The sequence below is a fragment of the Pontimicrobium sp. MEBiC06410 genome (assembly GCF_053601615.1).
The window spans coordinates 173015-230685 of sequence record NZ_JBSHNT010000149.1; the positions used below are offsets into that span (position 1 = coordinate 173015).

Here is a 57671-nt window from a genome sequence, read left to right on the forward strand (position 1 = left end):
TTCTTAATTCTTACTATTTTTTTGTAAGTTGCCATTCTATTTTTAGACTATTGCATTTATGTGTACAGTAACTATTTTTCCTAAAGGAGATAACAATTTTGTGCTAACCTCAAATAGAGATGAAGCACCGAATAGAACGGCGTTAAACCCCGATTTTTATACTATAGATAATACTAGAATGTTACTTCCTAAAGATGAGTTGTCTGGAGGGTCTTGGATTGGTGTTAGCGATAAAAACCGATTAATATGTTTATTAAATGGTGGTTTTGTTATTCATGAACGTAAAGACAGTTATAGACAAAGTAGAGGTATAGTTGTTCGTGATTTATTAGCGTCTACTGCTATTGAATTCTCTGTGGAATCTTATAATTTTAAAGGTATAGAGCCCTTTACAATAGTTATAGTAGATTGGAATGAAACACTTAAATTTTATGAGTTGGTTTGGGATGGTGAAAATAAACATTTTGTAGAACTGCCTTTAGAACCAAAAATATGGTCATCTTCTACGCTGTATTCTCAATATAAAAAACAAATGCGTTTAGAATGGTTTGAAGCGTTCAAAACTAAAACGATACTAACCTCAGAAACAGCATTAGAATTTCATAAAACAGCAGGAGAAGATAATGATGACTATGGTGTAATTATGGATCGTGGGCATGTAAAAACTACTAGCATTACTCAAGTAGAGAAAAACGAAGAAGGAGTAAACATGAGGTTTGAAAATTTAAATACATTGGAGGTTGCTACTAAATCATTTAATTTTTTAGAAGTTATAAATGAATAATAGTACCGGTGTTATTTTAACATTAGCCTACCCTGATACTATTGTAATGGTAGCAGAAGAATGGTATTCTCCATTTTTACGCTTTTTAGGAGTAGGTAAAAAAAACTATGTACGTGCAGGGCATGCAGCCTTAGTACTTATTAATAAAGCTACAGGTGTTTTAGAGTATCATGATTTTGGACGCTATATAACACCAGAACCTAATGGTAGAGTTAGAGGAAGAGATACAGATAACGAGTTAGAGTTTCCTATAAAAGCAGTTATAGAGAATGGAGAGATCGTTAACCTTAATACTATTTTAAAATTCTTAGCAACACACCCTAGGTTAACGCATGGTGATGGAGATTTAGTAGCTTCCGTTTGTGATTTAGTGGATTACAAGAGAGCTAGGGAACATATTACTAAAATGCAGAATAAACACTTTATTTATTATGCTGCATTTAAAAAAGGCGCTTGTAATTGTGCGCGATTTGTAACAGATACTTTAATACAATCTGTTACCAATAAACGTTTAAAAAAGAAATTAATACAATCTAAATGGTTTACACCAAGTACAGTTGGTAATGTATTATTGGCTAACACAGGGGTGTATCCTTTTTTAGTTACAGAACGTGGTGAAATATCTGAGTTTACAGGTACGCAAACAAGCGAAAATTTACGTTGCTTTCTAGATAGATTAAAAGAGCATACACCTAATTTTATAGGAACGTTACTGCCAAAGCCTGTAGAAGGATTAAGTCATCATGCTCAGTGGCTCTCGGGTATTGCAGCTGGCGCATGGTACGAATTGTACACCACAGAAAATAATGGAGAGTATAGGTATCGTAGAGTTTCACCTTATGGAAATATAGATGTAGATGCAGTGTATTTAGTACAAGATATTACTTTTAATTATAAGAGCGATTATAAGTTTGTGCATTATTCTAACTGTGGTTTTTTCCATGTTGAACAACATGGAAGAATATATCGCTTTAATAGAAAGACAAATTAATTAGTTAAGAGCAAACTGAGCGCTTAATTTAAATGGTGGAATTGTAACGTTAAACTTTTTAGTGGTAGTAAAGTTTATCATGCTGTAATGACCTCGCATGGCTCCAAAAGGAGAGGTTAATAAACAGCCTGAAGTGTATGTATGAGACTCTCCGGGTTTAATTACTGGCTTTTTACCAATAACACCTTCTCCGCTAACAGTTTCAATATTATTTAAGGCGTCAAGAATAACCCAATGCCTCGCATTGAGTTGTACAGAGTCTTTACTCTGGTTTTCGATAGTAACTTTATAACCAAAAGCGAAGTGTATTTTGTAGTTTTTGTAAAACGTACCTTCGAAATTAGTTTCTACCGAAATCTTTATGCCTCTTGTAACTTGTTGAACCATTAATTGTTAATGCGTTTTTTTAATAATGCAAAAATAATAAATATTACATTAATAATAACATGATTAATAATGTAGTGCTTTAAATTTAATTCTTTTATATTTAATTAGTTATGTTTACCGAGCTAGCTTCGCCAATACCAATTATTCTATCATAACGAGCGCCGAGGTCTCTATAGTATACTAATACCTTATAATTATTTTCGGTTTGATAAAAACTTCCACTAATTGCATTTTCATCTAGAGTACCATTTTTATCCATAACTACATATTTGTAATTATAGAACCCTTGTTTTAGAATTAGTGAAGAGCTGTAAACACCTCTCTCTTCATCGTATGTCATTTTAGTAGTGTCATCTACCGCATAATTATTAAAATTTCCATAAACATGAATTGATTTATTTTTAGGTAATTCATCTAGCTTTAAAGAAAAATGTACTTTGGTGTAGTCTGCTTCAATATATGGCCTGTCTGCATCTAGTGCTGTTATTAAAAAATTACCATTAATATCTGGATTGTATGTGTATGGTAAATCTGCTCTAGAAATGTTTGTAAATAAATAATGATTATAAATGTCGTTTAATTCTACAAACTGGATTGCATTATTCGCAGCCCTTAAATCTTTGTTTTCAAAGTAGAAAAATTCATTCCCGCCAAAAAAACTAGATTCTTTTGTGTAACGATATTGTAATTCGTTACCTAAAATATATTGTGGTTTTAAGTCTGTAATAGCAGTGTTTAAATTATTGTTTTTAATAATAACAGTTTTTATGGTTTGTTTAGGGTTGTTAAACCTTATATTAGTAGCGTTAATAGCAATGTCTACAGATTGTTTTTCTTGTACAAAAGCAACATCTCGAGAACGTTTTATAGCTACACCTACATTAGCTAAATCTTCATAAACCATAAACTTTCTTGTAAATTCAATCTCGTCATCATCATTATATATTGTTATTAAGTAATTTCCAGATTTTGTTACCCCTTTTGTTTGTCCATTTGGAATAGTTAATCTGTAATGAGAATATATTTGGTAGGTGTTAAATGAGTTTTCATAAGTTCTAATGCGTTGCTCGTTAAACCCGTTTAAATATTCAGATTGAACTAAAACTGAAGGTGTCCAATCAAAGTTATAATGTTTAATTTCATAATAATAATCCTCTTCATCTCCATTTAAAGCATCGAATTCTAAAACAAGATATTCCCCTAGCCTTAAAATTGGTAATTGACTTTCTGCCGTATTGCCTTTAAAAGTTATAGTTTTAATATAATCTTGAGGTTGAATTTCTTCAACTTGACTAAAAACAGAAGTCGAAAATAAAAGAAGTATTAAGTAATTGAGTTTAAATCGCATTTTTAAATTTTAATTATTAAGTAAATATAAACAAAATCTATGCCTAATCAGTTTTTGTTATTTAGAATTAGTATAAATAAATAACAAGATATATTTAGACCTCAATAAATGTATTAAAAATTCGTATTTTTGCACCGATTTTTTGTACACAGGAAATCATATCACTAAACTATTAACAAATAGATTTATACGTATGTCAAACGACATTAAGATTAAGAAAGGTCTAGACATAAAGTTAAAAGGTGCAGCAGAACTAGCAACAGAGAATGCTATTGTAAGCAACTTTTATACAGTTAGACCAGAAGACTTTCACAGTGTAATTCCTAAATTATCGGTAAAAGTTGGAGAAAAAGTAAAAGCAGGAGACGCTTTGTTTTTTAATAAGTCCAATGAAAATGTAAAGTTTGCTTCACCAGTATCTGGAGAAGTTATCGAAATTACACGTGGTGAAAAACGTAAAATATTAGCAATAAAACTTCAAGCAGACAAGACACAATCACATCATGATTTTGGCGCTTTAAACGTAGATTCGGCAAAAGCAGAAGACATTAAAGCAAAATTATTAGCATCTGGTTGTTGGGCTTTTGTAAAACAGCGTCCTTACGATGTTATTGCAAACCCAGAAGTTGCTCCGAAAGCAATTTTTGTTTCGGCTTATGCTAGTGCCCCTTTAGCAGCAGATTTAGATTATACATTACAAGGTAAAGAGGCAGAGCTACAAGCAGCAGTTACTGCATTAGGTAAGCTAACAGAAGGACAATTACATGTTAGTGTTGGTAAAAATGGAAACTCTCCATTAGCTGGTTTGTCAGGTGTTACCTTACATAAGGTTTCAGGACCACATCCATCTGGTAATGTAGGAACTCAAATAAATAAAATAGATCCTATTAACAAAGGCGAAGTTGTTTGGACAGTAAATGCTCAAGACTTAGTTATTATAGGTGAGTTATTGTTAACAGGTAAGTTTAATGCACAACGTACCGTAGCATTAGTAGGCTCCTCTGTTAAAAAACCGAGATATTTCAGAACTATTATAGGTAGTGAAATAGCAACAATGGTTTACGACAATGGCGTAGATAAAGATGGTAATGACCGTATTATTTCAGGAAATGTACTATCTGGAAAGCAAGTAAAACCAGATGGGGCTTTAGATTATTACAGTAATGTAATATCTGTTATTCCTGAAGGAGATGATTATGAGTTTTTTGGATGGAATAAACCAGTGTTTAATAAAGTATCAACTTCAAGAGCGTTAACATTCTCATGGTTATCACCTAAGAAAAAGTATGATTTAAATACAAATACTAATGGTGAGCATCGTGCTTTTGTAACTACAGGAACGTATGAAGAAGTCTTTCCTTTAGATATTTTTCCTATGCAAATTCTAAAAGCATGTATGTACAATGACTTAGATGAAATGGAAGCATTAGGAATGTACGAAGTTGCACCAGAGGATTTTGCTTTAACAGAGTTTGTTTGTGTGTCTAAGCAGCCACATCAAGATATTATTAGAAAAGGTTTAGACTTAATGCTTAAAGAAATAGGATAATGGGTTTAAAAAGTAATTTACATAATTTAAAGGAAAAGTATAAAGGAACTAAAATGGCTCCTGCGTTTAACGCAATCCATACATTTTTATACTTACCAAATGAGACCACACATAACGGAACTCATATAAAAGCAGCCGATGATTTAAAAAGAACAATGAACACTGTTATTATGGCATTGATTCCTTGTTTAATCTTTGGTATATTCAATGCAGGTTACCAACACTATGCAGCTATAGATGCTGCAAAGGGGATAACTGCCGAGGTGTCTTTGTTTGGAAACTTTTTAACAATGGATAACTTTATTGTGGGCGCATGGACAGTGTTACCACTAGTAATAGTATCTTATGTTGTAGGTCTTGCAGTAGAATTTGTTTTTGCTGTAATAAAAGGACATGAAGTAGAAGAAGGATACCTAGTAACAGGAATGTTAGTGCCATTAATTGTACCAATCGATACACCATTATGGATGTTAGCAGTAGCGGTTATATTTGGTGTTGTAATAGGTAAAGAAGTGTTTGGAGGAACAGGAATGAATATTCTTAATCCTGCATTAACTATTCGTGCCTTTTTATTCTTTGCTTATCCAACATGGATGTCTGGAGATAAAGTATGGGTTCACGAAGCTGTTGAAAGAACAGGAACGCCAGATGCTATCTCAGGAGAAACAGTATTAGGTAGTTTAGCTCAAAATAATCCGGTAGGTTATGATTGGATGGATATGTTCTATGGGTTTATTCCTGGTTCTGTTGGTGAAACATCTACATTACTTATATTATTAGGAGGATTATTTTTAATCTTCGCTAAAATAGGAAGCTGGAGAATTATGTTATCATCTGTATTAGGAGCTCTAGCAATGGGATTAATTTTTAATGGTGTTGTAGACGCAGGTATTATAACAGAATCTAGTAAGTTTTATAGCTTAATGAATACAGAATTCTGGATGCACTTATTAATTGGAGGATTTGCTTTTGGTACGGTATACATGGCAACAGACCCTGTTACTGCATCGCAAACTAATAAAGGAAAGTGGATTTACGGTTTCTTAATTGGGTTTATTTCAATTATGATTCGTGTGTTTAACCCAGCATATCCAGAAGGAGTAATGTTGGCTATTTTATTAATGAATGTGTTCGCTCCAACAATAGATCATTACGTAGTACAAGGTAATGTCAAGAAAAGAATGAAACGTTTAAAAGCAAAAGCTGCATAACGATGGAAAATAAAACAGATAAAAATTCATACACAATACTATTTGCCATAGGAATGGTATTAATAGTAGGAACATTGTTAGCTGGAATTGCAGGCGCAACAAAAGAAAAGATTACAGAAAATAAACGTCTAGAAAAGCAACAAAACATTTTGTATGCTATGGGCGTAAATGATAATGATGAAAGTAGTGCTACTTTTATTTCTACAGATAAAGCACCAGAAGCATTTTCAAAATACATTACTAAGCAATTAGTAATAGAAGGAGATAAAGTAACCGAAGACGATCAAGCTTATCTTATAGATGTTAAAAAAGAGCAAGCTAAGGCAAAAGAAGGAAAAACAAGACGTTTACCTTTATTTGTTGGAGAAAAAGATGGTAAAACATTTTATGTAGCTCCAATTAGAGGAAAAGGACTTTGGGATGCTATATGGGGTTATGTTGCTTTAGATGAAAATATGATAGTACAAGGAGCCTATTTCGATCATAAAGGAGAAACTCCTGGACTTGGTGCTAACATTAAGCAACGTTTCTTTATGGACGATTTTATTGGCGAGCATTTAATGTCTAACGGAGTATTTAAAGGAATTACTGTAGCAAAAGGAAATAACGATCCTAAGAATACAGATAAAACAGATAACGAAGTAGATGCTATTGCAGGAGCTACTATTACAGGAGATGGTGTAACAGCAATGATTAAAACAGACTTGAAGTTATACTTACCTTACTTTCAAAAATTAAAAAAATAATATATGGGACTTTTATCAAAAAAAGACGCGAGTTTAATATTAGATCCTTTAGCAGATAATAACCCTATTACTATTCAAGTATTAGGAATATGTTCGGCTTTAGCAATTACTGCGGAGTTAAAAGCATCAATTGTAATGGCAATTTCTGTACTTTTCGTTTTAGGAGTAGGAAATGTTGTTATATCATTAATGCGTAACATTATACCTTCAAAAATTAGAATTATTGTACAATTAATAGTCGTTGCTTCTTTAGTAATTATTGTAGATTTAGTGCTAAAAGCTTTTGCTTACGAGTTAAGTAAAACCTTATCTGTATTTGTTGGTTTAATTATTACAAACTGTATCATTATGGGACGTTTTGAAGCATTTGCTTTAGGAAACGGACCTTGGAAATCGTTCCTTGATGGAATAGGAAACTCTTTAGGGTACGGAGTTATATTAATAATTGTTGGTTTCTTCAGAGAATTATTAGGTTCAGGAACTTTATTAGGATTTAAAGTTTTAGGTGATCCAATTGAAAAAACAGGATTATATGCACTAGGTTATGAAAATAACGGATTCATGTTATTATCACCAATGGCATTAATAGTTGTAGGAATCATTATTTGGGTACAACGTAGTAGAAACAAAGCTTTAATTGAAGATTAATTAGCGCTTATAACTAAGCACTAAAAATTGAAAGAAATATGGAATTATTAGAATTATTTTTCAAATCAATATTTATAGATAACATGGTGTTTGCAACATTCTTAGGAATGTGTTCTTACCTTGCAGTATCTAAAAAAGTATCAACAGCAGTTGGTCTTGGAGCAGCAGTAATCTTCGTATTAGCTATAACAGTACCTTTAAACTGGTTGTTAGATCAGTACCTTTTACAACCAGGTGCATTATCTTGGTTAGGAGAAGAATATGCAGATTACGATTTAAGTTTCTTGTCATTTATCATGTTTATTGCAACTATTGCAACAATGGTACAATTAGTAGAAATAGTAGTAGAGAAGTTCTCACCATCATTATACAACTCCTTAGGTATCTTTTTACCATTAATAGCAGTAAACTGTGCTATTTTAGGAGGGTCTTTATTTATGCAATCTCGTGAAATACCTACATTAGGTCAAGCAACTGTTTACGGTATTGGTTCTGGTATCGGTTGGTTTTTAGCAATTTTAGCAATTGCTGCTATCCGTGAAAAAATTAGATACTCTAACGTGCCAGCACCATTAAGAGGTTTAGGAATCACTTTTATCATTACAGGATTAATGGCAATTGGATTTATGAGTTTTGGAGGTATGTTAACTGGAGGAGAAGAAGAAACTAAAAAAGAAGATAAAACAGTAAAAGTTGAAGCTTCTAAAGACGATAAAAAGTTAGCTAATAACACTAAAATAACAAAGTAGTATGATCATTTTAGCAGCAGGAACAACAGGAACTATAGTCGCAACTGTAGTAGCCTTTTTAATAATAACACTTGTATTAGTAAGTTTATTATTATTTGTAAAACAAAAATTATCACCATCTGGTCCAGTAAAGATCTTAATAAATGGTGAAAGAGAAATAGAAGTAGCTTCAGGAGGGACTTTATTATCTACTTTAGGAGGAAACAAAATATTTTTGCCATCTGCATGTGGTGGTGGTGGAACATGTATTCAATGTGAATGTCATGTATTATCTGGAGGTGGAGAAGCGCTTCCAACAGAAACACCTCACTTTTCAAGAAAAGAATTACAGCATGGTGCTCGTTTATCATGTCAAGTAAAAGTAAAACAGGATATGGAGATTACCATACCTGAAGAAGTATTTGGTATTAAAAAATGGGAAGCAACTGTAGTTTCAAACTATAATGTTGCAACCTTTATTAAAGAGTTTGTAGTCGAAATTCCAGAAGATATGGACTATAAAGCTGGAGGGTATATTCAAATTGAAATCCCTAAATGTGAAGTTAAGTATTCAGATATGGATATTTCGGCTCACCCAGAAGATCACCCAGGAGAACCTAACAAGTTTGAAGCAGATTGGGATAAATTTAATTTAAGACCTTTAGTCATGAAAAATGACGAGTTGGTAGAAAGAGCATACTCTATGGCTTCTTACCCTGCAGAAGGTAGAAAAATCATGCTTAATGTACGTGTTGCTACACCTCCTTTCGATAGAGAAAAAGGAGGATGGATGGATGTTAATCCAGGTGTAGCGTCTTCTTATATTTTTAATCAAAAAATTGGTGATAAAGTAACCATTTCTGGACCTTACGGAGAGTTCTTTATTAATGAATCTGAAGCAGAAATGCTTTACGTTGGAGGAGGAGCTGGTATGGCGCCAATGCGATCTCACTTGTACGAATTATTTAGAACACTTAAAACAGACCGTAAAGTGACCTATTGGTATGGTGGACGTTCTAAAGCAGAATTATTCTACATTCACTATTTTAGAGCTTTAGAGAAAGATTTTCCAAACTTTAAGTTTTACATAGCATTATCAGATCCTACAGAGGCAGATAATTGGAAAGTTAAAAAAGATATTAATGATGAAGAAGGTGATGGTTTCGTAGGGTTTATACATCAAGTTGTAATAGACCAATATTTATCTAAACACGAAACTCCAGAAGATATAGAATTATATTTCTGTGGACCACCATTAATGAATAATGCAGTTCAGAAAATGGGAGAAGACTTTGGGTTAGATGACGAAAATATACGTTTTGACGACTTTGGAGGTTAAAACCCAACTAATTTATATATTTAAAACCCTAGCAGTTAAAATGCTAGGGTTTTTTGTTTATAAGCGATTACCCCCGAATGCAGTTAGTGTTTATTAAAATGATGTTTTTTAAAACTAATTGTAAATCAACAGGTTATATGATTTTTTTGTGTATTTCGTCGAAAATAGCTACAAAATGTGTTAAAAATCAGTTAAAATGCTATTTTTGAGGGAATTGAATTTTTTTAGTTCAATTGTGTTAATTACCAGATTACTAACTCTCAAATACGAATCTATTATCATGGGGAAAAATTACCTCTTTTTTAAGGTGAAATTGAAATCTTACTTTAAAGCGTTATTTGCATTTACACTCTTAAGTTTATTAAGTATACAACTAAATGCACAAGAAAAGAAGAAAGAAGAAAATCCAAGAATTACTTCTTCAAACTATTTAAAAGAATTGGTGAAAGAAGGAAATACAGCAAATTATGTTGTTACTTCAGAGCACACTAGCTCTGTAAGTGGTATTCATCATACATATATAAGACAAGCTGTTAATGGTATTGAAGTCGTTGGAACAGAATCTAGTTTGCATATTAAAGACGGTAAGACATTTGCCTCTCACGTAAACTTTGTTCAGAATATAGATAATACAGTAAGAAATTCATCTGCTAGTATTTCAGCTACGCAAGCAATTACAACTACATCACAAAGAATGGGGTATGGAACTCCAACAGGATTAAATGTAGTGGAAGTAGATGATAATATCGAAAGAACTGATTATCAAAAAAGAACGATATATTATAGCAAAGGAGGAGTTTCCAATAGCAACATCCCAGTTAAGCAACTTTACTACTATCAAGAAAGAGAAGGAGCTACATTAGCTTGGGAATTTTCTATTGAAGATAGAAATTCTTCAGATTGGTATAGCTTTATAGTAGATGCCAATACTGGAGAAATACTAAATAAATATAATTTAACAGTATCATGTAATATTGGTGGTGATCATAGTAATCATAATCACGATGATGTAAATTTAGATAGCGATTGTGAAGATGAATATAATGTAACAAACAATAATAAAACGTCAGTAAATACACCAGCATTTGTTGGAGGAGGTACATATAACGTTTATGCTATGCCAGTGGAATCACCAGGGCATGGAGGACGTTCTGTGGTTAGTGATCCAGCTGATGCAACAGGGTCTCCTTATGGATGGCACGATACTAATGGTGTAGCAGGAGCCGAGTCTAACTATACAATAGGAAATAATTGTGATGCTTATGATGATAGTTCTAGTACAGTAACAGGAACAGGTTCAGGAACAAATGCAGAAAGAGCAAATGGAGGAGCAGCTTTAGATTTTAATTTTACAATAGATACAAATGTTAATAATAATGGAGGGAGTATTAATGCAGCGGTAACAAACTTATTCTATTGGACAAATGTTATTCATGATGTATGGTATATATATGGTTTTGATGAAGCTTCAGGAAACTTTCAAGTTAACAACTATGGTAATGGAGGTACAGCAGGCGATAGTGTAAGAGCAGAAGCTCAAGATGGATCAGGAACATGTAATGCAAATTTCGCGACTCCAGCAGATGGAGGAAGAGGAAGAATGCAAATGTATGTATGTAATACAAGAGATGGAGATTTAGATAACGTTGTAATAGTGCATGAATATGGTCATGGGCTTTCAACACGTTTAACAGGAGGAGCTGCAAACTCAGGATGTTTAAATAATAGTGAACAAATGGGCGAAGGCTGGGGAGATTTTATAGGATTAGTAATGACTATGGAGCCTGGAGACCAAGGAACAGATCAAAGAGGAATAGGAACTTGGTTAGTTGGGCAAGGCCCTAACGGAGCAGGAATTCGTCCTCAACCGTATAGTACAACAAATACACAAAGTTATGCAGATTTAGGCTCGGCGGTAGTACCGCATGGAGTAGGATCTATATGGTCTGCAATTTTATGGAAATTAAATTGGGCATTAATTGACGATCATGGTTGGGATCCAGACATTTATTATGGAACAGGAGGAAACAATATTTGTTTACGATTAGTTATAGAAGGAATGAAACTTCAAGGATGTAATCCAGGATTTGTAGATGGGCGTGATGCTATTTTAGCAGCAGATGAGGCCATCTATGGTGGAGCAAATGCTTCTACTATTTGGGAAGTCTTTGCGGGAGCAGGTTTAGGAGCTAGTGCTTCTCAAGGATCGAGTAATAGTAATTCTGATGGAACTACAGCAACAGATTTACCTCCAACAACATTTGCTGTCTCAAGAACTTCAGTATGTATTACAGAAGGAACAATTTCAGATTTAGGAGGAGGTCGCTTATTTGGAGGAACATATAGTGGTCCTAACGTTACAGATAACGGAGACGGTATTACATTTACTTTCGATACAGCTTCAGCAGGAGTAGGAGATCACACAGTTACCTATACAGATAACCAAATGCCAGCAACATCTATAGATCAGATAATAACAGTTACAGATGGTTTACCAGTAATATCATGTCAAAACGCAACAGTAACTTTAGATGCTAATGGAGCAGGAACTATAACTACAGAAGATTTAGTTACTAATTTAGTCCCTAGTGCTTATGTTGAAGAATCTATAACGTTTGCTACAGAAACTATTACTGGAGGTACAGCTGTAACATTAGGCGATGATGCGGGAACAGCAGCTTTAAATATTGGTTTCGATTTTAATTTTTATGGTACAACATATACTCAATTTTATATAGCTTCTAATGGATTTATTTCTTTTGATGGAAGTGGAATGACAGGGGCAGCATCTTATACACCTACTGCTATACCTAATACAGGAAACCCTAATACAATGATAGCTTTTGCATGGGACGATTTAAGCCCAAATGCAGGAGGAACGATACAATATGGATTAGTAGGGACTGCACCAAACAGAAAAATGGTTGTAGAATTCAATGCAGTACCATTGTATAATGCAACAGAAACAGTTACAGCTCAAGTACATTTACATGAAGGAACAAGTAGAATAGAATTTCATTATACTAATGCAGAAAATAATGGAGGAACCAGAACAGCTGGTATTGAAAATGCAGGAGGAACAGAAGCATTGCCAATTTCTGGAGGTAACTTAACAGCATGGTCTACAGCTAACGATGCTTATGCTTTATATCAGCCTGAAGCTAAACTTGCAGATAATTGTGGTAATTCAGTAACTACAAGTTTAAGTCAAAGTGTATTTTCTTGTAGTGATACAGGAGATGTTACAGTTACAATTACGGCAGATGATGGAAATGGAGGTGTATCTACATGTGAAGCTATAGTAACAGTAACTTCTGGACCAGAATGTAGAGTTTCAGTATCTCCTAAAGTCTATTTACAAGGAGCAGCACTAAATCCTAATACAGGAGAAGAAACATTAATGAGAGATGATTTAAGAGTTGATAATTTAATTCCAACGACTAGTCCGTATCCAGATAATTTAACATGTAATGCTGCTGTATTTAACACAACAGGGGCTAATGCAATTGTAGATTGGGTACAAGTAGAGCTTAGAGATCAAACAACAAGTACGCTTATATTAGATTCTAAATCTGCATTATTACAACGTGATGGAGATGTAGTAGATGTAGACGGAACGTCACCAGTTACTTTTAATCAGGCAGGAGATAGATATTATGTAGTTATAAAACATAGAAACCATTTAGGTGTTATGACAGGGGCATCTTTATTATTGTCAAATACTACAACAGCAATAGACTTTACTAATTCAGGTACATTAGTATTTGGAACAGATGCTCAAACCAGTTTCGGAATGCCAAGTGGTGTCTTAGGTATGTGGGCAGGAGACAGTACAGGAAATGGACTTTTAAATTATTTAGGAGGTTCCTCAGATGTCCCATCAATACGTGCACAAGTGTTTAACGATCCCGATAACTCAATATTTGGAGGTCCACCAGTAGCGACTTACGGATCTACAGGTTATTATGGAACAGATGTAAATATGGATGGATTAACCTATTATGCGGGATCAAATAGTGATGTGTTGTTTATTAGAAATAATACATTTAACAATCCATCAAACTCAGTATTTGGAGGCCCACCAGCTGCAACCTATAACTTTACACAACAATTACCAGAAGGAACTAACTAATTTTGGTGATCTAGTAAATAAATTAAAAAACCTAGATGATTTATAAAATCACCTAGGTTTTTGTTTTTTTGAATGAATTAACATAGCCTTATTTTTTTAGTGATTTCAACGGTAATATGACAAAAAAAACGATAAAATGTTGCGAAATAACGATAAAACGTTATATTTGAAGCAGTGTAAAATAATACCCCAACTAGATTATGAATAAAACTACATTACTAACAATTGGTTTAATGTTTTTTGTGCTTTTTGGTTTTTCTCAAAATAGAAGGCAAGCATCAAAAAATATATGGACAAAAACTAGTCAGAGTAGACTAGAGAAAGAAGCAAAAGTACATAGAAGCTCAAAGCCTTCAGATTTTCAACTCTATGAGTTAGATTTAGAGTCCTTAAAAAGGAGTATAGCTAATGCTCCTATGAGAGGTGAAATTATAGCTAAAAACTCTCCAGTTAGAATTGCATTTCCAAATGCATCTGGCGAATTCGAAACATTTGCTATTATTGAAACTCCAGTAATGGAGGAAGAGTTGGCTAGAAAAATGCCAATGATAAAAGCCTATGCAGGTCAGGGAATAGACGATCCTAGTGCTACAATGCGTTTTACAGTTACTCAATTTGGTTTACATACAATGACATTGTCTGGAACTAAACGCTCTTGGTATATAGATCCTTATACAGAGGACAGAAATAATTATATGGTATACTCTAAAGCAGCACTTGGTATAGATAACCAAGGATTTGAGTGTTTAACAGATGAGAAAGTCGAATTACCTTCGCTTAGTGGTAATACTTCAACAAACAAGGCGATTGATGATAGTAAATTAAGAACATACAGATTAGCGCAATCTTGTACTGGAGAATATGGAACCATTTTTAAAGGAACAGGAACTACAGCTCAACAAAAAGCTAATGTGCAAGCACAGATGGCTATAACTATGACGAGAGTTAATGGTATATATGAAAGAGACTTGGCAACAACAATGATTTTTGTTGCAAACAATGATGATGTTATATACTTAACAGCGAATAATGATCCATGGAATAATGAATGGAATACCCAAACGGCTGTAACATTAGATAATGTAATAGGCGTAAATAATTACGATATTGGTCATAATTTTAATACAACAGGAGGCGGTAGTGCAGGATGTTTAGGTTGTGTTTGTACAAGTGTTTCTCAAACAGGAACGCACAAAGGGCGTGGTTATACAGGAAGAGCTGACCCAACAGGAGATCCATTTGATGTAGATTATGTGGCTCATGAAATGGGGCATCAATTTGATGGTTGGCATACTATGAATACTTGTAGTCGTTCTGGTAATGGTGCTACAGAAGTAGAACCGGCCTCAGGTACAACTATTATGGGGTATGCAGGGATTTGTGCATCTAATGTTCAAAATAATAGTGATGCATATTTTAATTATGTAAATATTAGAGATATTTCTGCTAATATTAAAACTGGAGCTAGTAGCTCTTGTGATGTAGAAACTAATATAGGTAACTCAGCTCCAACTGCAGACGCAGGGAGTAATTATACTATTCCTGTTTCAACACCATATATGCTTATAGGAAGTTCTACTGATCCAGACGGTACAGCATCTCATACTTTTACTTGGGAGCAAAACGATACAGAACAAGCACCAAATGGACAAGCACCACCAGTTGCTGGAAGTGCTGTAGGACCAATGGTGCGTTCTTTTGAAGGCACAACAAACCCAATAAGATATATACCTAGGTTATCAGATTTAGTAACTACAGGAGGATCAACAACATGGGAAGTATTACCATCTGTATCTAGAACTATGGAATTTGCTTTAACTGTGAGAGATAATAATGCAGGAGGAGGACAAACTGCGGATGATTTAATGACAGTGACTACTAATGCTAGTGCAGGTCCATTTACAGTGAGTTCACAAAATTCAGCTACAGTATGGCCACAAGGAAGTACACAAACAATTACTTGGAATGTTGCAGGAACTAATGCCGCTCCAATTAATGCAGCTAATGTTGATATCCTTTTATCCAAAGATGGAGGATTAACCTATCCAACAGTTTTAGCAACAGCTACACCAAATGATGGCTCACATGATATCGTTGTTCCTAATGGAGAGTCTAGTACATGTCGTATAATGGTTAAAGGTAGCGGAAACATATTTTTTAATATAAACTCCGCAGTAATAGATATTTCAGGAGCAGTTAACCCTGTAATTTCTTATGCAAGTCCATCAGCTTCAACCACAGAAGGAGCTGCATGTTATACAGATATTATTGTACCATTAACTGTTGCAGTTGGGCCGTCGGCTAATGCAACTGTTACTTTTAATATTGCTGGAGGAACGGCAATAAATGGGGATGATTTTGAAATTCTAACACCTAATGTCGTTTTTGCAGCTGGAGCTACAGCTTCTCAAGATTTATCAGTTAGAGTATACAATGATGGATTTGTAGAGGGTACAGAAACAGTAACGATAGATTTTACTGTTAGTGGGGGTGATGCAACAGCAGGTACGAATTCATTGCTGTTGGCAATTAACGATGATGATAGTGTGCCATCTGCAAGTACAAATATGACGCTCTTTAACGATGATTTTTCAGATGCTGATGCTAGTGATTGGACTATTCGAGATGGTAATAATGAAACTGCAGATGATTGGAATTTAGTTCAAGAATCTAATTGGACAACTCCTTTTGGAATCTATACAGATTATTTTTTAGCATCATATTCATGGAATGGCTCTGATTATAGTCCAGATAATTTTGTAACATCACCAGCAATTACAATTCCAGATGGAGCATCTAATATAAACTTAAGATATTTTGCAGGTTCAGGAAGTGATGGTAATTTTTATAGTGAAAATTATGAAGTTTATATTTCTACATTGGCTGGATCAATAGCAAATATTACAGCAGGAACTCGTTTAGTAGATACAGTAATTCCTGCCGTTGGAGGTGCTTATTATGATGTAGCAATTCCTAATGCTTTTGCTAATTCAAGTCAACCAATATATATATCATTTAGACATCACGATACAACAGGACAATGGGTACTAGGTGTAGATGAAGTCTCTATAACAGCAGATGTTGGAGCAGAAATTCAAACAGCTGTAAATACAGGAGTAACAGACGATGCATTAAATATACCAGGAAATGGAACGGCATATACTGCGGATGATTCAGGAGATTTCATGTTAGATATTGTAAATAAAAATGGATTTAATTATGGTTGCACAGATGTATCTGTTGTAAGAGCAGGAACAAGTACACAATCATATAATGGAAGTGTAGCTCCAAATCTAGTAATGGATAAGTCATTTACGATAACACCAACAAATACAACAACTTCTGGAGATGTAGATATTACTTTTTATTTAGAAGCAAGTGAGTTTACATCAACAAGTTCTTTATATGCCCTAAGGGAGGGTTCAGGAGAAGTCGTACCATTAACTGTGGCATCATTTGGACCTAATACAACATTAACAGGGACTTTTACAGGTCTATCAGGAACCTATTATTTTGGACCAGAGTCGGCCTTTAGAGTAAGAGTATCACCAAAAGTATACTTACAAGGGGCTGCATTAAATCCAAATACAGGCGAAGAGAGTTTAATGAGAGATGATTTACGAGTAGCAGGATACATACCTACAACGAGTCCATACGATGCAACAACATGTAATGCCTCTGTATTTAATGTAACAGGAGCAAATGCAATAGTAGATTGGGTATTAGTAGAATTAAGAGATGCCGTAACTAATACTACAGTTACAGCCTCACAATCGGCTTTACTTCAAAGAGATGGAGATGTTGTTGGAGTAGATGGCACATCAAGTTTACTGTTTAATACATCAGGTAAAGATTACTATGTAGTAGTAAAACATAGAAATCACTTAGGCGTAATGACGAATGGATTGTTAGCATTATCAGCAACAACATCTGTAGTAGATTTTACCAATACAACACCAATTACATTTGGAACCGATGCACAAACCAGTTTTGGAATGCCAAGTGGTATGTTAGGCATGTGGGCAGGAGATAGTACAGGAAATGGGCTTTTAAACTATGTAGGAGGTCAATCTGACGTGCCATTAATACGTGCACAAGTGTTTAACGATCCAAGTAATTCAGTTTTTGGAGGGCCACCAGTAGCAACTTATGGTTCTTTAGGTTATAATGGAACAGATGTAAACATGGATGGGTTAACCTATTATGCAGGATCAAATAGTGATGTGTTAACTATTAGAAATAATATATTTAACAATCCATCAAACTCAGTATTTGGAGGCCCACCAACAGGAACCTATAACTTTACACAACAATTACCCGAAGGAACTAATTAAAACAACAAAAAAAATGATATATTTGTTAACTCTAAGATATAAAACAAAAAAAATGAAAACAAAATTACTATTAGTATTAGCTCTTGCATTTAGTTTTACTATACATGCTCAAACAGATTACAGGTTCACACTTATTCAAAATAGTGGATATAATTACACTGTAGCTGCAGTACCAGATTTTGATTCTGGTGGTGCAACACCTACTTTAGATTCTTACGGATTTACAGTAATGTTGCAAGATGGTGCATCAATTGATGAAGGCGGGGCAATAAAACATGAGGGAGGAGGAAGCCTTTCTTTTGCTGTGTACACTGCATCTCAATTAGATGCAGCAGATCCAGGTAATGATAGAAGTGCTACTGTTTTAACAGTTGCTTCTGATCCGAATGATGATTTTCCAGCTCATACAAATGGTCAATTGATTCCTCTAGTGACTTTTGATGTTTTAGGAGCTCCTACAACTGGGGAAATTAGTGTTCTTGATAATGGATCTTCATTAGCTATGAATGCTTCAGGAAGTATTTTTGATAGTTCTTTAACGGTTGACCCTACTGGTGGATCAACGCCTACTTCAAATTATTTTCAAGGCCAAACAGGGACAACTTCATACAGCTTTGCAACATTAACAGTTGAAGAAAATGAATTAACAGGATATTCAATTTTTCCTAACCCAGCAAATGATGTTGTAACTATTAAAGGATTAGAAAATACATTATCTAAAGTAGAAGTATTTAACATTGCAGGACAAAAAGTATACAACAGCACTTCTAATATGGAAACTATTAATGTTAGCACTTTTAATGCAGGGGTATACTTTGTAAAGCTATCTACAGAAGAAGCTAGTTTAACAACTAAATTAATAAAAGAATAATTAGGTTGCAATAAACTAATTATTATAAAATAGTAAAAGCCAATACTTTCGTATTGGCTTTTTACGTTTATAAGATTATGAAAAAAGTAATATTAGTTATCTGTATTTTAATCTCCATATGCGCATGGGCATTACAATTCAGTCCAATGAAGCAAGTGGTTAAACAAACTGTAAAAGGGATTACCACAACGACATCACTTTTAAATAAAGATAGTTTAACTATTAAATCTAGAGTTAACACACCAAAAGGGTATAAGCGAGTAAAATATAATACAGGATCATTTGGAGATTATTTAAGAAACTATAAACTTAAGCCATTTAATAGCAAAATAATTAATTATGATGGCAGCGAATATTATTGGCAAATTGGGCATATAGGAATATTAGATGTCCCAGTACCAAAAAATGGATTGCAGCAATGTGCAGATGCATTAATAAGAATTAGAAGTGAGTATTTGTGGGATAATAATAGAAAAGGCGAAATTGGTTTTAATTTTACAAGTGGACATTATTGCTCTTGGCTAGAATATGCAGAAGGCTACAGGCCAAGAATAAATGGAAATAAAGTTACTTTTAGTAAAACAGCAAAAAGTAATCATACTAAAAATAATTTTTATAAATATTTGAATTTAATTTATACCTATTCAGGAACCTTGTCTTTGTATAATGAGTTGCCACAAATAACAGCTATTGAAAAACTTAAAGTTGGAGACATGTTAATACGTGGAGGTACACCAGGCCATATTGTTATGATAGCTGATGAAGCTGTTAATGAGAAAGGAGAAAAACTTTTTTTATTGTTTCAAGGTAATACACCAGCACAAAGTGTGCATTTGGTTAAAAATCTTGAAGACACAGAACTATCTCCTTGGTATGATCTAAAATTAAATGTAGAAATAGGTGTTTCTAATTACACATTTAATAACTCCAAATATGTGAGATTTAAATAAATGTAAAACATGTTTTTTGTTTATTTTGAGTAAGCGACGACTATTAAATAATAACAATTGTTGTATTTTTGTTATATGAATAAAGCATTATCAGCCCAAGAACTGCATAACTTGGCAATGAACCATGTTGGCAAAGACCTAGAACAACGAGGATTCGAATTTATAGCAGTTAATAGTAAGCTTAAAAAACACCCGCAATTTGTTTGTATAGATGCTAATAAGCAATATTTTTTTGTTATTGTTAAAGCAGTAATGCTTCCCGAAAATGCTAATAATTACGATATAGTTTGGATGGAATCATTTAAAACGCATGCCAGAGAACATAATGCTAAAGTATTATATGCAGGAGTTGGTTTAGGTAACCCAAAAGGAGAGGATTTACCAGTATACTTAAATGAAGAATACCTTATAGAATATAATGGTATACAAGTTTTAGAAACCAATTTAAACTAATTTGTTAGAAACAAAATACTTTATAATGTTTAAAAATACTGTACTGTTAATTATTACTGCTTTAACATTAGTGTCTTGCAAAAGTGAGTTAAAAAAAATGAAACTATCTGGTCCTATATTTGGGACATTCTATGATATAAATTATTATTCAGAAGAAGGAATTAATTATCAAAAAGAAATAGACAGTTTATTTTATACAATCAATCAATCAATGTCTAATTACCAAGCAGATTCAGACATTTCAAAAGTTAACAAGCATATATTAGATAGTATAGATAATCATTTTATAAAAGTTTTTAAAACCTCCAAAAAGATACATAAAGAAACTAAAGGCGTTTTCGACCCCACTATTGGTAAATTAGTTAATGCATGGAATTTTGGGTCAGAAAAAAACAAAACGCGCTTAGATAGTCTTAAAATAGATAGTTTAATGCAGTATGTAGGCTTAGATAAAATAACCTTAAAAGGATCTAAGCTTGAAAAACAAAAACCTAAACCATACCTAGATTTTAATGCAATAGCTAAAGGATATGCTGTTGATGTTGTAGGAGAGTTTTTAGAACATAAAAAAATTAAAAACTATTTAATTAATATAGGCGGTGAGTTAAGAGGAAATGGTATAAACATTGATAAAAAATCTGGTTGGACTGTAGGTATAGAAAACCCCAATTTTGATGGTACTCAAAGCTATGATAAAGTCTTTGTATTAAAAGATAGGGCGATGGCTACTTCAGGGACGTATAGAAAATTTAAAGTAGATGAAGAAGGTAATAGGTACGCACATATTATAGATACAAAAACAGGTTATCCAACACGAACAAATATTTTAAGTGTTTCTATTATAGCAAGTAATTGTATGGAAGCAGATGGATATGCAACGGCTTTTCAAGCTATGGGAGTAGAAAGAGTAAAACAATTTACAAAAGCGCACCCAGAACTAAAAGCATATTTAATTTTTGAAAATGATAAAAATAAGCTGGAAACACTTATTTTAAATAACTTCCCATTAAACTAAAACCATAGATTTAGCAACTGAAAGAGGTGTTTTAGAAGTTATAAAAGGCTTTTATTAAAACTAAAGTGTACATTTAGAATTTAATATTTTCTAAATTTTGATAAAAAAGCATTTAATACTTATTCTGTATTTATTCATTTCTTTTGTTGTACAAGCTCAAGATCCTTTATCTATACATATTGGTGAAGAAAACGGCTTGCCAGATAAGATTATTTATAGAATGTTAGAGGATAAAGATGGGCTTATATGGCTTGCTGCAAACTCTGGACTCTACAGCTTCAATGGAGAAAAATATGTAAAATATACCCACCCAAAACTGGTGAGGTCTTCGGTCTTTGGTCTAAAATTAGATAAGAAAGGACGAATTTGGTTTAATAACATGGGAGGAGAGTTTTACTATGTTGAAAACGGTAAGACTGTTCTTTTTATGAACTTAAAAGAACATATAGGAGAAAAACTTGTAACGTTCGAAATTATAGATAACAATATCGTATTTGTTGATAAATATCGGTACAAAATAGATATTGATACGAAGGTAATAGATAGAGTGAAACTTTATAATAGTCAAAAAAGCCTTTATTATAATTATAAAGGAAAAGAGTATTATTACCAAGATGATGCATTGCATGAAATTAAAAAAGGATCTCATGTAATGCACTTTAAAACTGCAATTACAGAAAAAGAAGAATTACTTTCAAATATGTTTAGTTACAGAGAGAAACTTTATATGCTCTCTCAAAGAAGAAACATAAATTCCTTTTTCGAAATTAACGAATCAGGAATTAAACCAGTAAACGATTTCAATGCTATTTCTCGTATTGCAATATCACATTTAAAAAAAATAAAAAACAACTATTGGTTTTTTACTGTAAATGGAGCGTACGAATATGGTTATATTGATGGAAAATTAGTTTTAAAAAACCATTATTTAAAAGAAAAGAGAGTAACCGACCTTATTATAGATCGTAATAAAAACTATATATTTTCTACACTAAATAATGGGTTGTATGTAATTCCCGATTTAGACGTAAAAGAATATAAAACAGAAGCATATAAAGAAGATTTAATATCTCACTTTGTAGCTGTCAATGACTATACAATAAATTATATATCTAACAATAATAAATTACACTCAGTTAATTTAAAAACTAAAAAAAGTGTTTCCCGAAATATAGATTATTTTAAGGAACAACGTGTTTATTACGATAAATTAAAAAATCAAGGATTATTTTTTAATGGAGGCTTTATAGAAGTATATAATCCAGCTAATTTAAAAGTAACTAAGCAATTAATTAAATATACACCCAAAGACATAAAACGATTAAACGATAGCTTGTTTATTACCTCTAATTACGATAGGACTAAAATACTAAATAATAATCTAGAGGGAAAAATAGCTTTTAATGGCAGGTCAGGAAGCTTAACAACAACTAAATCTGGACACTATTATGTAAATACTGCAAGGGGACTTAAATGGGGAACTATAAAAGAAAGGAATTTAGAAAACGTCCTACACGATAACACCAAGTTGTACATGCGTAAGCTAGTGACTAAAACAAATACAGATAGCGTATGGATAAGTAGACCTAATTGGGGGCTTTATTTAATGAAAAACGGAAAGATTTTAAAAACGATTTATAAATCTGAAAAAGGGTTACTTGATAAAAATATAAGAGCAATGGCTACCGATGAGGAGAATCTATGGATAGCTACAAATAAAGGTATACAACGCTACAATTACGAAACAGAAAGTTTTATAAATTATAGTATAAGCGACGGTATTATACATCCCAGAATATTAAAACTCCAAGTAACAGACAACTATGTGTGGTATCAAACATCAAATGGGATATATCAATTTCCAAAAACAAAACAAAAGAAAAAAATATGCGTTCCAGAAATTTATTTTTCAGAAATAAAAATTGAAAATAAATTACAAGAAATAAAAGAAAATTATAAAATAGATTATGATGCCAATGCATTGGGAATAAAATTTATGGTCAACGGACTAAATGTTTTAAATGAATATCAATTTGAGTATAAAGTAGAAGGCTTAAACCCTGAATGGATTACTTTAGAACAAGGCAAGCATGAGGTAGATTTTAACAGTTTGCCAAGTCGAAAATATATTATTAAAGCTAGAGCAAAGAATATACTAGAAGGCACTTACACTAATACAATACAATTTAAAGCAGATGTAACGTTACCATTTTGGAAGCGCTGGTGGTTTGGTGCTTTAATAGCAATTATAGGATTGGCTAGTGTAATTGTTTTTTTTAAAATTAAAGCAAAACATAAAGAAGAACAAAAAGAAAACGAATTAGAGCAAGTAAAAATAAAGCACCAATTAGTGGCGTTAAAACTAGAGAATTTACGTTCACAAATGAATCCGCATTTTATATTCAATGCATTAAACTCTATTCAAGAATATATTATGCTTAACCAAAAAAAATTAGCAAGCGATTATCTAGGGAAATTCGCAGATTTAATGAGAGCCTATTTACGTCATAGCTCAAAGGGGAGAGTTCCATTACAAGAAGAGATAGATTGTTTAGAAATGTATTTAGAGTTAGAGAAACTACGTTTTGAAGACAAACTAACATACAGCATAAAAAATGATATATTAGAACCTAATAATATATATATTCCTACGATGTTGATACAGCCTTATGTAGAAAATGCACTAAAACATGGACTATTACATAGAAAAGAAAATAGAATATTAAAAATAGATTTTAGCTTACACGAATCGTTAAAAACTATAAAATGTAGTATAGTAGATAATGGAGTTGGCAGAACAAAAGCTAAAGAATATAAAGAAAGAAGTTACAAACAACATAAATCTTTTGCAACTAAAGCTAACCAAGATAGACTAGATTTATTAAACTACGGAAAAGAAAAACAAATAGGAGTTACGATTACAGACTTGTTAAAAGAAGAAACAGCAATAGGGACACAAGTAGATATAATAATCCCTTACGAAAATATATGATTATGAAGGCGTTAATTATAGATGATGAACCAAAAGCAAGACGACTATTGCAATTGATGATTCAAGAAAATTGTTCAAAAATTAAAACAGTAATCACAGCAGAAGATTTATTAAGTGGTATTGAGGTTTTAAAAAGGGAACAACCACAAATAGTATTTTTAGATATAGAAATGCCAGAACATTCTGGATTAGAAATTTTAGACTTTATAGATAAAACGCATCATAATTTTGAAGTCATTTTTACAACAGCATACAGTGAATATGCCATTAGAGCGTTCGAGTTATCAGCTATAGACTACTTGTTAAAACCAATAAGAGTAGATAAATTACAATCTGCCATAAATAAGGCTTTATTAAGCATTGGTAAATCGCAAATAAATGTAAAAATAGAAGAACTAAGGAATAGCCTAAATAGTTTAAACTTTAAAAAAATAGCACTCCCAGTAGCAGATGGCATTAAGTTTGTAGATTTTGAAGACATAATAATGTTAAAAGCAGATGGAATGTATACTAATATTTCACTTCAATCCAGAGGCGAAATATTAATAAGTAAACCCCTAAGACACTTTGTAGAGCTATTGGAAAACACTTCCACATTCTATAAACCACACAGATCGTATTTAATTAATTTAAAATACATACAAGAATACTCTAAAAAAAATGGAGGATATATTGTAATGGATAATAACGAAACAGTATCGATATCTAAGGATAAAAAAGAAGAGTTTTTAGCAATAGTGCAAAGCATAGGGTAAGTTTTAGAAGTTGATATAGGCTTTTTAGAAAAGTTAATATCGTTTACTTTGTAAGTAGAGTTACTTTTAAAGATTATTTAAAATGATAGCGATTATGAAAAAACTAACACTTATACTCTTTATTTTAAGTTTCTCAATTACAATAGGCTCTAATGCTCAAAAAGGATTTGTTAAAGAAGCAGATTCGTCAATATCTAAGATAAATCACTCTATAAATAAACTAGCAAAAGACCCTATTGCACAAACAAATCTAAAGAAAAGAAAAGTAATTCGTAAGAGGAGTACCATTAGTGAAGAAGATTTACTTTATGTGATATTATTAAGCTACTTAAACAAATACTACTCTTCAATTAGAAAAATAAGCTCCAAAAAGAACTAAAAAGTTAGAATGTTCAATACTTTTATAATACTAATTACTACTATGCCTTGTTATAAGTATTAATTTTTGTTTTAGAAATTGAAAACTGCATTTCAGCAATTGGTAATCATTTTCTTGTTAATTAGTAGGTAGTTTTATGCTTTAAACCACAAACTATAATTATACTATGAAAACAAGATTGCTTTTCTTATTTTTTTTATCTTCACTCTCTTATGCACAAATCCCTACAAATGGCCTTATTGCGAGTTATGAATTAGATAATGGAACTTTCGTCGATGGTACAGCGAATATGAATGACTTTACCAAAACTGGTGTGTCTTCTTCCAATACGTCTAATAGGTTTAACGTAGTAAACAATGCTTTAAGTTGTAATGGGGATTACCTCACAAGAAGTGATATTAATTTTGGAAATACTTCTGGTTCATTTCAAAGCGTAAACCAAGTAATAAATTATAGCTTTTGGATTAAAACCTCTACAAACGATTCAAATAGAAGAACCATTATAGATCAAAGTGAACGCTCAGGAACTGGCTTTAATGGTAATGAAACAGGTTATTTTATTTATTTAAAGAATGGTAAAATTGGAGCCTCTTCTAGAGTACGTTATAATAGTAACCAGCTAAATCAAGCAGTACAAGCTAATATAGGGCATACTTTTGAATCAACAACAACTATAGCAGATAGTAATTGGCATCACGTAAATGTAAGTGTAGAATTAACGTTTGTTAATAATACCTCAAATTTTGCGCGTTATGAGTTGAAAAATACTATAACAATAGATAATAACCCAACCCAACAAAACCCTACGACCTTTGTTGCGGCTTTTGGAGTAACTAAAACCATACACTCACTAGGAAACGTTAATATAGCAAATAACAGAATATCTAATTTATCTGGAGTGGATATATACCAAGATGAATTAGATGATATACATGTATATGACAGGGCTTTAACAACAGCAGAAATTAATACATTATTCTCTAATGGGAATTTTTGTGCAGTGCCAGATGTGTCTATTTTAGGAAATACTGCAGTAACCACTAACAGTGCGACTATAAATATATCGCAAACTGGAACGTTCGATTTAGCCTATTTACCAGAAGGAGAGCCTTTTACAAATGCACAAATAATTTCTAATATAACAAATGGAGTTGTACCCTTATCTGGATTAACATCATTAACAACTTATAATGTTTTTGTTAGGGAAAAGTGTGCTAATACAACAGAATGGTCGGTAGTACCTTATAGTTTTACTACTCCAGGAATTGTTTATGTTAATGAAAATGCAACTGGAGCAAATACAGGGCTTAATTGGGGAGACGCTTTTACCTCTCTAACAGATGCATTAGCTTTTGCACCAAGCAAATCTGAAATTTGGATAGCTACAGGAACTTATAAACCAAATTCAGGAAATAGAGAAAATACATTTGCAATAGTTAACGATGATGTTAAGATTTATGGTGGTTTTACAGGAAGTGAAACAAGCATTAATCAACGTAACTTTTACAACAATATAACAATGCTATCTGGAGATATTAATGGTAACGATACAGGAGTTGATTTTGTTGGAAATGGACGAGGAGAAAATGTTTATCATGTAATTACCATTTCAGGAGAACGAGTTATTGTAGATGGTATCGTAGTTTCTGGAGGGCAATCAGATGCAAGTTCAGGAGATAACCGTTTTGGTGGAGGAATTAGAAAACAAGATAACGTTTTAGAGCTAACAATAAGAAATAGTATTTTCGAAAACAATGTTGCCGTTGGGGCAGGAGGTATTTATGCAAAATTTATGGCAGGAGGTCAGTTACTTGTTGAAAACTCAATATTTAGAAACAATGTAGTAACCTACGCAGGAGGAGTATATACTCTAAACTCAACATCAGGAACTTATACTGTAAACTTAAGTAATAGTTTATTCCATAATAATATAACAAAAGATCGCTCTGGTACTGCATTAGGATTTACAGGAAGCGGTGCTTGGTTAAGAGCAAATACAACTAGTAGCAGTTTAGTATCTACAGTAACTAACTGTACTTTTGTTAATAATACAGATATAGGGACACAGCCCTCTGCGGAAAGGGGGGTGTTAGGCCTATCTAGAGGTGGAAATTGTTCTCATAATTTTACGGGAGTTAATAATATTTTCTATCATAATCAAGATGCTAATGGAGATGCAGTTAGAACCTTAAACCAAGGACATTCTAATTTCGCAACGACATTAAATGTTAGAAATTCTATAGCTCAAGACGGTTTTTCAAAAGTTAATGCCTCTAGTCAAACCAATACAAGTAGTAGTAATCCCTTGTTTTCAGATTATTTAAATAACGATTTTACACTTCAAGGGAGTTCTCCTGCAAGAGATAGTGGTGATAATGCTTATGTAACTCTTACCGAAGATTTAGCTGGTAATCCACGTATTGTTAATACAACTGTAGATATGGGAGTATATGAAAAAGTATTAGTTTGTGGTGAAATTTCGAATATACAATCAACAGAAAATACTTTAGCAGCAGATGAGACTACAATAACTTGGAATCATGCATTTAATAATTCTGGACCATACGATTTATCATATACTTTAGTGGGAGAGCCTATAGCAAGTGGAACAACTATAACTAATATTACAAATGAAATATATACTCTTTCAGGGTTGACTTTAAATACATTTTACGACATCTATATTCGTACATACTGTAATGGTATGCCAACAGCATATGTTAAAAAAACAATAGGATTTAAAACACCAATTTTTGTTAATAGCGCTGCTACTGGAAATAATGATGGAAGCTCTTGGGTAGATGCATATACTTCTCTCCAGACTGCATTATCTGTAGCTCAAGATGATGAGGAAATATGGGTAGCATCTGGCGTTTATAAACCACATACATCGAATAGAGATGTAAGTTTTAATATTACGCAACAAAACCTTAAAATATATGGAGGATTCGCTGGCACAGAATTGCAATTATCTCAACGCTTATATGGAGCTAATGAAACAATACTGTCGGGAGACTTAGCTAATAATGACGTTAACCTAGCTAGTTATGTAGACAATTACTCAAATACAACTAGAAATACAGATAATAGTTACCATATTGTTACAATTTCTGCAACAGGAAATAACTTAATATTAGATGGTTTAACAATAAAGGATGCTCACAATAATAAAAGTGCTACAGAGCGAGGTGGTGCGATTGTAAAAGATAAAACAGTTGCAGATTTAACCTTAAATAACTGTATTGTTAAAGATAATGTAAGTAGAAATGATAATGCGGGTCTTGTTTGCGAATATGAGTTAAATAATACTAGTGGAGCAAGAGGTAATTTAATTATTACAAATAGTCGATTTAGTAATAATATGTCACGTTGGGCAAGTGGTATTTATAGTTTTGTAAGGGGGAATACTAATGTAGATATTGTTGTAGAAAACTGTTTGTTCTCTAAAAATATAGCAGCAAATCTAAATAATACAGGAGCTACAGGGTTAAGCGGAAGTGCGTCATGGTTTAGAATTATAGCTAATGGATCTAATGTTACCCTTAAAATAAATAACAATACTTATGTAGATAATTTAGATACAGGAACTAATCAAAATTTAAGTAATAATACTAGAGCTCCATTAGCCATAAGTAGAAATACTCAAATAACAAGTCCGATGACTGCGGAAGTTTCTAATTGTATTTTTTGGAATAATAAAGGGGCTAGTAATGCTAATGTTAGAGCAATTTCAGATTTGTATTTAGTACCAATTTTAAGTTTAGATGTCTACAACTCTCTAGATGCTTTAAATTTTGTAGAAGGTAGTATTACAAGTTCAGTAAATACAGTAACATCAAACCCTATGTTTAATGATGCTATTAATGGTGATTATACACTATCCCCAACTTCACCAGCCCTAAACGCAGGAGATAATACCTATACAACACAACCAACCGATCTTTTAAATAACTCAAGAGTTTCCGGAGGTGTAATTGATATGGGGGCTTACGAATTACCAGTAAATTGTGGAGACATATCTAATATTACATTAGAAAAAATACCATCAGTTACAAATTCTGCAACACTATCATGGCAGCACCCATTTAATAATTCAGGACCTTTCGATTTAGTGTATGTTGAAAGTGGAGAACCAATAGCTAATGGTACCGTAGTTAATAATATTACAACAAATACTTACACAATAACAAACATACTTCCAGAATCAGCCTACGATTACTATATAAGAACTAACTGTTCGGGTAGCCCAACAACTTATGAGATGGAAACTATAACCTTATCACCTCCAGTTTATGTTAGCTTAAACGCAACAGGATTAAACGATGGTACATCTTGGGTAAATGCTTATACCGATTTACAAACGGCTCTATCATCAGTTCAAGGAGGAGAATCTATATGGATAGCAGCTGGAACATATTATCCTACTAGCACGGGAGACAGAAATGCAAGATTCTTAATTAATAAAAACGATATATCACTTAAAGGAGGATTCGCTGGTAATGAAATAAAGACAACAGATCGTATTTTTGGAGCAAACGAGACTATTTTATCTGGAGATTTAAACAATAACGATGCAAATACTCTCGATTTTATATCCAACTATTCTAATACTACAAGAAATGGAGATAATAGCTATCATGTAGTCTTTATAGGTTTCGATGGAGAAAATGCATTATTAGAGCGTTTAACAATTAGTGGCGCACATAATAACTTAAATGCATCAGAACAAGGAGGAGCAATTGTTAAGTTCAAAACAGTTAATAAATTAGACATAAAAGACTGTATTATAGAGAATAATGTAAGTAGAAATGCGTGCGCGGCAGTATTTGCAGAATTTGATCTTAATAATACAGCAGGAATACGAGGAGGATTAAATATTGAAAACTGCGTGATTAAAAATAATATGTCTCGTTGGGGAACAGGAGTTTACACTTATGCAAGAGACAATACTAATATAGATGTAAATATAGTAAACAACTTATTTCAAAGAAATATAGCTGGCGATTTAAATACATCTACAGCAAGAGGATTAAGTGGAAGTGCTGCTTGGGTTAGAATGTTAGGTAATACAGCAGATTTAAACTTAAAAGTAATAAACAATACCTTTGTTAATAATATAGACGAAGGAACCAACAATTCATTAAATAACGCTACAAGAGCAACATTTGCTATAAGTGCAAATAGTGGATTAACAGGCACGTTAAATACAGATATAGCTAATAGTATTTTTTGGGGTAACACAACTGTAGGCGGGAATATAACGAAATCAATCTCTCCATTATATCTATTAGCAGGAAACTCATTAGAAGTATTTAATTCTATTGACCAGGCTGGTTTTAACGATGCAAGTATAACAAATACAACAAATACAAGTAGTTTAGATCCATTATTTAATAGTGTAATAACTGGAGATTATTCTTTATCATCCAGCTCTCCTGGATTAAATAGTGGAGATAATAGCTTTGTAACGGCAATAACAGATTTGTCTAATAACTCTAGAATTATTAATACAACAGTAGATATGGGGGCTTATGAGTTTTTAGGCTCAATTTCTCTAATGCCAAAAGCATTTTTACAAGGTGCAATGTTAGGATCTGGAGCTTCTATAATGAGAGATGATTTAAGAGCAAATAACTATATACCTACAACATCTCCATATGTAGATGCAGCAACCTGTAACAGTTCTGTTTTTGCAGTAACAGGAAATGATGCTATAGTAGATTGGGTACTTATAGAGTTAAGAGATGCAACAACTAATACAACAATTGTAGCTTCTCAATCAGCATTAATTCAAAGAGATGGAGATGTAGTAGCAGTAGATGGTGTGTCTCCAGTAATCTTTAATGTACCAAATGGAAGTTACTTTGTTGTTGTAAAACATAGAAATCATTTAGGGATAATGACAGCAAATACAGTATCGCTAAACCAAACAACAACTATAGTCGATTTTACTAATGCAAATGCACCTATTACCTTTGGTACAGATGCGCAAGCCACTTTTGGTATGCCCTCTGGTCTAGCAGGAATGTGGGCAGGAGATACAGGAAGAGATGGTAGATTAAATTACTTAGGAGGACAGTCAGATGTGCCAGCAATTAGGGCTCAGGTATTTAATGACCCAGCTAATTCCATATTTGGTGGACCTCCAGTAGCAACCTATGGTTCTTTAGGATATTACGATACAGATGTAAATATGGATGGAGCAACTTACTATTCTGGAGCATCAAGTGATGTGTTGTCTATTAGAAATAATATATTTAATAACCCGTCTAACTCTGTATTTGGCGGACCTCCAGTAGCAACCTATATTTTTACACAACAGTTACCAGAAGGAGCAAATTAATTAATGACATATTTTTTTAAACGGTAGTTTGTGGTTTTAATTATTGTTTATAATCCCGTTAAAGTATAAACTTTTTCGGGATTTTTTTGCTTTAGAAACCCATAATAGTATTTCAGAAACTAAAGAGAAACTCAGTATAAATAAGTCATTTCTTTTGTAGATATCTTAAAACGCTATAGATGAGTAATACACTATCCATAACAAAAACCACTTTTTTATCTACAGATTTATCTATTGCTAAAAAAGACTCCTTTAAACATAAAGCAGCAACACTTATTTTAGAGAAAGCTAAAGAAATCTCATTACAACTAGGTATTGTAGATGAAACCCTATACCGAGATCATACTACCATGACTAATTACTTATATGTTAATGGAGCAATACAAAAAATGGTAAATGTTTTGGTTACATATGATGCACTATATTTTTTAGATGACTTTTTTGGAGAAGATACAGTTAAAGGTGAGGTTGCTAATTTAGAAACTATTTTAGCATTATGGGAAGGAGAAAAAGTAGAAACAATTTGTAAAAATGATAAACTAGAAAAATTATACCAAGCTATAATTTACATTAGTAAAACAATAAGAGAAAATAGCCCTAGTAGTTTTTTTACTAAATACACAAAATCTGTTAAAGAACATTTATACTATGCATTAAAAGCACCAGTATACAAAACAGTTAACGACTATATAAAAATCCGTTTATATACATCGGGTATGATTCCAGTAATAGACCTAATGGAGTATGTAAATGATAATTATGTTCTAGAACATGTAAAAAAAGAAGTCCCGCTTTTAGAGCCATTAGAGCAAACATGTGCACTAATTGGTGGCTTGGCTAACGATTTGTTTTCGTATGCTAAAGAAAAGCACAGTAACTATAATTTAATAAATGCATATTTAACTACAGGAGAAGCCAATACGCTAGAAGAAGCAATATTAAAATCTATAAACCTAGTTAATAAACTATCAGAAGAATTTGAATCGAATATGCTACAGATTAAAAAAGAAATACAATTTCTAAACCCTGCAAATCAATCCATTATAGAAAAACATTTACAAGGATTAGATGTTGTTGTCTCGGCCAGCTACCATTGGCAAATTAATACAAAACGGTATAAACATTCTGAAGCCATTTTTGAAGACTTAAAATTATAACAAACGAGTATAACTAATGAGAACCTCTTTATTTATTAATTGTATTTTGGCATTTACCCTTACAATTTCTAGTATATATAGCCAGAATTTCACAGAAGAAACAAACACACCTTTTATGGGTGTAAATGGATTAAAATCAATCCAATTAGGAGATGTAGATGATGATGGAGATTTAGATTTAATAGGGATTTCTGGAGGAACAACAGCTAGACTGTTTAAAAATAATGGAGTTGGTACTTACATAGAAGAACAAAACGGGTTTATTAATGACCCAGTAGAGAATATAAGATTTGTAGATATTGAAGGAGACAATGATTTAGATGTTTTTGTTATTAGAAATATAAGTACTACAGGAATAGATAGAGTGTATGATATCTATGAAAATAATGGAGTAGGTGGTTTTACAAAACATCAAATAAGTGGCATAACAACTAACTTTAATAATGTAAACTCTGCACTTCAATTTGCTTTTGGAGATGTAGATGGGGATAATGATATGGATATGACCATATCTGGACTAACAACACAATTCTCTGCAAAAATATGGCGGTATGATGGAAACTATACTTATTCTCAATTATTCTCAGGGATATTACAAGCCGTGGATGGAAAAACAGAGTTTGCCGATTTAGATAATGATGGAGACCAAGACTTACTTGTAATTGGGCAAAATCTTAATGGAGCAGTTTATCATAAATATTTTAATTCAGGAACAGGAACCTTTACCCTTGGAAACGTTGATAGTTTAGAAGGTGCTTTCTTTGGAGATTTCGATTTAGGTGATGTAGATGGAGATGGCGATTTAGATGCCGTTCAAGTAGGTTCTAATCGTTCTACAGGAGTAATGGCAACTCACCGCAATAATGGCGCTGGTCATTACTCTTCTTACTTTGGAGTTCCAGCAGCAAACTACACCGTGTTTTCAACAGTTAAATTTGCAGATTTTGATAATGATGGAGATCTTGATATTGTGGGGGCATGCATGAGTGCAACTCCAGATATGAATATCTTTTTAAACTTAGGAACAGGACAGTTGTCCCCAATGAACGGGCAACCTTTTGGAACTGTTAATTTTAGACCAGAAATTCAAGTAGGAGATATAGATGGAGATACAGATATGGATATTGTACTTACGTATCAAATTTCAGGAGTAAATATGTACACTACCAAAATCTTTAAAAATAATATTGCTACATTATCTATAAAGGAAAACGTAATAGAAAACATAGCATTATATCCAAACCCTACAAATTCCATTTTAAACATAAAGACCTCTTTAGTAATTAAAGAAGTAAGTATTTATTCATTATTAGGAGAGCCCCTTTTCAAAACAAAATTAAAAACAATAGATGTTTCAAACTTACAAGACGGTCTGTATATACTTAAAGTTGAAACAGAAAATAAACTTAGTCAAGCCTTTCAATTTATTAAACACTAAATTATAACAACTATGAAATTATTAATGATTACCGTAAGCTTACTTATTGTAAGTTTTACTTCGGAAACAGCAACAACTACCATTGAAACACAACCATATTCTGAAACTATAGGAAGTAGTTTTTCTTTAGTAAACGATACAAAAGAGAAAGTCTCTATACATACAGGAAGCGGCTTTGTAAGTTTAAACAAGGGCTCTAAAACAAGTGTTTCTTGTAATGTAGGGAAAGAAGTGCGTTGGGCTAATAAAGGCAAAAAAGGAGACGTGATTTTTAAAATAGCATCTAAACATTGCGGTAAAACAATTAAACTGTCTAAACTAATAGATTAAAACTTTAAACCTATGAGAATTTTAAAACCCCTAATATTATGCCTTACAATTATTCTTTTTACTAATTGTAATAATGATGATGATTCGCAAAATCAAAATGATGCATCATCTACAGTTGAATTACAAAAAGATAGAGAGGCATTAATAGAGATTTATAATGCAAATACTAGTAATACATTAACATGGGATATAAGCTCTACCAATTTATCGACTTGGGAAGGTATTGTAGTTGAAAATAATAGAGTCGCAGTTTTAAATATTGGAAATAAAAATATAGAAACTTTACCAGAAACTGCTTTACAACAGCTTACAGCCTTACGTAATTTAACGGCTAATGATAATACCCTTACACTTGTAAATATTAGTTATAATATTAATTTAAAGAGTTTGCAGCTATTTAACAATCAGTTAGATGCTATAAGTCTTTCTACTAATACTTTATTAGAGCAAGTACTAGTAGAAAATAACAATATTGAAAGTTTAGATGTTAGTATGTTATCAAATCTAATAGACTTAAAAGCTAAACAAAATAACTTGACAAATACTATAAATATCGCAAACGGAAATAATAGCAATATGTGGCGTATGGAAGTGGGTATTAATCCAAATTTATCTTGCATACAAGTCGATGTTGGTGCTACAAACGGTTATAATGGTTGGTTAAAAGATTCTAATATGATATATAGTACAAGTTGTATGTAGAACTTCAAAAATAGTCGCTTTTAAGAAGGAGAATTCTATATAGGGTTCTCTTTTTTTATTTATAAACTACAGGTATAATCTCTCCTTTAGCTAAGCAATACTTTTCTACATCATTTTCCTTAAGAGTTGAGGTGTAATCAACCTCTTCAACAGTGAAACCAATACCACGTAATTTGTCAAAGTAATCCCTGCCATAAATACGAACATGATCGTATTGTCCAAAAATTGCAGCACGTTCTTTCTTGTCAGTAATAGAATCATCCTCGAAAGTCATTTCACGATTTAAATCTTGTGGAATTTGAAAAATTCCCATACCACCAACTTTAAGTACACGATATAATTCCTGCATCGCTTTAGTGTCATCTGGAATATGTTCTAAAACATGATTACAAAGAATAATGTCATAACTATTATCTTCAAAAGGTAAATTACAGATGTCTGCTTTAACATCTGCTAAAGGCGATAGTAAGTCGGTAGTAGTGTAATCAAGGTGCTTTAATTGTCTAAATCGTTTATAAAAAGCTTGTTCTGGTGCAAAATGAAGTACTTTCTTTTTAGCAGAAAAGAAATCAGTTTCATTTTTTAAATATAGCCATAATAGTCTGTGACGTTCTAATGATAGCGTAGAAGGCGATAATACGTTGTTACGTTGGTTACCATAGCCATATGGTAGAAATGTTTTAAAACTTTTACCATCTATAGGATCTGTAAATTGTTTTCCTCTTAAAAAAAAAGCTAATAAGGGGCGAGCAACATAACTTAACCTAATTAATAAAGGCCTTGGAATAGTGTTTAATATGAATTTGAAAAGTTTTTTTAACACGAATTTTACGAATTTTCACTAATAACTAAAGCCCTATACTTTTATATTTTAAACTATCTTCTCCAAAATTAACTAAAATACCTAGTTGTAGTTTTGAATGCTATTAAATAATTTAAAGTTTGTTTTACATGAGTTGATGGTAAATACAAAACTGTTTTTATTTCTAAAATAATTTTATTGAAGATAGCAAAGCCTGCTTTATAATCTATTGAAAATGTTTTTAACTATAGTACTAAAGCTTTCTGTCTAAATTCATCCTCTTCGTTAGATTCTATACCTAAAGCATCATATATATAAGCGAAAGTAGATAATAATTCTGGTTTACCATCTAAAATAGCAACATCATGTTCAAAATGCGCACTAGGTTTACCATCTAAAGTTGTAATCGTCCAACCATCCTTATGTTGTTTAATACGTTGCGTTCCCATATTTATCATAGGCTCTATAGCAACGACCATACCTTCTATAAATTTTTTACCACGACCACGTTTTCCGTAGTTAGGCATTTCTGGATCTTCGTGCATAACACGACCTAAACCATGACCGACTAATTCTCGTACAACACCATAACCATGATCTTCGCAATATTTTTGTATAGCATAACCAACATCGCCAACACGTTTGCCTACTCTTAACTCTTTAATACCAACATAAAGAGATTCTTTAGTTACTTGTAATAATTTTTCTGTGTCTACATCTATTTCACCAACAGGAAAGGTATAAGCATGATCTCCATAAAAGCCATGTTTAATAGCACCACAATCTATAGAAATAATATCGCCTTCAACCAAAGGCGTGTTATTGGGTATACCATGTACTACTTGAGCATTAGGACTCATGCATAATGTGTTTGGGAAATCGTATAATCCTAAAAAACCAGGTATGGCACCTTGGTCTCTAATACATTCTTCCGCAAGTTTATCTAATTCTAAAGTGGTTATTCCAGGGGTAACAGCTTTAGCAATCTCACCTAAAGTTTTAGAAACTACTAAAGCAGCTTCTCTCATTAACTCTATTTCTTCTCTTGTTTTTGCAATTATCATAAACCTTCTATTTAAAAACGGAAAAATCCTTTTTTCTTCTTTTGTTTTGGTAGCTGAGGGGTTTCTTTAGTTAGCATTTGGTATATTTCTCCCCAACCTAAAATACCACCAATATTTCTATCGTCTATAAATAAATCTGCATGAATTTTACGGCTAACACCTTCTACAGAATGCTCTTCTGGAAAACTTTTGTTTACAGCATAAAACTCAATACCATTAGCTTTACAAAATGCTACAGCTTCATCTAATTTTTTACCATGGCGATAAGTCCATAATATTAAGCGGTGCCCATCTGCCTGTAAACGTTTTAATGTTTCGAAAGCAAATAATCTTGGGTCTCCAATACCTGGGTAACCATCTTCTACAATGGTGCCATCGAAGTCTACAGCTATTATAAGTCCTTTAGAAATATTCATTTAAATAGTAAAATAGAATGCAAAAATACAATTTTTATTACGGTAATTTTAATACAGTAATAGTGTTAGTTATTAAATTAAAGCTTCTTGTGTCATTGCTTTAGGTTTTTCAATACCAATAAGCTTTAAAATAGTAGGTGCTACATCTCCTAAAATACCATCTTTAATGGTGTTTAAATCTTTGTCTATTAATATAACAGGAACAGGGTTTGTAGTGTGTGCAGTGTGTGGAGAACCATCTGGGTTAACCATAGTTTCACAGTTACCATGATCTGCAATTAATAAAGTAGTATAACCATTATCTAGAGCAGTTGTAACGACTTTGTTTACACAATTGTCTACAGCTTCACACGCTTTTATTGCTGCTTCCATAGAGCCAGTATGGCCTACCATATCTCCATTAGCAAAATTTAAACACACAAAATCTACATCTCCTTTTTCTAATTCAGGGACTAAGGCATCCGTAAGCTCGTAAGCACTCATTTCTGGTTTTAAATCGTAAGTAGCTACCTTGGGAGAGTTTTTAAGTATTCTTGATTCCCCTTCAAATGTAGTTTCTCTTCCTCCTGAAAAGAAAAAAGTAACATGAGGATATTTTTCGGTTTCTGCTATTCTAATTTGTGTTTTACTGTGCTGCTCTAATACTTCACCTAAAGTTTCGGTAATATTATCTTTATTAAAAATAACGTTGATGTCTTTAAAAGTCTCATCGTAATTAGTCATAGTTACATAATACAAGTTTAATTTTTTCATATTATATTCTGCAAAATCTCGTTGAGATAAAGCATCCGTTAATTCACGACCACGATCTGTTCTAAAATTAAAAAAGATGACAACATCTCCTTCTTGTAGTGTAGCAGTTGGTTGTCCTTCAGAATTAGACTTTATAATAGGTTTTATAAACTCATCAGTAATATTGTTATTGTAATTTTGTTGAATACTATCTAATATATTAGAAGACGAGTCTCCTATTCCATTAACAATAGCATCATACGCTAACTTTACGCGCTCCCAGCGATTGTCTCTATCCATAGCGTAATAGCGTCCGGTTACCGAAGCAATTTCAGCATTTTCACCTTCAATGTGTTGCTGTAAATCTTTAATAAAAGCTTTACCAGACTTGGGGTCTACATCTCTGCCATCTGTAAAAGCATGAATATATGCTTTTTCTACGCCACTATTATTAGAAGCATCTACTAGTGCTTTTATATGATTAATATGTGAGTGTACACCACCATTACTAACTAAACCTAAAAAATGAACAGGTTTATTGTTGTTTTTTGCATACTTAAATGCGTCTATTAAAACTTGTTCTTTATAAAGCGTGTTACGCTCTACTGCTAAATTAATCTTTGCTAAATCTTGATAAACAATACGGCCAGCACCTAAATTCATGTGGCCAACTTCGCTATTTCCCATTTGCCCTTCTGGTAAGCCTACATGTAAGCCATCTGTTCTAAGTTGTGCATGCGCGTACTTAGTATATAAGCTATCAATAAATGGTGTTTGTGCGTTATCTATTGCAGATACTTTTGGGTCTGGAGATTTACCCCAACCATCCAGTATCATTAAAATGACTTTTTTGTTCATTACTATATATTTAGGACAACAAAGATATAAAACTAAACTCCTGAAATTGTAGTGATTTTGCATATAAAATAACGAAATCGTTTTAGCCTAATTAATTATGAAATATAAAAGTAGAGAGAGATTTTTACTAAAAAAGGAAAAATAATATGATTTTGTGTTATTGTTAACATATTAACTAGTAATAGTTAAAGAAATGTTATTTGCAAAAAAACACGTAACGTTTAAAAACTATCGTCGTCTCTTATATATAATCAAAAAACAAAAATCATTAATTAAAATCTTTCATCATGAAAAAAACAATCATTATCGCAGCAGCTTTTGTATTCTCTTTAACTAGTGTAAATGCAATGACAACAGCAGAAACAACTCCAACAACTTTTAAAACACAACCAGCTTATAATGTTAGTGCATTTTGTGTAGCTGTAGTAAAAGGAGACGTTGCCACTGTAAAAAAGCTTATAGAATTAGGAGAAGACGTAAATAAGATGTCTAAAGGAATGACACCAGCAATGTATGCAGCAAAATACAATAGAGTAGAGGTACTAAAGTTGTTGATAGCAGAAGGCGCAAATTTAAAAAAACGCTCTGCAAAAGGAAAAACGGCTAAACAGTATGCTAAATTGACAAATGCAGAAGCAACATATGCGCTTATAGACAATACTTTAAAAAATAAAAAGTAAGTTTATATTAGGACGGTACAGAAATAGTAAATAAAAAGCCTTGCAATTTGCAAGGCTTTTTTTTAGTTATTACTATACTTCTGTATAGATTCTCTTATATGTTCTATTCTATTATCTGGATCGGGATGCGAACTTTGAAACTCTGGAACTCTATTAGGTCCAGCGGCAGCTTTCAATATTTGCATTACACCAATCATTTCTTCAGGGTTGTAACCTGCTTTAATCATAAACTTAACTCCAAGATCATCACTTTCTAATTCATCGCCACGACCATTTTTAAGTAATGTTCCGTTTCCTATTTGGGACACTAAGCCTCCCATATCTCCACCAACACTTCCTGCGGTACTTAAACCTTGCCATAACTCACTATTAGCAATACGTTCTGCTGAGTGTCTCCCTAAAACATGACCAATTTCGTGTCCTAGAACACCAGCAAGCTGATCTTCGTTTTTTAGTTGAGCAAATAAAGCATAAGTAATACAAATTTGCCCTCCCGGTAGTGCAAATGCATTAATGGTTCTTTGGTCTGCTAGTAAATGAAAATCGTATCGGTAAGGTGTGTCTTTAGCAATACTATTGTTTACTAGCTTATTACCCACATTGTCTACTAAAGTTTGATAGCTTTGATTTGGATGTAAACCGCCATGCTGTTGAGTCATTTGCCCAATACTAGCTAACCCCATTTTAATTTCTTCTTGAGGAGTCATAGAAATAGCTTGCCTTTTATTGGTATATGGATTGGTCTCCATTTTACTATAATGCTTTATTAAAAAAAACGCAGCTACAGCAACACCTATTAATAGTCTGCCTTTAAATCCTCTACTTTTTCTTCTCATAATTCGTTAGTTTAATTCTTTAGAGCTTTCAATTTACAAAAGTTCTGGGTTAATGTCTAAAATATTTTGTGAGATATAATCATTTATAAAACGATCTGTAAAGGCCTTACTACCTTCTAGTTTATCATTTTTAAGAATGGTTTTTATATCTAGAGATTTGTATTGTTTTAGGTAAGATTGTGAAAGTGGTTTGTAAGTATAATGCCATGGTTCGTATTTAAAGCCTTTTCTATTAGCACGGTTAGTATATACTAAATAGAAGCCATATTTTGTAGCATTAACATCCATCCACTCTTTTAGTTTACAAAAAGGGCCTAAGTTATTAAAATGTTTAGGGTTTAAAAGAGTATTAGGTTGTTTTACATTGGCATCTACAATATCTAAATCGGTTCCCCAATGATGTCTTGAAGTTCCTGGTATTGTAGAGTATTCAATTATTTTTTTTATGCTTTGTGGCGCTGTTAATCCTTGATTTATGTAACGATTATATTTACGTTTCCATATTCGTTTTTGATGGTCGAAATTACGATAACTCGAAACTACTTGTATATTTATACCTTCTTTTAAAGCAGCAGCTTTTAATTTTAAAAATGCTAAATGAGCTTCTTTTCTTAGTTTATATCCATTACCATATAGTTTAGGAGATCCTTTTCCCATTAATTCTTGGGTAGACAATTCCTGTTGAGAAAATATTAGTTGAGGTATTAGAATAAAAGCTAATAAACATAAACCTAAGAAGTATTGTAATGTAGACCGTTTCATGGAATTGTATGTAATAGAGATTATAGATTTTTATACATTACAAAATGTGTTCCAACCTGTGGAATTTTAAAAGAATCTCCAATAATTATATAACCATTTTTTTTGTAAAAAGAAGTTGCAACTTCACGAGCATTAAACCAAATAAGGGTTGCATTTTTTCTTTTTAGTAAAGCTTCTCCATAGGTTATTAGCTGTTCTCCTAGTCTTTTGCCTTGATGTATTTTTAGTACAGCCATACCTCTTAATTGATAGGGGTTAGTTGTGTTAAAAAGAGGGTTTTCTTGTTTTAAAAAAGTAGCAACGCCTGCTAATTTATTGTTAAAGTATAATCCTAAATGTATTGTGGATTCTAAATCGTCTCCACTAAATTTGCAGTCTTTAATAGGGCGACCAGATCTTAAAACAGGATGTCTTACAGGATATGTTTCTGTAGATGAAATTTGTTTAATAGTAATTTTTGGAGCTTCAATTTTATACAATTTTGCGGGCATACCATCATAATTATCTTCATGTATAAACTGTAAATCACATTTTTCAAGAACTTTATGAGAAGCCAAATTATCTACATGCGCATGGGCATAAATTGTTTTTAATTTAAGAGAGTTAAAGCCATAATGTATTGCGGCTTTTGCACTTTCTGTTGCATAACCTTTGCCCCAATGTTTTTTGTAAAAACGATAACCTACTTCAACAAAAGTACCATCAATAGTGCTTTCTGGGTGGTATTTTAATCCGCACCAACCTAAAAACTCATGTGTAGCTTTGTTGCAAACTGCCCAGCGCCCCATATTATGTAATTTATATTGGTTGTAATTAGATAGAAATACTCTTGCTTCAGCTTCCGAAGAAAAAGCTTTATCACCAGTATATTTTATAACAGCATCGTCTAAATTCATGTTGTAAAAATGAATGGCGTCATCAAGAGAAAATTCACGAAGATAAAGTCTTTTTGTTTGTGTTATGATTTTCATAAAGGAATAAGCTATCCTTCAAAATTAATTAAATTTGTTAAAAAATATACGGAAATGCCTTTTACGTTTAAAATTATTAATCCATCCGAAATTAATTCGATTATACCATTAATCCAAAAATTAACTAATAACGCTAATAGCGAAGCCATTTTAAAAGAACGTTTTGCCGAAATGGTGACTCAAAATTATGAGTGTGCAGGTGTTTTTGATGATGGTAATTTAATAGGTATATCTGGTATGTGGTTTCAAACACGTCATTATGCTGGCAAATCTATGGAAGTAGACCATGTGTATATAGATGATAATTATCGTGGTAAAGGTTTAGGAAAGCAATTTTTTAAATGGTTATATGATTATGCAAAAAGTAAAGGCTGTAATACTTCAGAATTAAATACTTATGTACAAAATTATCCTTCTCATAAATTTTATTATAACGAAGGTTACGAGATTTATGGATATCACTTTTATAAAACCCTTTAATATTACAGAAATTACTTTTTAGAACATGTCTAGTTGTGTTTAGAACATTGTTGTTCTTGCTGGGAGTTATTCAAGTTACTTTTGCTTTAACTTAATCCTACATGAACATGAAACAACAACTACTTTATTTATTATTTTTTTCTAATTTTTTATATGTGTCAGCACAAGTTTTTCCTGATACCTCTTGGGAGTTTCAAGGAGCACATGCAACAAATGGAACTACATTATTTACAACAGTTGGAGCTACTTCTCCAGGTCCTAATCCTGCTGGGTTAGATACAGCTGTACTACCTACTGTTACTGGAAGGTTATCTGCTCCAGTACTTATTGATTTAGATGGAGACAATGATTTAGATATGGTCTCTGGAAGCCAAGACTCTAGCGGGAGATTATATTATTTTGAAAATACAGGAACACCTACTGCTCCAAATTGGGTGCAAACGGCATTGCCAACATTAGATGCTGTAGGTTTTGCACCAGGTGGAAATAATGAGACTAAATGTCAATTTATAGATATAGATGATGATGGAGATTACGATTTATTTTATGGGTCTAAGGTTGATGTTAATGGGGCTAACTTTAACGATATACATTATTACGAGAACACGGGGACTGCAACGACTCCTAATTTTGTAGCATCAACCATTTCAGGTATTGCAAACCAAAATGTAGCTAACTTTCCTAGTTTTGGTTTTGTGGATTTAGATAATGATATGGATTTTGATATGGTAACGATGGGAAGCGACTCGCTTGCCTATTTTAAAAATACAGGAACTAAATCTGCTCCAGTTTTTGAGCGCAAATTTCATTTAGAAAACCCATGGGATATGGATGCTGGAACTGGTATTCTAGATAGAAATTGGCCGCATGGAGATGTTTTAACAACAGTGCCAAACTTTATTGATGTTGATGCAGATGGAGATTACGATATGTGTTTTGGAAGAGATGGAGGTATGTTTTCTTGGATAGAAAATATTGGGACGGTTAGTACTCCAGATTTTGGAACTTATAATTTGCAAAATTTTACTGGAGATTTAGGTCTTGCAGACGCAGGTCAATTTTCTTCAATAGCTTTTGGAGATGTAGATGGAGATACCGTTATAGATGCAATAGTTGGTAGTTTTAACCCAGGGTACTTTGCTTGGTTTAAGGGGGTTGGTTCTACACTAGGAATAGAACAAGAGACAATTGTAGAAAGTAATATTAAAGTAAGTCCAAACCCAGCAAAAGATAACATTCAGTTAAATTTAGGAAATAACAACTATACTAATGCAACACTAGAACTCTATAGCATAACTGGGCAATTATTAGACCGTAAAATATATAAAGAGTTTTCTAACCATTTGGAGTTAGATGTAAGTAACAAACAATCCGGATTATATATATTAAAAATAAGTATAGATAACAATGTAGCTATTATCAAGAAAATAACCATTAGGTAGTTAATTTGAAATCTCCCATCAAATTATTATATCTTAGAGTTAAGGTTTGGCTAATTAATTAGTCAAACCTTTTTTTATAAATACCCATACATTACTTTTATAACCACTTATTAATAATAGATCAAAAAAACTTAACGTCAATGCTAGATCTTAAAAAAATAGTACTCTTTTACTTTTTAGTATACAGCTGTTTACTGTTCTCTCAAGAAAAAAATACAAAACAAACACATAAAATAGATAGTATAACTCAACTTATAGAAAAGACAAATAATAGAGATACTATTAACTATTATTTAAAACTTAAAAAAGAGATTGCAATTAAAGCTAATGATAAAAAACTATTAGCAGACGTTCTTTATACTCTAGGAAAAGATAGCAATTATGGAGAAAATGAAGCAGTACTTAATTTACAAGAGGCTATAGAGCTATACAAAACATTAAAAGATACAGCTACAGTTAGTAAAGTATATATAGTATTAGCAAGAACATATCAATCACAAAGTAAGTACGATGAAGCTTTTAGTTGCACAAATAAGTCTTTAAATCTAGCGCAAAAAATAAACGATAAAGAACTTATAATAAATGCCTATTCTTTTAGAGCTAATATTTACGGTAATTTTTCACAAACAGATAACGCTATCAAAGATTTAAATAAAGCTCAAAAAATAGCAATGCAATATAAAGATGGCGAAAAATTAATTCCTATAATACAAAGTAAAAGTTTCCTCTATTATTCTAAAGGCTATTACCAAAAAAGTATTGCAGCAGTAAAAGAAATGTTGTCCTTTTTTAAGGAGAAAAATAACCTTAGAAGTCAAGTAGTTTGGCGTAATAATTTAGGAATGATTTATGCGAGCTGTAATTGTATGTCTATAAAAGAGCAAAAGGAGAATATGCATAACTCTATAGCTTTAGCCAATACTATTAATTTTAACTATGGAAAAGCCTATGCTTCGGTACATTTAGCAAGAGCTTTAATGAAAGAAAATAATATGGATAGTGCCTATTATTATTATTTAAACATAGCTAACAAAAAATTACCTAAAAAGATAAACCCAAGTTTTACAGGATATTTAAACCAAACTAAAGGAGATTATTGGGCAAATATAAATAACAAGACAAATGCAATTAAATATTATGAAAAAGCATATCAAGTTTGGGATAAACTAAATAAGTTAAAAGACAAACAATATGTTTCTTTAAATTTAGCTAATTTCTATAAAGACCTAAATAATAATGAAAAAGCATTTAAGTATATGAATACTTACACTGTAACCAAAGATTCATTAGTTAATAAAAGAAAAATTGAAAAAGAAAAAGAACTAGAGTTAACATACGAATTCGATAGAAAACAATATAGAGATAGTATTCAAAAAGCTGAAGATATAAGAGTTTTAGCGCTACAGCATGAAAACAAATTACAGCAAGAAAAACACATGCAACATATTTTGTTATTTCTATTTGGGATAGCATTAATACTAGGAGGATTTGCTTATTACGAATACCAAAAAAAGAAAAAACATACAGTAGTATTAAATGAGAAAAATAAAATTATAGAAAAAGCTCTTCATGAAAAACAACTGCTGTTAAAGGAGGTACACCATAGAGTAAAAAATAACTTTCAAATTGTTTCAAGCCTATTAGAATTACAAACAAAAGAAATTGAAGATGAAAAAGCCTTAACACTTGCAAACGAAGGTAAGAATAGAGTGAAATCTATGGCGTTAATTCACCAGAAATTATACCAAAACGAAACAGGGCTTATAGATTTTGATGAGTATATAAAACTATTGGTGAATGAATTGACAATATTATACAGCTCTGATAAAAAAATAAATACAGAAGTACAAGCTAATAATATTCATTTTGATGTAGATACAGCAATACCTTTAGGCTTAATTGTAAATGAATTAATTACTAATGCTTACAAGTATGCTTTCGATACTGAAAAAGAAAATAAATTGAAAGTTTCAATAGATAAGTTAAATGAAAGAGAATATAAATTAGTCGTATCAGACAACGGAAAGGGATTAGACAGTTCTATAGATGTTACTAAAATGAAAAGCTTGGGATTACGTTTAGTAAAACGATTAACAAAACAACTACACGGTAGTTTAAAACTATTAAACGACGAAGGCGCAAGATTTGAAATAATTTTTAAAGATACAGAAACCAGGGCACTGGTAGATTGATAAGCAAAGCAACATAAAACTAATGAGTGCAATTAAAATTTTAGTAGTAGAAGACGAAATAATAATAGCAGATAACATTTGCGATACTTTAGATACTTTAGGATATCAAACATTAGAGCCAGCTATTAATTATACTGAAGCGTTGCAAGCTATAGAAAAAGAGAAACCAGATATAGCCATTTTAGATATTCAATTATCTGGAAAGCGAACAGGTATAGATTTAGCCGAAAAAATAAGACAGGACTACGATTTTCCCTTTATATTTTTAACCTCTAATGCAGACCCTATAACTGTAGGGGAAGCAAAAAAAGTAATGCCGCCTGCCTATTTAATAAAACCATTTACTAAAGAAGAATTATACACCTCTATAGAGATAGCATTACATAATTATTCTAAAAAAATAGGAGAAGTAGCAGGAAGCGATTTAATAATTAAAGATGCTTTTTTTATCAAAGAAAAAAATCTTTTTGTAAAACTAAAATTCGAAGATATTCTGTATTTAAAAAGTGAGCACGTATATACCGAAATCGAATTAGAAGATGGTAAAAAATATGTTATTCGTGGAAGTTTAAATTATATAATAACAAAATTAAACGAAAAATTTATTAGAGTTCATCGCAGTTATATTATTAATCTAGACCACTTAAAGCAAATAGACTATAATATGATTGTAGTAGGAAAAGAAAACATACCTATTGGCAAAAAATATAAAGAAGAACTTATGACTAAAATTAATTTGGTTTAATGTAATAATTAAAAGAAATGCTTTGGTGTTGAAAATGAGTAGGTTATTTTTTAGATTTTAAAGTAGTTTAAAATACTTCAATTTTTATTGATAAAAAGTTTTGAGAATTAAGATTTATGTGTAAATTTGCATCCGGAAATGCGAGAGTAGCTCAGTTGGTAGAGCGTCAGCCTTCCAAGCTGAATGTCGCCGGTTCGAACCCGGTCTCTCGCTCTAAAAAAGCTTCATTTATTAAATGAAGCTTTTTTTATACATATTATTTTAGCTTTTTTAAAAGGTTAGTGTATCTACTTTAATTCATTCAAATACGTGCCAGACTCTATTTCGTAAGCCTCAGAATTGTATTCAAAAATACGAGCATGTAATACGCCACATAATTGTATAGTGTTACCTTTAACTTCTAACCAACTTCCTTCCCTCAAGCCAATAACAGGTTGTGTATTAAATTTGTGAAACTCTTTAATTCTAGTTTCTCTGGTTTCGCCCATATGCTTGCTATTAATATCAGGATCTAAGTAATGCGGATTTATATTAAAAGGCACAAAACCTAGTGTTTTAAAGCTAGGAGGGTATACAATAGGCATGTCGTTTGTAGTATTCATAGTTAAACCACAAATATTACTTCCTGCACTAGTACCTAAATAAGGAGTGCCATTATCTACAGCCTGTTTTAAAGCATTTAAACAATTGTTTTTGTATAATTGATTAACCAGTACAAAAGTATTACCGCCACCAACATAAATGCCTTTTGCTTGTTTGATTGCTTCAATAGGGTTTTCAAATTCATGGATACCAACAACAGATTTGCCTATATTTTTAAAAGCATTTTGTATTTTACTAGTATAATCATCATGAGAGATACCGCTAGGTCTAGCATATGGAATAAAAAGAATATTGTCGGTTTCCTTAAATAAAGACGCTAAAGTCTCCATAATATAGTCTAAAGGTTTGCCGTTGTATACCGTAGAAGTACTTGCAATAATTAAATGTCTCATGCATTAAGTGTTTCAAAAGAGTGTAATATAAAAAATAAGTATAAGTAATACTTAATTGTAATTGTTGTAAATTTATAGAAACGGATGTTTTAACAAAAGTTTAAATCTGTTTTTAATTTTAATTAAGATTATTAAACCGAACTTTATAGTGTGATATTTTTTATAAATAAATTTCACAAAAGTATATTTTAAAAAGAGACTAACTTCATGAAAAAATATGTAATAATAACTATTTTACTGTTGTCGTTAACAACACTATTTTCTCAAAATATAGAAAGAGTAGAAGTTAATGGTACAGTAGTCGTAAAATCAGAAGATTTAGAAGGCGTAACCATATACAATACATCATCCAATAAAGGAACTATAACAGATATAGCTGGGAAATTTAAAATTAAAGTAACTTTAAATGATGAAATTGAAATCTCAGCATTGCAATTTAGTCCAACTAAAATAACAATAACAAAAGAAATATTAGAAGCAAAAGAATTAAAGGTTTTCCTTGCCGAACGTATTAATAATTTAGATGAAGTAGTTGTATTGCAAAATGATTTAACAGGTATTCTAGAATCAGATGTAGAAAATGTAAAACTTGTAGAATATGTAGATTTTGGATTTGGAAGCTTTAACGATTACGATATGTCTGCAGATTATAAAAGTGGAGTCGTTAATACAGCAATACGCCAACCCAACCTATATCAAATGAATTTTTTAGGAATAGTAAAATTGATAGTACCATCACTTTTTGAAGTAAAAAGTAGAGAGACAAAACGTGAGGTTACACAAGAGAGACTATCTAAATTATATGGAACAAAACTAGCAGAAGCATTTACACACTCTTATTACACAACAAATTATAATATCCCTGAAGACAAAGTAAATAGCTTTATAGCTTTTGTAGAAAAAGCAGGCTTTAACGCCGAACTTTTACAAGAAAAAAACGAGTTACGCTTAATAGAATATTTACAAGAAAAAAGTAAACAATATTTAAACCCTAAAAATTGAAACCCCTTAATATAATTGTTTGTTTTTTGCTGTTTTTAGGAGTAAGTTATGCCCAGACTACAGAAATAGCAGGTACAGTAACTGGAGGAGAAGGCGTAGATGGCATACATATTGTAAATAAATCTAGAAAAGAATATGCAACAACCAATAGTTCTGGAGAATTTAAAATTAATGCAGTTGTAAAAGATACACTAGTCATCTCTTCAATACAATATAAACTAGAAACCTTAATTATAACAGAACAAAACATAAACACTAAAACACTTACTATTACTTTAGAAACATTAATAAATGAACTAGATGAGGTAACAGTAGGTAAAGTGTTAACAGGTAACTTATTGGATGATATGGATAACCTAGGCGTAAAAAGAGATATTAATTTTTACGATGTAGGCATTCCAGGCTATAAAGGGGTGCGCAAAACTAAAAGCGAACGATTACTTCATGAAGCAGGAGAGTTTAAGCCCAAAATGCTTTGGGGAGTATTAATGGGAGGTTTACCATTAAATCCTATTATAAATGGCATTTCGGGAAGAACCAAAGAACTTAAGCAAAGAGTAAAACTCGAAGCTCAAGAAGAATTAATGTACACAATAAAAAGTAAACTATCTAAAGACTTTTTTAATAATAATCCATTAGAAGACAATCTAAAAATGGAATTTTTCTACTTCTGTTCAGAAGATGAGAAATTTACAGAAAGATGCTCTAAAAGTGATATAGAAACGTTAGCATACCTTGAAGAAAAGTATAAACAATACCAAGCCAATAGAAAAGTAAAAGAATAATCCTGTTTTTTTGGAATACTTTTTGAATCATTTCATTAGTTTTGAAACCCTAATATTACAATTGTCATTATGCATATAAAAAAACTTTTAATTCTTTTAATATTACCATTATTTGCCTTTACAACTGCACATAAATATTATGTAAGTGTAACACAGATAGATTATGTAAAAGAAAAACAAGCAATACAAGTTACCTCTAGGATATTTATAGACGATTTTGAACGATTATTACAAGAACGTTACGACGATAAAATAATATTAAATACAGGAAAAGACGAAAAACAAATAGACCTTTACATTGAAAAATACATAAAATCAAAGTTTAAAATTAAAGTTAATGGAGCAGTAGCAAACTATAAATTTTTAGGAAAAGAATACGAAGACGATATTATATATTGCTATATAGAAATAGAGAATGTAAACGAAGTAAAATCTTTTGAAGTAGAGAATAGAATACTCTTTGATCTCTTTAACGATCAAAAAAATATTGTTAGAACGTATATAAACTCAAAACACAAAACATTCGTATTAATTCCAGAAAACGATAAAGGTTTGTTAAACTTCTAATAAATATGATATTTAAATCTTAAAAATTGTTAATTTGAGCAACTATTTTATTTCAAAAAACAACAATTTTTAAAGATGACTAAATTTAAGTATTATTTTCTTTCACTTATGTTTGTTTCTTTTGGAGCATTCGCCCAACAAGAAAAGGAAGAAAATGCCGAAAAACAGCAAGGGCACACAAACAACAACAAGTTTAAACAGTTGTATGATGAGTTCTCAACGCCAAATATGTATCGTTCTGCATCAGGAGCACCAGGAGCAGCATATTACCAACAACAAGCAGATTACAAAATGGATCTTGAGCTTGATGATGTAAATGCAAAACTTTCTGGAAACGAGACAATTACTTATACCAATAACTCACCAGACGCATTAAAATATCTTTGGGTACAATTAGACCAAAATATGAGAGCAAAGGATTCTAAAACACCTTTAATTCAAGGTAGTGGAATTCCGCCAGCTCAACAAGCTTCTACTTTTGCAGGAACTTACATGACCGAAAAGTTTGATGGAGGATTTAACATTCAAGAAGTAAAAGACGCCAATGGGAAACCACTACCGCACATGATTAATAGAACAATGATGCGTGTAGAGTTACCAAAAGCCTTAAAAACAGGAGAGAAATTCTCTTTCTCAATTAAATGGTGGTACAATATTAACGATCACGTTAATGGAAGAGGCCGTTCAGGATATGAGTATTTCCCAGATTCAGATAACAGAAACTACGTTATAGCACAGTTTTACCCTAGAATGGCAGTGTATAATGATGTAGAAGGTTGGCAAAATTCTCAATTCTGGGGACGTGATGAGTTCGCTTTACCATTTGGAAATTTTGAAGTAAATATTACCGTACCTGCAGACCATATATTAGATGGAACAGGGAAGTTAATGAATAGAAAAGAAGTCTTCTCTAAAGAGATGATGAAACGTTATAACAAAGCAAAAAAATCATTTAATGAGCCCGTTGTAATTGTAAGTCAAAAAGAAGCAGAAAAGAAAGAAAAAACAAAATCTACAAAAAAGAAAACATGGAAGCTTTATGCAGAAAATGTGCGTGATTTTGGTTTTGCAACATCTAGAAAGTACATCTGGGATATGATGGCTGTTAAAATAGGAGGAAAAGATGTAATGGCAGTTTCTTTATACCCAAAAGAAGGAAACCCATTATGGGAAAAATGGTCTACTAAAGCAGTAGCAAGTACATTAAAATCATACTCACGTATGACGTTCGATTACCCTTACCATAAAGCAATTTCTGTTCACGCTAAGCAACAAGGAATGGAATATCCAATGATATGTTGGAATTATGGTCGTCCAGATAAAGAAGGAAACTACAGCGATAGAACAAAATTTGGAATGATGAGTGTAATTATACACGAAGTTGGACATAACTTCTTCCCAATGATTGTAAATAGCGATGAACGTCAATGGACATGGATGGACGAAGGATTAAACACTTTTGTACAGTATGTTGCAGAACAAGATTTTGGAAAGTGGTACCCAGATGCTTTATCTCCAGGGCAAACAGCATATCCATCACGTCGTGGCCCAGCAGCAAAAATTGTTAACTACATGGGAGGAGATCAAGATTTTATTGCTCCAATTATGACTAAAGGTTTAAATACTTACCAATTTGGTAACAATGCCTACGGTAAACCAGGAACAGCATTAAATATATTACGTGAAACTGTAATGGGGCCAGAATTATTTGATTATGCATTTAGAGAATATGCACAACGCTGGATGTTTAAGCACCCAACACCAGAAGATTTTTTCCGTACAATGGAAGACGCTTCAGCATTCGATTTAGATTGGTTCTGGAGAGGATGGTTCTACACTACAGATTACGTAGACATAGGAATAAAAGAAGTGAAAAAATATTATGTTTCTAGCGAGCCAACAGAGCAAATTAAGCAAATGGCAAAATCTAGAGGGATGAAATTGAGTGATTTACCGCCATTAGTATTTATGGTAGAAGAAGGAAGTGAAGAATATAAAGAAGAAATGAAAAAAGGAACGCTTTTAGACAATTCACCTTCACTTAAAGAATATGTAATGGATAACTTCACGCCAGCAGAAAGAGCAAAGTTAAAAGAACCTAAGTATTTCTACAATATAACATTCGAAAAACCAGGAGGATTAGTAATGCCAATTATAGTAGAATATACTTATGCTGACGGAACATCTAAAACAGAAAAGTACCCAGCACAAATATGGAGACTTAATGACAATGAAGTAAGTAAAGCAGTAGCATCAGATAAAGAAATTGTAAGTATTAAAGTAGACCCTAAATTAGAAACTGCAGACGTAGATACATCAAACAACTCTTGGCCGAAAGAAATGAAGCAAAGTAAATTTGATAAATTTAAAAATGAAGTAAAAAACTAAATTTTAGACATACTTTATTAAAATAGTAAAACCTACTCTAATTTAAGAGTAGGTTTTTTTATGGTTTAAACAGAAGTAAATCAATGGTTTATAATAACGAGGTTTTTTAAAAGGTTTAATGTCTTGAAAATCAATAATAGTGCGATTTTGCGTTATTAAATTGTTATTTTTTTTATTAAAAAAATGTCACTTTTAAAATATTTTTTACTTAACACTGAATTTATTACATTAGCGTTCGTTAAGAAACTAATCAAACAAAAATAATATGGAATCAATAATGATTTATGTGCCAATTATATTGGCAGTATTAGGTTTAATTTACATGCTTATTAAACGCTCTTGGGTAATGAAGCAGGATGCAGGAGATGGTAAGATGAAAGAAATTTCAGATCACATATACGTAGGAGCTCTTGCCTTCTTGAAAGCAGAATATAAACTACTTACATTTTTTGTGATAGGAGCAAGTATAGCTTTAGCGGGAGTAGCTACCGTAGTAGACTCTACAAGTTATCTAATTATAGTAGCATTTATTATTGGAGCTGTTTTTTCTGCAGTAGCAGGTAATATAGGAATGAGAATAGCAACGAAAACAAATGTAAGAACAACACAAGCTGCAAAAACAAGTTTACCTAAAGCATTAAATATCTCTTTTGGAGGAGGTACAGTAATGGGGTTAGGTGTTGCAGGTTTAGCAGTATTAGGTTTAACAGCTTTCTTTATACTATTCTACCAAATGTTTATGGGCGGAGAGTGGACAAATACTACAGACATGACACTAGTGTTAGAAACATTAGCAGGGTTCTCTCTTGGAGCAGAATCTATTGCTTTATTTGCGCGTGTAGGAGGAGGAATCTACACTAAAGCAGCAGATGTTGGAGCCGATTTAGTAGGTAAAGTAGAAGCAGGAATTCCAGAAGATGATCCAAGAAACCCAGCAACAATTGCAGATAACGTAGGAGATAACGTAGGAGATGTAGCAGGAATGGGAGCCGATTTATTTGGTTCGTACGTTGCAACAGTACTAGCAGCAATGGTTCTTGGTAACTACATTATAAAAGATATGGGAGGAGCCATAGAGGGTGCTTTTGGAGGAATTGGCCCAATTTTATTGCCAATGACAATTGCAGGAGTAGGAATTATAATCTCTATTATTGGTACTTTTTTAGTGAAAATATCATCTAACGATGCAAAAGAAGCACAAGTACAGAAGGCACTTAATATTGGAAACTGGACTTCTATAGCATTAGTTGCTATTGCTTGTTATGGCCTAGTTACATGGATGCTTCCAGAAACTATGAAAATGGAATTTTTTGGAGAAGGCTTACAAGATATTTCTTCTATGAGGGTGTTTTATGCAACACTAGTTGGGTTAGTAGTAGGAGCAGCGATTTCATCATTTACAGAATACTATACAGGATTAGGTAAAAAGCCTATTTTAAATATTGTACAACAATCTAGCACAGGAGCCGCAACAAATATTATAGCAGGTTTAGCAACAGGAATGATTTCTACATTCAGTTCCGTTTTATTATTTGCTATCGCCATTTGGGCTTCATATGCATTTGCAGGATTTTATGGAGTAGCTATGGCGGCATCAGCAATGATGGCAACAACAGCAATGCAATTAGCTATTGATGCTTTTGGACCTATAGCCGATAACGCAGGAGGTATTGCAGAAATGAGTGAGCAAGAACCAATTGTAAGAGAACGTACAGATATATTAGACTCAGTTGGGAATACAACAGCAGCAACAGGAAAAGGATTTGCTATTGCATCTGCAGCATTAACAGCATTAGCATTATTTGCAGCTTATGTAACCTTTACAGATATCGATGGAATAAACATTTTTAAAGCACCAGTATTAGCAATGCTTTTTGTTGGTGGTATGGTGCCAGTAGTATTCTCTGCATTAGCAATGAGTTCTGTAGGTAAAGCAGCTATGGAGATGGTAGAGGAAGTAAGACGACAGTTTAAAGAGATTCCTGGAATTATGGAAGGAACAGGAAAGCCAGAATACGATAAGTGTGTAGATATTTCTACTAAAGCCTCTTTAAAACAAATGCTATTACCAGGAATATTAACTATAGGTTTTCCTATTGTTATTGTTTTAATAGGAATTTTAATCTACCCAGAAAACCATAAGCTTGTTGCAGAGATGTTAGGAGGTTATATGGCAGGAGTTACCGTAAGTGGAGTGTTATGGGCTATTTTCCAAAACAATGCAGGAGGAGCTTGGGATAATGCTAAAAAGTCGTTTGAAGCTGGAGTAGAAATTAATGGAGAAATGACGTTTAAAGGATCGGATGCACACAAGGCCGCTGTTACGGGAGATACTGTAGGAGACCCTTTTAAAGATACATCAGGGCCATCTATGAATATTTTAATTAAACTAACCTGTTTAATTGGATTAGTAATAGCGCCTATTTTAGGAGGGCATACAGAAGAAGGTGTCGCAATGTTAGAAAATAATATAGATATTACACAAACGATTTCTGCTGAAATTAATGATGTTACAAAAAATGCAAAAGCAATTGTGACTACAGTAATTGTTGAAAATGGCGTTGAAAGTACTAAAAAAGAAGTTATAGAAGGGACTCTAGAAGACGTTAATAAGAAAATTGAAGCAATGAAAGGAGAAGGTGTACATGGTAAAAACCATTTTGAATTAGATAGCTCAAAAGGAGAAAAAAGAAAGACAGTAGAAATAATAGTGAAAGAATAATTTTTAGTTATTCGTTTATAAATATTCAATTCTTAAAAACCACGCTGAATAGGCGTGGTTTTTTGTATTAATTAGTCTTAGTTATATAATTTTAAGAGGAATACAGTTTCATCTTTAAATCTTCAAAAGTATCCGAAAGATAAAAAGAACACAAACTCCTTATTCTAATAATAAGCTCTTGATAAAGGAAACTCCCATCATCATTTTTTCGTTCTAAAACATTAAGTAAACCATAATCTTTAATAGTATCAAGCTCTTTTTCAAGTAAGTTAGAGCTTAATATAATTCCCTTTATTGCAGCCTGCAAGTCATTACAAAAAAGTAGGGCAACTTTATCAGCTATAATTTCCATTAATCTAGAAGTAATCAATAGATTTTGCGATTTACTTTCATCGCTTTCAGCTTTACTAATTAAACTAATGTTTAATCTTTCGCTTACATCTAGAATATTTTGGCCTTTTTCGGCAATATTTGTAGCCTTTTCTACACTTTTAATAATCTTTGTGTACTTATCAACGTTAGAAAGGTTGCCAAGTAAATTTCCAATGCTTCCAGCAAAAGGAATAATACTTAATACCGTAGTTAGGAAAGAAAAACCTTTTTCTGCAGCACCACGCCAAACATCTGTAGATGTTATTTTAGTATGTTCAAAATAAATATGAGCCAACTCTGTAGCGACTAAAAACTTAAGTTCGTTATTGTTTAATTGATGTTTACTATTAACCTCAATAAAATCAACACCAATAATTAAATACGGCGGACTACCTTCAACACCAATAATAGTATTAGAATAATTAGCCCTTCCTATATAACATTCAGGCGTACTTATGCTAAGCGCATAGCACATGTTGGTTATTATTTTATAAACTTCAGGGTAATTTGTAGCAGTTAATTTATCGGAAAAAGAAATAACTGCATCATAATTAGGCGATTGTATTGATGCAATGTAACTATTTAACGAATCGAAAAAACCAGTAGCATATTTAAAACATTCAGGAACAACATCTTTTAAAATATCATTTTTTATTAAACGCTTATAATGCGCTTTGGTGTACTTTACATAATGATACTGTAATTCTTTAAGTTGTAAACTATATTCTATATCCAGCGCTTTTTGTTTAGTTTCATTACTAGCATGCAAGGCTAGTAATCTGTAGTTTAAAAGCGGCTGTAATTGTGCTAGTTTTAGATCGGTATCTATAGTATTTACATGTTGTTTCTTTTGCCAGCTTAAAATAGCCTCTAAAAGCGTTATTTTTAATTGCTGTCCGCCTTCACCTTGTAATATATTTGTAGTATTGGTTGGTAATAAATCTATAATACTATCGTCGGGGAGTGTTTCGTAAATACCCCTATAAACATGTATAGCATCTTCATAGCGCTCAGCTTTAGCTAATAATTTGCCGTAGGTTAAATTAAATTCAAACAAAAGCTCTTCTTTATTTACCTCTTTTAAAAACTGAAATTTAAAATAATCGTAAAAAGCAATAGTATGTTTTACAGCTTTAGTCTCTTTTAACTCTAATAAAAGTTTAAATAATTTATATTGCTCTTTATAATTAATATCCCAATCAATACAAATTTGAATTAAGTCCTTTCCAAAAGATGGCGTAGTCTCACTAAAAGATTTAAATACAGAAAGTAATGTTG

The 57671-nt window shown here is 32.1% G+C and carries 44 protein-coding genes and 1 tRNA gene (1 of these 45 cut by a window edge); 33 read left to right on the plus strand and 12 right to left on the minus strand.

Going from position 1 to position 57671, the window contains the following annotated elements; translation table 11 throughout:
- Positions 1-58 precede the first annotated feature (58 nt).
- Positions 59-784, plus strand: a complete 726-nt coding sequence (locus tag ACVC08_RS09230) for an NRDE family protein (protein ID WP_452601819.1) — start codon at positions 59-61, stop codon at positions 782-784.
- Positions 777-1775: a DUF6695 family protein gene (locus ACVC08_RS09235; protein WP_452601820.1), complete on the plus strand. Its 999-nt coding sequence runs from the start codon at positions 777-779 to the stop codon at positions 1773-1775. Before ACVC08_RS09230 ends, ACVC08_RS09235 begins: the two co-directional genes overlap by 8 nt.
- Here ACVC08_RS09235 and apaG read toward each other — a convergent pair whose 3' ends face one another.
- Both apaG and ACVC08_RS09245 read right to left on the minus strand, forming a co-directional pair.
- Complete coding sequence (gene apaG / locus ACVC08_RS09240) at positions 1776-2162, minus strand: Co2+/Mg2+ efflux protein ApaG (protein WP_452599370.1); 387 nt, start codon at positions 2160-2162, stop codon at positions 1776-1778. It lies immediately after the preceding gene.
- Between the two features lie 100 nt (positions 2163-2262).
- A complete protein-coding gene (locus tag ACVC08_RS09245) occupies positions 2263-3510 on the minus strand; it encodes a type IX secretion system plug protein (protein ID WP_452599371.1) in 1248 nt (415 codons plus the stop codon).
- 193 nt (positions 3511-3703) lie between these two features.
- Here ACVC08_RS09245 and ACVC08_RS09250 point away from each other — a divergent pair, with 193 nt between their 5' ends.
- The 20 genes from ACVC08_RS09250 (at position 3704) to ACVC08_RS09345 (ending at position 35582) form a co-directional block, all read left to right on the plus strand.
- Positions 3704-5059 (plus strand): Na(+)-translocating NADH-quinone reductase subunit A, encoded by a 1356-nt coding sequence (locus ACVC08_RS09250; RefSeq protein WP_452599372.1) that lies wholly within the window; start codon positions 3704-3706, stop codon positions 5057-5059.
- Positions 5059-6270, plus strand: coding sequence for an NADH:ubiquinone reductase (Na(+)-transporting) subunit B (locus ACVC08_RS09255; RefSeq protein WP_452601821.1), 1212 nt, complete (start codon positions 5059-5061; stop codon positions 6268-6270). Before ACVC08_RS09250 ends, ACVC08_RS09255 begins: the two co-directional genes overlap by 1 nt.
- Positions 6271-6272: 2 nt before the next feature.
- Complete coding sequence (locus ACVC08_RS09260; RefSeq protein WP_452597268.1) at positions 6273-7016, plus strand: Na(+)-translocating NADH-quinone reductase subunit C; 744 nt, start codon at positions 6273-6275, stop codon at positions 7014-7016.
- A 3-nt stretch (positions 7017-7019) separates the two neighbouring features.
- Entirely contained in the window at positions 7020-7664 is a 645-nt protein-coding gene (locus ACVC08_RS09265) for an NADH:ubiquinone reductase (Na(+)-transporting) subunit D (protein WP_452597269.1), read from the plus strand.
- Positions 7665-7702: 38 nt separating this feature from the next.
- Complete coding sequence (nqrE, locus tag ACVC08_RS09270) at positions 7703-8413, plus strand: NADH:ubiquinone reductase (Na(+)-transporting) subunit E (RefSeq protein ID WP_452597270.1); 711 nt, start codon at positions 7703-7705, stop codon at positions 8411-8413.
- A gap of 4 nt (positions 8414-8417) precedes the next feature.
- Complete coding sequence (gene nqrF, locus ACVC08_RS09275) at positions 8418-9731, plus strand: NADH:ubiquinone reductase (Na(+)-transporting) subunit F (protein WP_452597273.1); 1314 nt, start codon at positions 8418-8420, stop codon at positions 9729-9731.
- A 280-nt stretch (positions 9732-10011) separates the two neighbouring features.
- Positions 10012-13863, plus strand: coding sequence for a M36 family metallopeptidase (locus tag ACVC08_RS09280; protein WP_452601822.1), 3852 nt, complete (start codon positions 10012-10014; stop codon positions 13861-13863).
- Positions 13864-14063: 200 nt separating this feature from the next.
- Entirely contained in the window at positions 14064-18197 is a 4134-nt protein-coding gene (locus ACVC08_RS09285) for a reprolysin-like metallopeptidase (protein WP_452601823.1), read from the plus strand.
- Between the two features lie 52 nt (positions 18198-18249).
- On the plus strand, positions 18250-19068 hold the full coding sequence (locus ACVC08_RS09290; protein WP_452601824.1) for a T9SS type A sorting domain-containing protein: 819 nt from the start codon (positions 18250-18252) through the stop codon (positions 19066-19068).
- Between the two features lie 77 nt (positions 19069-19145).
- A complete protein-coding gene (locus tag ACVC08_RS09295; RefSeq protein WP_452601825.1) occupies positions 19146-20018 on the plus strand; it encodes a DUF4846 domain-containing protein in 873 nt (290 codons plus the stop codon).
- Positions 20019-20093: 75 nt separating this feature from the next.
- A complete protein-coding gene (locus ACVC08_RS09300) occupies positions 20094-20471 on the plus strand; it encodes a Na(+)-translocating NADH-quinone reductase subunit F (RefSeq protein WP_452601826.1) in 378 nt (125 codons plus the stop codon).
- A 25-nt stretch (positions 20472-20496) separates the two neighbouring features.
- Positions 20497-21486, plus strand: coding sequence for an FAD:protein FMN transferase (locus ACVC08_RS09305; RefSeq protein ID WP_452601827.1), 990 nt, complete (start codon positions 20497-20499; stop codon positions 21484-21486).
- 97 nt (positions 21487-21583) lie between these two features.
- Positions 21584-24478, plus strand: coding sequence for a histidine kinase (locus ACVC08_RS09310; RefSeq protein WP_452601828.1), 2895 nt, complete (start codon positions 21584-21586; stop codon positions 24476-24478).
- 2 nt (positions 24479-24480) lie between these two features.
- Positions 24481-25233, plus strand: coding sequence for a LytR/AlgR family response regulator transcription factor (locus ACVC08_RS09315; RefSeq protein ID WP_452601829.1), 753 nt, complete (start codon positions 24481-24483; stop codon positions 25231-25233).
- 94 nt (positions 25234-25327) lie between these two features.
- Positions 25328-25612, plus strand: a complete 285-nt coding sequence (locus ACVC08_RS09320; protein ID WP_452601830.1) for a hypothetical protein — start codon at positions 25328-25330, stop codon at positions 25610-25612.
- Positions 25613-25778: 166 nt separating this feature from the next.
- On the plus strand, positions 25779-31955 hold the full coding sequence (locus tag ACVC08_RS09325; protein ID WP_452601831.1) for a choice-of-anchor Q domain-containing protein: 6177 nt from the start codon (positions 25779-25781) through the stop codon (positions 31953-31955).
- A gap of 179 nt (positions 31956-32134) precedes the next feature.
- Entirely contained in the window at positions 32135-33112 is a 978-nt protein-coding gene (locus ACVC08_RS09330; protein ID WP_452601832.1) for a terpene synthase family protein, read from the plus strand.
- A 16-nt stretch (positions 33113-33128) separates the two neighbouring features.
- Complete coding sequence (locus tag ACVC08_RS09335) at positions 33129-34550, plus strand: FG-GAP-like repeat-containing protein (RefSeq protein WP_452601833.1); 1422 nt, start codon at positions 33129-33131, stop codon at positions 34548-34550.
- A gap of 12 nt (positions 34551-34562) precedes the next feature.
- On the plus strand, positions 34563-34880 hold the full coding sequence (locus ACVC08_RS09340) for a hypothetical protein (protein WP_452596679.1): 318 nt from the start codon (positions 34563-34565) through the stop codon (positions 34878-34880).
- A 12-nt stretch (positions 34881-34892) separates the two neighbouring features.
- Entirely contained in the window at positions 34893-35582 is a 690-nt protein-coding gene (locus tag ACVC08_RS09345) for a hypothetical protein (protein WP_452596680.1), read from the plus strand.
- A 55-nt stretch (positions 35583-35637) separates the two neighbouring features.
- Here ACVC08_RS09345 and ACVC08_RS09350 read toward each other — a convergent pair whose 3' ends face one another.
- From ACVC08_RS09350 to gpmI, 5 genes are all read right to left on the minus strand, one after another.
- Entirely contained in the window at positions 35638-36405 is a 768-nt protein-coding gene (locus tag ACVC08_RS09350; RefSeq protein ID WP_452601834.1) for a methyltransferase domain-containing protein, read from the minus strand.
- A gap of 68 nt (positions 36406-36473) precedes the next feature.
- Positions 36474-36554, minus strand: coding sequence for a hypothetical protein (locus ACVC08_RS09355; protein WP_452601871.1), 81 nt, complete (start codon positions 36552-36554; stop codon positions 36474-36476).
- 75 nt (positions 36555-36629) lie between these two features.
- On the minus strand, positions 36630-37448 hold the full coding sequence (gene map / locus ACVC08_RS09360; RefSeq protein ID WP_452601835.1) for a type I methionyl aminopeptidase: 819 nt from the start codon (positions 37446-37448) through the stop codon (positions 36630-36632).
- Positions 37449-37459: 11 nt separating this feature from the next.
- A complete protein-coding gene (locus ACVC08_RS09365) occupies positions 37460-37864 on the minus strand; it encodes a BT0820 family HAD-type phosphatase (protein WP_452596683.1) in 405 nt (134 codons plus the stop codon).
- A gap of 72 nt (positions 37865-37936) precedes the next feature.
- The gene (gene gpmI / locus ACVC08_RS09370; RefSeq protein ID WP_452601836.1) at positions 37937-39454 is read right to left on the minus strand and encodes a 2,3-bisphosphoglycerate-independent phosphoglycerate mutase; all 1518 of its coding nucleotides are present in this window, start codon (positions 39452-39454) and stop codon (positions 37937-37939) included.
- Between the two features lie 287 nt (positions 39455-39741).
- Between gpmI and ACVC08_RS09375 the strand changes: the two genes are divergently transcribed.
- Positions 39742-40134 (plus strand): ankyrin repeat domain-containing protein, encoded by a 393-nt coding sequence (locus ACVC08_RS09375; RefSeq protein ID WP_452601837.1) that lies wholly within the window; start codon positions 39742-39744, stop codon positions 40132-40134.
- A 62-nt stretch (positions 40135-40196) separates the two neighbouring features.
- Here the strand turns inward: ACVC08_RS09375 and ACVC08_RS09380 are convergent, their stop codons facing one another.
- From ACVC08_RS09380 to ACVC08_RS09390, 3 genes are read right to left on the minus strand one after another with little or no spacing between them, the layout of a single operon-like run.
- Positions 40197-40970 (minus strand): M48 family metalloprotease, encoded by a 774-nt coding sequence (locus ACVC08_RS09380; RefSeq protein WP_452596686.1) that lies wholly within the window; start codon positions 40968-40970, stop codon positions 40197-40199.
- A gap of 33 nt (positions 40971-41003) precedes the next feature.
- A complete protein-coding gene (locus tag ACVC08_RS09385; protein WP_452601838.1) occupies positions 41004-41732 on the minus strand; it encodes a M15 family metallopeptidase in 729 nt (242 codons plus the stop codon).
- A gap of 20 nt (positions 41733-41752) precedes the next feature.
- Positions 41753-42703, minus strand: coding sequence for a GNAT family N-acetyltransferase (locus ACVC08_RS09390; protein WP_452601839.1), 951 nt, complete (start codon positions 42701-42703; stop codon positions 41753-41755).
- Between the two features lie 54 nt (positions 42704-42757).
- Between ACVC08_RS09390 and ACVC08_RS09395 the strand changes: the two genes are divergently transcribed.
- The 5 genes from ACVC08_RS09395 (at position 42758) to ACVC08_RS09415 (ending at position 47775) form a co-directional block, all read left to right on the plus strand.
- Positions 42758-43183 (plus strand): GNAT family N-acetyltransferase, encoded by a 426-nt coding sequence (locus ACVC08_RS09395; RefSeq protein WP_452596689.1) that lies wholly within the window; start codon positions 42758-42760, stop codon positions 43181-43183.
- 107 nt (positions 43184-43290) lie between these two features.
- Positions 43291-44625, plus strand: coding sequence for a T9SS type A sorting domain-containing protein (locus ACVC08_RS09400; RefSeq protein WP_452601840.1), 1335 nt, complete (start codon positions 43291-43293; stop codon positions 44623-44625).
- A 140-nt stretch (positions 44626-44765) separates the two neighbouring features.
- Positions 44766-46817: a tetratricopeptide repeat-containing sensor histidine kinase gene (locus ACVC08_RS09405; RefSeq protein ID WP_452601841.1), complete on the plus strand. Its 2052-nt coding sequence runs from the start codon at positions 44766-44768 to the stop codon at positions 46815-46817.
- A gap of 22 nt (positions 46818-46839) precedes the next feature.
- A complete protein-coding gene (locus ACVC08_RS09410) occupies positions 46840-47562 on the plus strand; it encodes a LytR/AlgR family response regulator transcription factor (RefSeq protein ID WP_452598434.1) in 723 nt (240 codons plus the stop codon).
- A gap of 140 nt (positions 47563-47702) precedes the next feature.
- Positions 47703-47775, plus strand: a tRNA-Gly gene (locus tag ACVC08_RS09415).
- Positions 47776-47849: 74 nt separating this feature from the next.
- Here ACVC08_RS09415 and pepE read toward each other — a convergent pair.
- Positions 47850-48557, minus strand: coding sequence for a dipeptidase PepE (gene pepE, locus ACVC08_RS09420; protein WP_452601842.1), 708 nt, complete (start codon positions 48555-48557; stop codon positions 47850-47852).
- 207 nt (positions 48558-48764) lie between these two features.
- Here pepE and ACVC08_RS09425 point away from each other — a divergent pair, with 207 nt between their 5' ends.
- The 5 genes from ACVC08_RS09425 to ACVC08_RS09445 all read left to right on the plus strand — a co-directional run bounded on the left by ACVC08_RS09425 (position 48765) and on the right by ACVC08_RS09445 (position 56021).
- Positions 48765-49559 (plus strand): carboxypeptidase-like regulatory domain-containing protein, encoded by a 795-nt coding sequence (locus ACVC08_RS09425; RefSeq protein ID WP_452598436.1) that lies wholly within the window; start codon positions 48765-48767, stop codon positions 49557-49559.
- Positions 49556-50344 carry a carboxypeptidase-like regulatory domain-containing protein gene (locus ACVC08_RS09430; RefSeq protein ID WP_452598437.1) on the plus strand — a complete coding sequence of 263 codons (789 nt, stop codon included), beginning with the start codon at positions 49556-49558 and terminating at the stop codon, positions 50342-50344. Before ACVC08_RS09425 ends, ACVC08_RS09430 begins: the two co-directional genes overlap by 4 nt.
- A gap of 69 nt (positions 50345-50413) precedes the next feature.
- Positions 50414-50911 (plus strand): DUF6702 family protein, encoded by a 498-nt coding sequence (locus tag ACVC08_RS09435; RefSeq protein WP_452601843.1) that lies wholly within the window; start codon positions 50414-50416, stop codon positions 50909-50911.
- 75 nt (positions 50912-50986) lie between these two features.
- Positions 50987-53299, plus strand: coding sequence for a M1 family metallopeptidase (locus ACVC08_RS09440; protein ID WP_452601844.1), 2313 nt, complete (start codon positions 50987-50989; stop codon positions 53297-53299).
- A 265-nt stretch (positions 53300-53564) separates the two neighbouring features.
- Positions 53565-56021: a sodium-translocating pyrophosphatase gene (locus tag ACVC08_RS09445; protein ID WP_452601845.1), complete on the plus strand. Its 2457-nt coding sequence runs from the start codon at positions 53565-53567 to the stop codon at positions 56019-56021.
- A 91-nt stretch (positions 56022-56112) separates the two neighbouring features.
- On the opposite strand, the gene ACVC08_RS09450 is transcribed toward ACVC08_RS09445, so the two are convergent.
- A protein-coding gene (locus tag ACVC08_RS09450) for a hypothetical protein (protein WP_452601846.1) crosses the window boundary here: on the minus strand, positions 56113-57671 show its 3' portion. Its footprint extends 925 nt past the window's final position; 1559 of the gene's 2484 nt are visible here — the last part of the coding sequence; its start codon lies off the right edge, out of view; the stop codon is at positions 56113-56115.

Bases quoted from the DNA above. Each gene is read 5' to 3' on its own strand.
- ACVC08_RS09230 (WP_452601819.1), top strand. From the start codon at position 59: ATGTGTACAGTAACTATTTTTCCTAAAGGAGATAACAATTTTGTGCTA.
- ACVC08_RS09235 (WP_452601820.1), top strand. From the start codon at position 777: ATGAATAATAGTACCGGTGTTATTTTAACATTAGCCTACCCTGATACT.
- apaG (WP_452599370.1), bottom strand. From the start codon at position 2,162: ATGGTTCAACAAGTTACAAGAGGCATAAAGATTTCGGTAGAAACTAAT.
- ACVC08_RS09245 (WP_452599371.1), bottom strand. From the start codon at position 3,510: ATGCGATTTAAACTCAATTACTTAATACTTCTTTTATTTTCGACTTCT.
- ACVC08_RS09250 (WP_452599372.1), top strand. From the start codon at position 3,704: ATGTCAAACGACATTAAGATTAAGAAAGGTCTAGACATAAAGTTAAAA.
- ACVC08_RS09255 (WP_452601821.1), top strand. From the start codon at position 5,059: ATGGGTTTAAAAAGTAATTTACATAATTTAAAGGAAAAGTATAAAGGA.
- ACVC08_RS09260 (WP_452597268.1), top strand. From the start codon at position 6,273: ATGGAAAATAAAACAGATAAAAATTCATACACAATACTATTTGCCATA.
- ACVC08_RS09265 (WP_452597269.1), top strand. From the start codon at position 7,020: ATGGGACTTTTATCAAAAAAAGACGCGAGTTTAATATTAGATCCTTTA.
- nqrE (WP_452597270.1), top strand. From the start codon at position 7,703: ATGGAATTATTAGAATTATTTTTCAAATCAATATTTATAGATAACATG.
- ACVC08_RS09280 (WP_452601822.1), top strand. From the start codon at position 10,012: ATGGGGAAAAATTACCTCTTTTTTAAGGTGAAATTGAAATCTTACTTT.
- ACVC08_RS09285 (WP_452601823.1), top strand. From the start codon at position 14,064: ATGAATAAAACTACATTACTAACAATTGGTTTAATGTTTTTTGTGCTT.
- ACVC08_RS09290 (WP_452601824.1), top strand. From the start codon at position 18,250: ATGAAAACAAAATTACTATTAGTATTAGCTCTTGCATTTAGTTTTACT.
- ACVC08_RS09295 (WP_452601825.1), top strand. From the start codon at position 19,146: ATGAAAAAAGTAATATTAGTTATCTGTATTTTAATCTCCATATGCGCA.
- ACVC08_RS09300 (WP_452601826.1), top strand. From the start codon at position 20,094: ATGAATAAAGCATTATCAGCCCAAGAACTGCATAACTTGGCAATGAAC.
- ACVC08_RS09305 (WP_452601827.1), top strand. From the start codon at position 20,497: ATGTTTAAAAATACTGTACTGTTAATTATTACTGCTTTAACATTAGTG.
- ACVC08_RS09315 (WP_452601829.1), top strand. From the start codon at position 24,481: ATGAAGGCGTTAATTATAGATGATGAACCAAAAGCAAGACGACTATTG.
- ACVC08_RS09320 (WP_452601830.1), top strand. From the start codon at position 25,328: ATGAAAAAACTAACACTTATACTCTTTATTTTAAGTTTCTCAATTACA.
- ACVC08_RS09325 (WP_452601831.1), top strand. From the start codon at position 25,779: ATGAAAACAAGATTGCTTTTCTTATTTTTTTTATCTTCACTCTCTTAT.
- ACVC08_RS09330 (WP_452601832.1), top strand. From the start codon at position 32,135: ATGAGTAATACACTATCCATAACAAAAACCACTTTTTTATCTACAGAT.
- ACVC08_RS09335 (WP_452601833.1), top strand. From the start codon at position 33,129: ATGAGAACCTCTTTATTTATTAATTGTATTTTGGCATTTACCCTTACA.
- ACVC08_RS09340 (WP_452596679.1), top strand. From the start codon at position 34,563: ATGAAATTATTAATGATTACCGTAAGCTTACTTATTGTAAGTTTTACT.
- ACVC08_RS09345 (WP_452596680.1), top strand. From the start codon at position 34,893: ATGAGAATTTTAAAACCCCTAATATTATGCCTTACAATTATTCTTTTT.
- map (WP_452601835.1), bottom strand. From the start codon at position 37,448: ATGATAATTGCAAAAACAAGAGAAGAAATAGAGTTAATGAGAGAAGCT.
- ACVC08_RS09365 (WP_452596683.1), bottom strand. From the start codon at position 37,864: ATGAATATTTCTAAAGGACTTATAATAGCTGTAGACTTCGATGGCACC.
- gpmI (WP_452601836.1), bottom strand. From the start codon at position 39,454: ATGAACAAAAAAGTCATTTTAATGATACTGGATGGTTGGGGTAAATCT.
- ACVC08_RS09375 (WP_452601837.1), top strand. From the start codon at position 39,742: ATGAAAAAAACAATCATTATCGCAGCAGCTTTTGTATTCTCTTTAACT.
- ACVC08_RS09380 (WP_452596686.1), bottom strand. From the start codon at position 40,970: ATGAGAAGAAAAAGTAGAGGATTTAAAGGCAGACTATTAATAGGTGTT.
- ACVC08_RS09385 (WP_452601838.1), bottom strand. From the start codon at position 41,732: ATGAAACGGTCTACATTACAATACTTCTTAGGTTTATGTTTATTAGCT.
- ACVC08_RS09390 (WP_452601839.1), bottom strand. From the start codon at position 42,703: ATGAAAATCATAACACAAACAAAAAGACTTTATCTTCGTGAATTTTCT.
- ACVC08_RS09395 (WP_452596689.1), top strand. From the start codon at position 42,758: ATGCCTTTTACGTTTAAAATTATTAATCCATCCGAAATTAATTCGATT.
- ACVC08_RS09400 (WP_452601840.1), top strand. From the start codon at position 43,291: ATGAAACAACAACTACTTTATTTATTATTTTTTTCTAATTTTTTATAT.
- ACVC08_RS09405 (WP_452601841.1), top strand. From the start codon at position 44,766: ATGCTAGATCTTAAAAAAATAGTACTCTTTTACTTTTTAGTATACAGC.
- ACVC08_RS09410 (WP_452598434.1), top strand. From the start codon at position 46,840: ATGAGTGCAATTAAAATTTTAGTAGTAGAAGACGAAATAATAATAGCA.
- pepE (WP_452601842.1), bottom strand. From the start codon at position 48,557: ATGAGACATTTAATTATTGCAAGTACTTCTACGGTATACAACGGCAAA.
- ACVC08_RS09425 (WP_452598436.1), top strand. From the start codon at position 48,765: ATGAAAAAATATGTAATAATAACTATTTTACTGTTGTCGTTAACAACA.
- ACVC08_RS09435 (WP_452601843.1), top strand. From the start codon at position 50,414: ATGCATATAAAAAAACTTTTAATTCTTTTAATATTACCATTATTTGCC.
- ACVC08_RS09440 (WP_452601844.1), top strand. From the start codon at position 50,987: ATGACTAAATTTAAGTATTATTTTCTTTCACTTATGTTTGTTTCTTTT.
- ACVC08_RS09445 (WP_452601845.1), top strand. From the start codon at position 53,565: ATGGAATCAATAATGATTTATGTGCCAATTATATTGGCAGTATTAGGT.